Here is a 47,402-nt window from a genome sequence, read left to right as displayed (position 1 = left end):
GCTGGAATCGGAATACATATCATATTTGCGGACGTGGCTCAGCGGTAGAGCATCGCCTTGCCAAGGCGAGGGTCGCGGGTTCGATTCCCGTCGTCCGCTCCATTTTGCGCCCTTAGCTCAGCTGGATAGAGCGTTTGACTACGAATCAAAAGGTCGGGAGTTCGAATCTCTCAGGGCGTGCCATTTTTACAATCAGATGCTTAACTTATGAAATTTCTTTGTGCCGGTGTGGCGGAATTGGCAGACGCGCGCGACTCAAAATCGTGAGGGAAACCGTGGGGGTTCGAGTCCCTTCACCGGCATTAATTAACGGGATGTAGCTCAGCTTGGTAGAGCACCTGGTTTGGGACCAGGGGGTCGCATGTTTAAATCGTGTCATCCCGATTCAAACCGAAAGATCGCTTTCAGTATATCTGAAGGCGATCTTTCTTTGTTATGGATAGAAAATGATGCCAACGGCAAGAGCGGAACTGAATATTTTGACAGCATCCCGGTCACAATATGAAAAACATTGAATAGAAGGGGATAACCTTGAGTGTTTTTCATTTCTTCAAGAAACTGTTCAGAAAACGGTGGAGACGTTGGAGACGCGCGATCTGGTCTTGTTCGATCGTAGTGCTCGTAGGTGTCATGGTATGGTCCGGCCAGAATATAACCGATCAGATGAAGAGGCTGCTCACCGCTACTTTCGATGAAACGCCGCTGGCTGTGGAAACGATGCAATACCTGCAAATCGAGGATGATAAGCAGGAGGAACGCAGGCAGGATCAGAGGGAATTCATGCAGAAGCTGAATACCTCGAAGGGAAAGAAGCATGTTCATGTCCGCATCACGTATGTCTGCGGCATTGAAGAGCAGGATATTGGAAAGCTTACGGCGGACGGCATTTATGAACTGATGAATAAAAATCCTTTATGGCAGGGACGGTTGGATAATAAAGGAAATGTCTGGCTCGAACAAACCGTATCCGACCTCTCACCCGCCTGCAAGCGGCAAGCCTATATGAGCATCGATGCCAACGGGAACTTAACGTTGTTTGACGGCCCGCCGGAAGAAGAGAAGGTCATGCGCACCTTCTTCCAACTGGATGTCGGCTCGATGGAATCCTCTTTGCCTAAAGACGTGATTCAGCAGCTTGAAGAAGGTATTCGAATTCAAGATATGGAAGAGTACAACAGTGTACTGTCAACCTTTAGCGACTATGCACGGGATATGGCCGAAAATGTCATGAGTCCTAGCCCTTGAAACGTCTATGCTTGTCGCTTCATCACCAAAGCCGCAGCTGCCCGGAATTTTTCCGGGCGGTTTTTTGGTGTTTAGCCGTTCCATCGGCGGTGCCGTCAGGGAAGATATAGAACTCTGGCTTACGGGATCAAAGTTTTTCCTCAATTGAGGCCGAACTTTTGTTATAATGGGAGAACGATACATATGTTCGCTTCATCAGAGGAGAGATTGGTTTGCGCATTTTAGGAATCGACCCGGGGATTGCGATTGTGGGCTTCGGGTTTGTCGATAAGGTTGGAAGCAAAGTCACGCCGGTCCAGTATGGCTGCATCCAGACGGAAGCCCATACACCGGATGAAGAGAGGCTGCATCACGTGTATGAAGGCATGCTGCAGCTTATCGATAAATATGAGCCGGAGGCCGTTGCGTTCGAGAAATTGTTTTTTAACCGCAACGTGACCACCGCGATGTCCGTATCCCAGGCGAGAGGAGTTCTCATACTGGCGGCGGTCCAGCGCGGACTCCCGATTGCAGAATATACGCCTATGCAGGTTAAGCAGGCCATCGTCGGCTATGGCAAGGCCGAGAAGAAGCAGGTACAGGAAATGGTCAGGATGTTCCTGAAGCTTCAGAGCATCCCAAAGCCCGACGATGTGGCGGATGCTCTGGCCGTGGCAATCTGCCACGCCCATTCCTACACACTTAATTCCAAATTAAATGAGGTATTGCGAAAATGATCGATTTTTTACGGGGACAGGTTGTCCACTTAGAGAGTGAATATATTGTGCTGGATGTTCAAGGCGTAGGATACCGGGTGTTTTGTCCGAATCCGTATGCTTTTGCCAAAACGGAAGGAACCGTGACGGTCTTCACCCATCATCACGTTCGTGAGGATGCCATTCTGTTGTTTGGGTTTCCGACGCGGGAAGAGCAGAAGCTGTTCCGTAAGCTGATCGAGGTCTCGGGAATCGGCCCGCGCGTGGCGCTCGGCATACTCGGCGGAGGATCTCCGGATCATGTGGTTTCCGCGATCTATCAAGAGAATATATCCTTCTTGATCAAACTTCCGGGAATCGGCAAGAAAACAGCGCAGCGCATGATTTTGGATCTTAAGGATAAGCTTGAGGGCTTCGGGAATGCGAGCATGATGACCGGTCTTTTTGCCATCCAGGAGCCGGAATCGGATGATGGCGGCTCGGCATGGTCCGAGGCTCGCGAGGGCCTGAAGGCGCTTGGTTATACGGATAGCGAGCTGGATAAAGTCTGGCTGAAGATCAAGGATTCCGGCGCAAGCGGCGAATCCGTCGATGTGCTCATGAAACGGGCACTGCAGCAGCTATTCGCTGGATAGATAGAGAATCGCTGCAAGAGAGGAGTTATATAGATGGATGATCGAATTATTTCCGCCAATCTGATGATGGACGAACAGGCTGTCGAACTTAGTCTGCGTCCGCGTTATTTGGCTGAATATATAGGACAGAATCAAGTAAAGGAAAATTTGAAGGTATATATCGAGGCTGCAAAAATGCGCAACGAGGCGCTTGACCACGTGCTGCTGTACGGTCCTCCGGGACTTGGCAAAACGACGCTGGCCAATATTATCGCCAATGAGCTTGGCGTTAATCTGCGGACGACGTCCGGCCCGGCCATCGAACGGCCTGGCGATCTGGCGGCGCTTTTGACCAATCTGCAGGAAGGAGACGTCCTGTTTATTGACGAGATCCACCGGCTGCACCGGACGGTGGAGGAAGTGATGTATCCGGCCATGGAGGATTTTGCGCTGGATATTATGATCGGGAAAGGGCCAAGCGCACGCTCCGTTCGCCTGGATCTTCCGCCGTTCACCCTAATTGGCGCCACAACCCGGGCTGGCCTGCTCTCAGCGCCGCTGAGGGACCGTTTTGGTGTAGTAAGCCGTTTGGAATTCTATACGGTAGATGAGCTGAGCTACATTGTGTCACGCAATGCTGATCTTTTGGGGATCGAGATATTGGGAGAGGCTGCAGAAGAGATTGCCCTAAGATCTCGGGGGACACCGCGCATTGCGAACCGCCTCTTGAAGCGGGTACGCGATTATGCGCAGGTTCGGGGCGACGGCATGATCACGCCAAGCATCGCGCAGGAAGCGCTGAAGATGCTCCAAATCGATCCGATGGGCCTGGATTTTATCGATCACAAAATGCTGAACGCCATGATCAAGAGCTTCCGCGGGGGACCTGTGGGACTGGATACCATTGCCGCAACCATCGGGGAAGAAAGCCAAACCATAGAGGATGTTTATGAACCGTATCTTCTACAGATCGGTTATTTGCAGCGTACGCCTCGGGGACGCGTCGTAACGCCTACAGCTTATCAGCATTTAGGCATTCCCTTTCCGGAGGATCGCCGCTAACTGAAGGAATCATGACATTTATGCATATACCATATCCAATTAGTTACAGGAGGAAAGACATACATGGATAGGAACTGGACGAAATCATTATTCGGTTGGACCACCAAAGGACTCTTGTCGCTGGCTGTTGCCGGAAGCTTATGGAGCGCGCCCGCCGTGCAAGCAGCCGCCCCTTCGTTAGATACGATTCGGGTTGCGATGTTCCTGGATCTGGGAAGCCAGTATAAATCGACAACCAATGCCGTGACGCTGAAATCCGCCGAGGCTCTGACCGCATCGCTGCTTGCCTCCGGTATTCATCAGACCCTGATGAGCATCCCTGCGAACCAGCAGGTCCGGATGAGCGTGGATACATACCGCGTTAAGGTGCTTGAGACAACGGATTGGAAAGCCGCTTCGGAAGCAGCGAAAAAGCTGCAGGCGACAAGTGACAAACCGATGCTGTTTGCGGATGGCAAGGTGTACAAGCTGTACGCCGGCATGTACGGGACAGAAAAAGCGGCCGCGGATGCGGCTGCTCGGACAGCGAAGACAGCGGCGGCATATCTGAATGGGCAAACGCCAGCCGTTAAAGGCGCGCTGCATCTGTCTGCCGGATCGTACGGATCGGAGACTGAGGCGGAGACCGTGCGCAAAGCGTATGCCGATGCCGGTCTGGATGCATTCAATGTCATGGTGCCGTCGGGGGAAACTTCGGCTTATGAGGTGTGGGTAGGCGAAGCGGCAAACACGGCCGATCTCGCTGCCGTCAAGAAAGAAGCTGCCAAGGTATCCGGCAGCCTGGTTGAACAGAACGCCAATACGCCGGGTCTTATCATAAGAAGTGACGTAAGCCTGAATCTGGCGGCTCCCCAAGAGGTGACACATTACATGCTGTCAGGTAATCAATCCGTTCTGCGGGTTGATGGGAAGTCAGGAGCGGGAACGAATGTGAAGGAGCGATCCGATCGCTCATATCGGGGCGCTTTGGAGATCGGGCAAAAGAACGGTCAATTATACCTCGTCAACGAATTGCCGTTCCAGCAGTACCTATATTCCGTCGTGGGGGCGGAGGTGCCTTCTTCTTGGGGAACCGAGGCTCTGAAGGCACAGGCCGTGGCAGCGCGCAGCTATGCACTCTTCCAAGGTAATAAATTCGAAGTAGCGCATGTCGTGGACACCACGCTGAGCCAGGCCTATTATGGGACGGCTTATGAGTATCCAAGCATTATTCAGGCAGTGGATGCAACCGATGGCGAAGTCGTCATGAAAGACGGCAAAATCGTGGAAACCGTGTTTTCTTCCAACAGCGGCGGGATGACGGCGGACTCCACCGAGGTCTGGGGCAATCGTAACGATCTGTTTGCCGCGGTGGAAAGCCCTGGCGACTCCTCATCCCAGGCCGCGCTTAAAGCTTGGTATCATGTGCTTCTTCCGAGTGGCGTTACGGGTTACGTGCGTGAGGACAATGTAAAGGAAACCGGCAATGCAACATCGGCAGGTCTTCCTTATATGACTGTTACCGCGAAGGATACCAACGTGCGCCCGCTGCCGCTGATCCAATCGAACGTTGAGCCCGTAAGCAAGATGAATCCGGGAGAAACGGCCGTCGTCCTGGACAAAGTCGCGGAATCCAACAGCTTCGAATGGGTTCGAGGCCCTTATACTTCGGATCAATTGCTGGCCACTTTAAAAGGAAAAACCGCCAATAGCCTGCCGGCCTCCATTACTACGCTGGATGTAACGGAGCGAGGCCCGTCCGGACGGGCCCTCACGGTGAAAGCCAACGGTCAAGTGCTGGACGTAAAATATCCGGATATGTTCCGCTCGGCTTTTAACGGTCTGCCAAGCACATTGTTTGATATTGAATCGACCGGAAGTTATACTGTATTGAGCGCGAATGGTGCGGTATCAACGGTTTCGAGCGGTCAAACGGTATCCGTCATTTCCGGAAGCGGAAACGGAAACGTCAAAGGCTCCGGCACCGTCGTGATGAATGGAACGGGGACAGCACGCGTAATCGAAAGCTCTCCGGGCTTTAAATTTACCGGTAAAGGCTTCGGCCACGGACTGGGCATGTCGCAATGGGGTGCCAAAGGAATGGCTGACGAAGGGTATGATTATAAGCAGATACTCCAACACTATTACCGCAACACGACTATAACGAAGGACTGACCGACATGAATGTGGATTTGTATGATTTTGAATTACCCGAACACTTAATTGCGCAGACGCCGCTGCTGGATCGAAGTTCTTCCAGGCTTCTCACGCTGAACAAAGAGAGCGGACAGATAAGCCACCAGACGTTTGCGGATATCATAGACAGCCTGAATCCGGGCGATACGCTCGTATTAAACGATACGAAGGTAATCCCGGCCCGATTGTTCGGCGAAAAGGAGGATACCGGCGCGAAAGCCGAGGTCCTTCTGCTGAAGAATATGGGAGAAGACCGTTGGGAAGCACTCGTAAAACCCGGCAAGAAGCTGAAAAAGGGAAACGTGATTTCCTTTGGCGAGGGGAAACTAAAGGCGGTCATCGAGGAGGAAGGAGAAATGGGTGCTCGCACCTTGTCCTTCTCGTATAAGGGGATTTTCCAAGAAATCCTGGATGAACTGGGCCAAATGCCGCTCCCGCCTTATATTAAGGAAAAGCTGGATGATCGCGATCGTTATCAGACCGTATACGCGAAGCATGAAGGATCCGCAGCCGCGCCGACGGCAGGCCTTCATTTCACGGAGGCTCTCCTGGAACAAATCCGGGCCAAGGGAGTGGACATCGCCTTCATCACTTTACATGTGGGACTGGGAACATTCCGCCCGATGTCCGTGGATCAGGTCGAGGACCATGTCATGCATGAAGAGTACTATTCCCTATCCCAGGAAACGGCAGATCTGCTGAATGAAACGAAACGGCGCGGCGGCCGGGTTATCGCCGTAGGAACGACCTCCTGCAGAACGCTGGAGACGGTAGGCTCACAGTTAAAGGGCGAGCCTCTGCGCGAGAGCAGCGGCTGGACAAGCATTTTTATTTATCCGGGATACTCTTTTACCGTGGTGGATGCGCTGATTACGAATTTTCATCTGCCGAAATCCACGCTGGTCATGCTGGTCAGCGCGCTGGCCGGACGCGAACACATCATGCATGCGTACAAGGAAGCCGTTGACAAAGAATACCGTTTCTTCAGCTTTGGCGACGCGATGTTTATCTATTAATTTCGGAGGTTGGTTATTACAATGGCAGCAGCTGTTACTTATGAACATATTAAAACGTGCAAACAATCGGGCGCCAGGCTCGGCAGAGTGCACACCCCCCACGGCGTAATCGATACGCCGACATTCATGCCTGTCGGAACGTTGGCAACCGTAAAAACGATGAGCCCGGAAGAGCTTAAAGCGATGGATGCCCACATTATTTTGAGCAACACCTATCACCTCTTCCTGAGACCGGGACATGATATTGTGAAGGAAGCAGGCGGATTGCACAAATTCATGAACTGGGACCGGCCGATATTGACCGATAGCGGCGGTTTCCAGGTATTCAGCCTGGCGGAAATGAGAAAAATATCGGAAGAGGGTGTACATTTCCGTTCGCATTTGAACGGAGATAAACTGTTCATCTCTCCAGAGGTCGCAATGGAGATCCAAAACGCGCTGGGATCTGATATTATGATGGCCTTTGATGAATGCCCGCCTTTTCCTGCGGAGTATGAGTACGTCAAGCAATCCACCGAGCGGACTTCCCGCTGGGCTGAACGCTGCCTGAAGAGTCATGCCAGACCGGAGGACCAAGCCCTGTTCGGCATCGTGCAGGGAGGCATGCATGAGGATCTTCGCCGTCAGAGCGCCCGTGATTTGACTTCCATGGATTTCCCGGGTTATGCTATTGGTGGACTTAGTGTGGGAGAATCGAAGCAGCTTATGTATGAAGTGCTGGATTACACGGTGCCCCTGTTGCCGAACAATAAGCCTCGCTATTTGATGGGAGTCGGATCACCGGATGCGTTGATTGAGGGCTCGATTCGTGGTGTGGATATGTTCGATTGCGTGCTTCCGACGCGGATCGCCCGCAACGGGACAACGATGACAAGTCAAGGCCGTCTTGTCGTTCGAAATGCTCAATATGCCAGGGATTACGGACCGCTGGATCCGGAATGCGACTGCTATACCTGCCGTAACTACTCGCGTGCTTATCTGCGCCATCTGATCAAGAGCGACGAAACGTTCGGACTGCGATTGACGACGTATCATAATCTGCATTTCCTGATCAATTTGATGCGGAGCGTGCGTCAGAGTATTATGGAAGACCGTCTGCTTGATTTCCGCGATGAGTTTTTTGATAAGTACGGCCTACACGATAATGAAAAAGGGTTCTAAAGCAAGATCATGGCCATCATGATAAGTTTGTGAAAGGGGGGAAAGAAATGTTTGGTTCAGTTGAACTCGCAGCAGCGCAAGGTCAGGGTGGAGGCATTTTGGGGTTGATTTTGCCTTTCGTTCTGATGTTCGTCATCTTTTATTTTCTGCTTATCCGTCCACAGCAGAAGAAACAGAAAACAAGAAACGCAATGCTTAGCGCCTTGTCCAAAGGAGATAAAGTGGTAACGATCGGAGGCCTTCACGGGACGATCGTGGAGATTACCGACGACATCGTGGTTTTGAAAGTGAACGACGTAACGAAGTTGACGTTCGACCGCAACTCGGTAAGCCATAGCGTGAATACGGATGCATAATCTCGTTTCACCTACATATGGAAAGTCATCGCTATAAACAAAGGCCGACTCCTTTTAGGAATCGGCCTTTGTTTTTTTATCACTGGGCGTGAAGTGCACCGAAGTCGTTGCAAGGTTTTATTTTTTTAAGTTAACCCCGAACATTCCCCCGATGGCCCCGGCAGCAAAAACCGTGGCAATCAGCGTCAAATCTCCGAGTGACAAGGAACTATCCAAGGCTAGAAAGCCGATGACGAGCAGCGTAATCCCATATACCAGCCCGGTCAGGCAGCCATAATACCAGCCTTTGTTACCTGCGCGTTTGCCGCTCACACAGCCCCCAATAAAGGCCGCGACGGCATGTACCAGAAACGTGTAGAACGATAAATCATCCTCGGCCAGTCCGCTGCCCCACAGCAGCAGGGATAGCGCCAATGCGCCAAGAAACATCCAGAAATAAGAATACAAGAGTCCTGAAAGAATCGGATTGGTGATCCTGAAAGTGAATACTCGCCGGATCGGTTCCATGAATCATCCCCCTTAACAAATCTTGATAATTCCATTGTATGGCCAAGCCTGTACATATAGTACAAACTGAACATTTTGCATCGGGTTTTGCAGGATTACCATTAATTAATCAATTGTAATCGAATGGGAAGAGCTGCGGCAGGCCAGAATAGCTGTACATGAGAATGTTCGACAAGCTAGGGAGGGATTGTTTATGTCTCATATGACTATTCTGATTCTGCGGACCGTTCTGATGTATGTGGTTATCTTTGTTACCATGAGAATCATGGGCAAACGGGAAATCGGAAAGCTGTCTATCTTCGATTTGGTCATATCCGTCATGATCGCAGAGATCGCCGTTTTTGTCCTCGAAGATGTCCATAAACCGATTTGGGACGGACTAGCTCCTATCGCCGTGTTGGTTGCCATTCAGGTAGGACTTGCCTACATCGGCCTGAAAAATCGAAGCATACGGCTGTTTGCGGACGGAAAACCCAGCATACTGGTATCCCGAGGCAAGCTTCACCGCAAAGAGATGTCAAAGCTTCGCTACAATCTGGATGATCTGATGCAGCAATTAAGGGGAAAGGACATCGACAGTTTGGCAGACGTGGAATTTGCGATTCTCGAAACTTCCGGCCAGCTCACTGTTATTCCAAAAGATGCGGACAACGGTTCGAACCGCTCGAATAGTTCATCAAGTTCTTCCAACGCCTCAAGCTCCACTCATTCTTCAGGTGCTTTATCCAAGGCCAAATCCGAAACAGGAAACCCTACCGTTGTTGATATTCCATACGATAAAATTACGTACGAAGGACTGCCCATTCCGCTTATATTGGATGGAAAGGTGCAGGACGAAAACCTTGAACTGATTGAAAAAACAAGGTTCTGGCTGAAAAACGAGATTCAAAACCACGGAGCCAAGGATTTTAAGGATATCTTCCTATGCTCCATCGACCATAAAGGACGTATTTACATCGACCGCAAAGACAGGGACTAGCGGCGGCTAAACTTGTTGAACCAGGTACCGACGACAGGGACGCGTTCCAGATCCCGGGGCGTTACCAGCTTGGTCATGAAAATCATGATGAAATAGACCAGGATGCCAACCACGATCGAGGTCCAAAACTGCAGCCAGGGGGTCGTTGAGAACGGAAGATGTCTATACCCGTAAAGAACGCAGGCACCCATAATGATCATGACGGCAGCGATTTTGACATAGTCGAGCAGGCGGAAGCGAAAGCCGATCAGCCTGGAGAGACTAAAACCGTGAAGCAATGTAACCGCGATGCTGTTAACGATGATGGCAATGACGGCCCCTATGATGCCGAAGGCGGGGTTGGATGCCAAATATACGATAAGGCTCATCTTGATGATCGCACCGAATAAGGTATTCAACAATGCCCGTCCCGGGCGGTCCAATGCTTGCAAGGCAGCTTGAAGCGGGGACTGCACATACAGAAACAAGGCAAAGGGCGCCATGATTTTGAGCATATCGCTAATCTCGGCGTTGTCGTAGAGCAGCAGGCACAGCGGCTCAGCCAGGACAAACATAATGATGGCAAACGGAGCTCCCGAGACAAGAGCCAGCCGAAGGGATTGATTCATTCGCTTATGGATGGTAGGCCGGTCGTTGCGGGCCGCTGCCTCCGATAGGGAAGGCACCAGGGAGATGGCCAGGGAAACGGTCAACGCACCGGGCAATAGCAGGAGCGGGATGATCATGCCTTGCAGAGCGCCGTATTGGGCGGTGGCCACGGATGTCGCGATACCTGCCATGGCGAGGCTGCGATTGGTCAGTATCGTTTCCAGCAGGTAGGAGAAGGACCCTACCATCTTTCCGCCCGTTACAGGCAATGCAATGCCGAATAACCGCTTCAGGATGCCTTTATTCGAAGAAGAGTCTTCCGGCGCTTTTTTTTCAGATACGGCTTCTTGTGGCTTAGGTAAAAGTTTGTTCGTTCTTCGGCCCTCGCCGGAATATTGTAGCAGCAGCGCAATCATGCCAATCAGCTCGCCCACGGCTGTTCCAAGCATGGCCCCGGCTGCCCCGTAAGCGATGCCTTTGGGCATCAGGAGATGCGCAAACCACAACATGCAAATAATTCGGACTATCGTCTCGATAACGGAGGAACTTGCAGAGGGGATCATATTTTGTTTGCCCTGGAAATATCCCCGGTAGACCGACGAAACGGCAATGATGATCATCATGGGCGTCATGCTGATGAAGGTTTGATATACACGCTCGTCCGGCAAAAGCACGCCGGTTACCCAAGGAGCAAGCAGCAGGCTTAGTCCCGTGAAGAGGGCACCTGCCGTAATCGTCAGCATCAGGCTGACATGCAGAATTTGCTTGGAAGCATCAGGCTTCCCGGCACCTTCCGCTTCGGCGACCATTTTGGCAATAGCTAGCGGAATACCGCCCGTGATGATGGTCACGAGCACGATAAAGAAGGGGTACCCCAATTGGTAAATTCCGACACCCTCAGGTCCGATGATCCGGGGAAGGGCGATCCGGGGGATAAAACCGAGTAGGCGGTTTAATATGCCGGCTGCAAGTAAAATCAGCGTTCCTTTAATAAACGATTGCTTGTTCACTGTCCATCCCACTCCCTGGTTAAGGCTGAATACGTTGACACGACATGGCTATTCTTATGGATATGCCCTACCTGTCCCATCTGATGACTTTACTTTTTTTTCTGGACATGGTAGGAATAGAAGGAAAGCCATATGTCATGTCGAATGTAACTTAGGGACAACAGGGAGTCAGTGAGGAGGCCATATGCATGGAACTCGAGCAAATGAGCGAGGAAGAATTGATGAGCACCATTGAGATGGTATGCTTGAGCAAGGTTGAGGAAATGCATTTGATTGGGTACGAGTATGTGACGAGCGACGATATTTGGAACTGTGTCAGCAGCAAGTACGAAAAGGAAGGCGTTCCGTCCCTCCACCAATTGGTCAACGACATTCTGTCCTTGAAAGCAACAGCCTTGATGAACTATATGACAATATCAGCATATAAGGGATCTTCTTTCGATTAATCGAAGAGGTCCCTTTTGCCTTGCGGATATAAGGGTTCATCCATAAGCCCGACAAATTTTGATAAATTGACTGGGTTTTATGACATCGCTATAATAGGAATATTGAGTAAAAAGGGGGAACAAGGGACGGCATGAAGAGAATTATCAGTTTCGTCGGAACCGTGCTCGTGATCACTATTTTAATGGCCGTTACAACTCCAGGCTTGCTGAAAGACGTCCGTCTAGGTTTGGATCTAAAGGGTGGATTCGAAATCCTTTATGAAGCAGAACCGTTGATGGAAGGGCAGCAGGTTACCAAAGAAGCGCTGCAGGAAACCGCAAAGAGCTTGCAAAAGCGTGCGGATGCGATGGGAACATCGGAGCCTGAGGTTACGCCGGAAGGGGCGAACCGGATTCGCTTGAAGGTGGCGGGCGTAACGGATGAGGCCGAAGTTCGAAAAACAATGAAAGAACCTGCGAACCTCACATTCCGAAGCAATGACGGCTGTAAAGAAGGCGAGGAGTTCTGTAAAATAGAGCTCCGCGGCGACGATTTCGTCGAGAACGGCGCATCGGTAGCCTATGACCAGCTTAATCAGCCTATGATAGATATTAAAGTGAAGGACAAAGGGAAGTTTGCTGAAATTACAGAACGCCTTCTCGGTCAAGAGCTGGCTATCTTCATGGACGACCAATTGCTGTCAGCTCCAACGGTACGAGCCGTATTAACGGACGGTACCGCGCAAATTACAGGGAACTACTCGCTGGATGAAGCGAAGCAGATCCGGGATACGATCAATCTCGGCGCCCTGCCGCTGAAGCTGGTCGAGAAATATTCGCAGAGCGTAGGGGCTACGCTTGGCATGCAATCTCTTACAAAAACTTTAGAAGCCGGTCTGATCGCTTCCGTCGCGATTTTGCTGTTCATGATTATCCGATATCGCGTACCGGGCTTGCTGGCAAGTTTCGCACTTATTTTGCACACATGGCTGCTGATCCTTATTTTCGTATGGGCTGACTTTACGTTGACGCTTCCAGGCATTGCGGCATTTATATTAGGTATTGGTATGGCGGTGGATGCCAACATTATCACCTATGAACGCATTCGGGAAGAGATCAAGACAGGCAAAAGCGTGCCATCTGCAGTGAAATCAGGCGGTAAATCCTCCCTGCGCGCCATTATGGACTCCAACTTGACGACGATTCTCGTTGCCGCTGTCATGTTCGGATTCGGTACCGGTGCGGTAAAAGGTTTTGCCCTTGTATTGATTTTGGAGATCATCGTTAGTATTGCCACGAACGTTTATTTCTCCCGTTTCCTGCTCAATCTGCTTGTGAATATCGGTTGGGCCCGCAAACCGAGCCATTATGGCGTAAAGGAGCGTGACATTCGTGAGCTTTAAGAACTTCGATTTCGTAGGCAAAAGCAGAATTTTCTACGTACTATCCATTGTAATTACGATTTTGGGCTTAGTTTTTCTCCTGACTCGCGGTCTTAACTACGGAGTTGATTTCCAATCCGGCTCGAACGTGGACATTTCACTCTCCAAACCGTTGACTACGGAGCAAATCAATACCGTATTAGAGGATGCCGGAATCGGGGAGGATGCGAGCGTTACTCCGGGTAATGACCGCGTCAACATCCGATTCAGCGAGGTGCTGACCGAGGATCAGGATCAGAAGCTTCGTTCCGGCATCGAGAAGCTGGACGAGAAGGCAACCTTCGAAATTAATACGGTTGATCCCGAGATGGCCAAAGAGCTGGGACGAAACGCAATTTATGCCGTATTGATTTCCTGTATCGGGATTATCATTTATGTCAGCATCCGCTTTGAATGGCGATTTGCGATTGCAGCGATCGTAGCGCTCCTGCATGATGCCTTCGTTGTCATCAGTATCTTCTCCATCCTTGGATTAGAGGTGGACCTGACATTCATCATCGCCGTCCTGACCATCATTGGTTATTCGATCAACGATACCATCGTTATCTTTGACCGGATCCGGGAAAACCTGCGGTTTGCGAAGATTAAGAGGGTCTCGGATCTCAAGGATCTGGTTAACAAAAGTTTGTCGCAGACGATCGGGCGCTCGATCTATACGGCCTTGTCCGTATTCATCGCTGCATTCTTCATGCTCCTCTTGGGCGGCGAATCGATCCAGATGTTCTCGCTGGCCATTTGTATCGGTTTGGCATTCGGCGCGTACTCTTCGATCTTTATCGCAAGTCCGTTGTGGCTCCTTCTTAAAGGCCGCAACGTGAGCAATAAGCCGAATTCGCCGAAGCCAAGCAAAGATAAAATCGAAATTTAATTAAACCGCTGAAGGGCGTTTGCAGTCCAGATATCAGAAGATCCTATACAAGTGAAAGCCGCGTCGCAGGCGACGCGGCTTTCTAAAGTTAGCAGCAGGCAGCATGACGAGTACAGGATCGACAGTGACATTGAGGGGGGCCTCAAGTGAGCAATGAACGCTTGAATCATACGGAGACTGTCCTATGGACAGGCATTGTAACGGATTTGGCATTAGCCTTGTGCAAAGGGATAGCCGGTTACTTATCCGGCAGCAAGGCTCTCATCGGAGATGCCCTGCATTCTGCGGCGAATGCCGTAACTTTATTGGTGGACCGGTTGCCAAGCCTTGGCATATTCGGCACGAAAAGTCCGATGCGGGACAAACGGAACGTTTCGAGTACGACGGAGCCCGTCATATCGATCTTATTTGCCGTGTTATTGATCATGGGCGGCATTCAAATTGCGGTATCCGCGATCCAGACCATGGCATCGGATAACCTCGAGCCGCCGGCCACATCGGCGCTCCTTGCAATTTTCATATCGATGGCGGTGAACGAAGCGGTATTCCAATATCAAAGCTGGCAGATGAAAAGACTGCATGATCCCCGGTACGAAATGCTGTCGGCTGATCATCGGTTTGCCTTATATTCATCGCTAACGGTATTGATCGGCGTGTCGCTATCCATGGCAGGCTCCTATTTTGAATGGTCGCCTCTATTCTACATGGATTCCATAGCGGCTCTTATCGTGGCTTGTCTCGTGGTCCGGAAAGGATATATACTCATCGTTCATTCCGTTTACGGCACGCTTGCGGAGGAGAAACGCCATGAACACGAAGCCGAGTTCATGGATACGATTCAGCGGGTTCACGGCGTGATCACGATCGAGGAGCTGAAGGTTCAAGAATACGGACAGATTCGCCACGTGAACATCGAAGTGAAAATCACCGTGAATCCGAGAACGTCCGTATTGGAAGCTCAGGAAATTGCCGAGCGAATCCGGAAGCTGTTGACCCATCGATTTATTCAGGTTACGGATGCCAAGGTTCACGTTGTGCCTTATGAACCCGGGTACCCGTATAAATCGAACTATGACTTGATGGACAACGATATGCCGACACTGCCGCAATAAGGGCGGAGCTTTTAAGACAGCAGGAAATAGGCAGGAAAAGGAAGGTGAATCCCTGTGCTGTATTCCAAATATGAATGGAGAATACGAGAGGCAGCGTCAACGATCACCGAACGGCTGGCCCATGATTTGTCGCTGCCACCCATCGTGGCTTCACTCATGGCGTCCCGGGGGATACAATCAGCCGAGGATGGCCGGGAATTTTTATATGGAACGTTTGAGCTGACGCACGACCCTTATCTCATGCAGGGAATGCGGGAGGCCGTGCCGCGCATCCGCAAAGCGCTGGAGGATCGGGAGCATATTCTGATCTACGGCGATTATGACGCGGACGGGGTTTCCAGCACGTCATTGATGATTCATCTGATGCGTTATTTGGGAGCATCTTATGATATTTATATCCCTCACCGATCCAATGAAGGTTATGGCTTACATAATCATGCGCTGGATTGGGCCCATCAGCAAGGGGTCAGTCTGGTGATTACCGTAGATACCGGGATTAGTGCGGTCGAGCAAATCGCGTATGCCAACAGCCTTGGCATCGACGTCATCGTCACCGACCATCATGAACCGCCTGAGGTGCTGCCTGAGGCATATGCATTGATCAATCCGAAGATCCCGACATGCCCGTATCCCTTTAAGGGGCTGGCCGGCGTAGGCGTGGCTTACAAATTGGCACAGGCTCTCGTGGGTGACCCGCCGGAGGAATGGCTCCAGATCGTTTCGATCGGAACGATCGCTGACTTGATGCCGCTCACGGGGGAGAATCGGGTGCTTGTGAAGCACGGCATCGAATCGATGCGAAAAACGCGGTATGAAGGCATCCGCAGCTTGCTTGAGGTATCGGGAATTCATGTAGAGCAGGTGACGGCCGTTAACGTGGCCTTCTCCATGGCACCACGGATTAACGCCAGCGGCCGCTTGGACCATGCAGGCCGTGCCGTTACGCTGCTTACAACGGAGCACAGGGAAGAGGCAGAGCGCCTTGCTTGGGAGCTGGACGGACTGAACAAGGATCGGCAGCAAGTGGTCGAAAACATCGTCCAGGAAGCGCTGGGGATGGTTCAAGACCGCTGGAGAGGGCAGGAGATCCCGCCTGTAATCGTACTGGCGGGCGAGGGCTGGAATGTCGGCGTGGTCGGCATCGTGGCTTCCAAAATCCTGGAGCGCTTTTACCGCCCCGTTGTAATTCTCGGGATTGATCCCGAAACGGGAAACTGTAAAGGCTCTGCCCGTTCGATTCCGGGATTCGATATCTATGCGGCTTTGCTTTCTTGCAAAGACGTCATGGACCACTTTGGCGGCCATCCTTCCGCAGCCGGCATGAGCCTCCATCGAGACCGTTTGGCGGCATTCGAACAGGGACTTCATCGATATGCGGAGGATGCGCTCGAAGCAGAGCATCTGATTGCCGTTTGCGAAGCGGACCTGGAAGCCAGTTTGTCGGAGGTATCCGTACCCATTCTGGAACAGATGGAACAGTTAGGCCCGTTCGGCATGGCGAATGCCGTACCGAAGATCGTTTTTCGGGACGTTGTCATCAAGGACGTCCGCAAGATCGGCAAAGAAGGGAAACATCTGAAGCTTCGTTTGCAGCAAAAGCGGGAGGTTATCGATGCGATCTCATTCGGCTGGGGCCATCTTGCCGATATTCTGCCGGTGGGTTCGGTTGTGGATGTGCTTGGCGAGCTTTCCGTCAATGAATGGAACGGGAGCCGTAAAGTGCAGCTCATGATTCAGGATATCTGCGCCCCTTATCAGCAGGTGTTTGATTACCGCGGGATCAAAGAACCGATCCGGGAGATCCAGAGGTGGAGAGCTGAACTGGAGCCGCATCTGCGGTGCCCGGCTGTCCGTTCCGCGGTGGTGTACGCAAAAGATTCACATCCGGAAATAAAAAGTCAATTGTATGATATGTGCCTTTGGGTATATGATAGGAATGCTGGCATCGTGCCGGATAATGAAATCGCCGCGAGCGGCAGTCAAGAAGACATTTCCGTTTTGTTCGTACTGGATGTACCGGAGACGGCTGAGCAGCTCGCTGCATTCATGTCAGCCTTCCATTCCGTTCCCAATATATTTATGTTACATCCGACCCGGAACCTGCGCGAACGGCTGCAAATTCCGGACCGGGAACAGTTTAAGAAGCTGTACGTATCAATCGCTGGACTGACGTCCGCTCCCATGCCGGAAAAAGAGGTCGTAGCACGTCTACAGAAGCAGACTTCGTTGTCATCGCGCATGCTGGTCAAAGTACTGGATGTCTTTGAAGAATTGGCATTCATTCAGCGTGACCAGGGACAAATTACCTTTGTACCGAAGCCGGAGAAAAAACCGCTCGACGCATCCCGTCACTTCCGGGAATTAAGCGACTTGGCGGATATGGAGCAGCATCTGCTGCATGCCGGCACCGAACAGTTAACCCAGTGGATGACGTCCCGTACAAAAGGCGTATCTTAACCGCAACTATACAGGAGGAGATTATTTTGGATTTTAAAGATTATATTCGTGTCATTCCCGATTTTCCGCAAGCGGGGATCAGCTTCAAGGATATTACCACACTGCTGAAGAATGGTGAGGTATATCGCAAAGCCATCGAGGAACTGAAGGTCTTGGTTTCCGATCTCAAAATTGATGTGATAGCTGGTCCCGAAGCCCGTGGATTTGTCGTGGGTGCTCCGCTGGCTTACGCGCTTGGCGTGGGATTCGCGCCCATTCGCAAAAGCGGCAAGCTGCCTTACGAAACGATTGAAGTGGGATATGACCTCGAATACGGTAAAGATCGCTTGGCGATGCATACCGATGCAATCGAGAAAGGGCAAAATGTATTGATTGCGGATGATCTTCTTGCAACAGGCGGTACGATTGCGACTTCGGTTAACCTCATCCGTCAATTGGGCGGGAACGTTGTTGGCGCTGCTTTCATGATCGAGCTGACGGATTTGAACGGCCGCTCGAAGCTGGATGACATCGATGTATTTACGTTGATGCAGTACGAGTAAACGACACTATTCTTCCTGATTTTCCCGGGAAATAATAAAATGCCCTGAGCAATCAGCTCAGGGCATTTTTCTGTTTTGCAATAAAGTTGTCGGTTCAATCCGGCGTTTTTTCCACGAGCGGCTCATCATTCTTTTCATTGGAAAGCCCGGTAATTTCGAAGAATTTGAAGAGGAGAGCCATTAGGACACCTACGATGGTGGCCAATGCCATACCCTTCAGTTCGACCGTGCCAATCTTCAAGGTTACGCCGCTGATTCCTGTTACCAGTACGATTGTAGCCAAGATCATGTTGCTTGCTTTGGAGAAATCCACCTTCTGCTCCACGAAGATCCGAAGGCCGGAAGCTGCGATAACCCCGAACAGCAAGAGAGACACGCCGCCCATAACCGGTGTTGGAATGTTCGCTACAACGGCGGAAAATGTTCCTGAGAAGGAAAGAATAATGGCAATAATGGCGGCGCCTCCGATGACAAACACGGAATACACCTTCGTCAAAGCCATGACCCCGATATTTTCACCGTACGTTGTATTCGGCGTGGAACCAACGAATCCGGACAAGATGGTGGAAATACCGTTGCCGAGCAGGGAGCGGTGAAGGCCAGGATCCTTGGAAAGGTCTTTGCCCACGATATTGCTGGTGACCAGCAGGTGGCCGATGTGCTCTACGATAACTACGATCGCAACCGGTATGATGCTCCAGATCGCCCCGCTATCAAAAACCGGGGTTGTCAACTCCGGACCCGACAGGAACTTCGCGTTTGCGATTTTCTCCGTGTCCACGACCCCAAGCGCGAAGGAAAGCGCATAACCGACAACGATTCCGATCAGGATGTGAATGATTTTGGCGAAGCCTCGGAACAGGACGGACCCGAACACCGTAACTCCGAGGGTAACGAGCGAGATGGTAATGATTTTAGGATCGATGGATTGCCCTTCTTCCGGCAAAAATCCAGCCATGCCTGCGGCAACCGGAACAAGCTCAAGCCCGATCATCGCAATGATGGCACCCATAACCGCAGGCGGGAAGACGAAGTCGATCCATTTGGTTCCCGCATATTTAACGATGAGCGCCACAAGACAGAAAATGATCCCCGTCACGATAAAGGCTCCCAAGGCTTTGCCGTAGTTGGCTTCCGGGTCGCCTTCCAGTACGATCAGCACCGGGGCGATAAAGGCGAAGCTGGAGCCGAGGTACGCCGGAATCTTTCCTTTACATAAAAAAATGTAGAGCAGCGTGCCGATACCGTTCATCAGCAGGATCATGCCGGGATCCACGCCGAACATGTTCGGTACAAGCACCGTGCTTCCGAACATGGCGAACAAATGCTGCAGGCTCAGAAGGAACCCGGGACCAAACGGAAGCTTCTCATCTACTTGAATTTCACGTTGCAAACCATTTCACTCCTCTATAGGACTTTAAATATAGGACCGTTCGCGTACGATCTTTAATAGATTAAATACAATCGTTCGTTTTTTCAACAATAATTTTTACAGTTCGTCAAAATATTCAATTCATGTCATGTTTTGATGTCCCCGTGCAGGAAAAGGGCATACTATAAGTGACCGAACGCTCCACATGTTGACGTATAACGCCGCAAGCGTCATAATGATAGGAAAACAATCACGAGGGAACCTGCACGTTTTGACAAGGGCGGGTTCCATTTTATATAGAAAGGGAAGAGAAGGACTCCAAAATGGGCATAGAGCGATTACTCGAAAAGGCCAGCGCCTATATAAAAGAACCCGATCTTCTCCGCATCCAGGAAGCTTATGAATTTGCGGAGCAAGCCCACCACGGACAAGTGCGGAAATCGGGAGAACCTTATATTCTTCATCCGCTTGCGGTTGCAGACATCGTGGTGAACATGCAGATGGACACATTGTCCATTATTGCTGCATTGCTTCACGATGTCGTTGAGGATACAACCGTATCGCTCGAGCAGATCCGCGAGCGTTTCGGGGATACCTGCGCAATGCTGGTGGATGGTTTAACGAAGTTGGAACGCATCCAATTCCGATCCAAAGAAGAGCAGCAAAACGAAAATTATCGCAAGATGTTTATCGCCATGGCACGGGATATCCGCGTAATCGTCATCAAGCTGGCGGACCGGCTTCATAATATGCGTACTCTTAAGTACCAGTCCGAGGAGAGCCAGCGCCGCATTTCCTATGAAACCTTGGAAATCTTTTGTCCGATAGCCCATCGTCTCGGTATTTCCGCGATCAAGTGGGAGATGGAGGACATTGCGCTTCGTTACTTGAATCCGCAGCAGTATTACCGCATTGCGAATTTGATGCACAAGAAGCGTGCGGAGCGGGAGCAGTACATCGACAACGTCATCGTCTGCATCCGCGAGAAGCTTGACGAGATGGGCATTCAAGCCGATTTGTCGGGCAGACCCAAGCATATCTACAGCGTGTTCAAGAAAATGACGGTGAAGAACAAGCAGTTCAACGAAATTTACGATCTCCTTGCAATCCGCATTATTGTGGACAATATCAAGGATTGTTATGCCACGCTCGGCATCATCCACACCCTGTGGAAGCCGATGCCTGGCCGCTTCAAAGATTATATCGCCATGCCAAAAACGAATATGTACCAGTCCCTCCACACGACGGTGGTAGGGCCTAACGGGGAGCCGACGGAGGTTCAGATCCGCACCTGGGAGATGCATCGAACGGCGGAGTTCGGTATCGCGGCACACTGGGCGTATAAAGAAGGCTCAGCAGGCAACGGGGGCAGCTTCGACAACAAGATGACGTTTTTCCGCGAGATATTGGAGCTGCAGCATGAAACGAAGGATGCGTCGGAATTTGTAGAATCTTTGAAAATGGACTTTTTCTCGGATTTGGTGTTTGTGTTTACGCCAAAAGGCGAGGTGATCGAGCTGCCTTCCGGCTCCGTTCCCCTCGATTTTGCCTACCGAATTCATACCGAAGTAGGAAACCGCACCATTGGTGCCAAGGTCAACGGAAGAATCGTTCCGCTGGATCATCAGCTCAAAACCGGCGATATCGTGGAAATTTTGACGTCGAAGCATTCCTACGGTCCAAGCCAGGACTGGCTGAAGATTGCCCAATCCTCGCATGCCCGAAGTAAAATCAAGCAGTGGTTCAAGAAAGAGAAGCGCGAAGAGAACGTCGAGAAGGGCCGCGAGATGCTGGAGCGCGAAATCAAGCGCCTCGGTCTTGACGTGTCCGAGTGGACGACGGACGATAAATTAATGGAAGCGGCCAAGAAATTCGCTTTTAATGATATCGAGGATATGCTATCGGCGGTCGGCTTCGGCGGTATCACTGCCGCGCAGATCTGTACGAAGGTGACCGAGAAGCTGCGCAAGGAGCAGGAGGAAGCCAACCAGCTTGAATTAACCTCCGAGATGAAGGAAATCAAGCCGGCCGAGAAGCGCAGCCGCCCGACCAACGGCGTCCGCGTCAAAGGGATTGATAACCTGCTCGTGCGTTTCGCAAGATGCTGCAACCCCGTACCCGGCGACGATATTGTAGGCTATGTAACCCGCGGCCGCGGCGTATCGGTCCATCGTTCGGATTGCGCGAATCTGCCGACAACGGATGAGGGCGAGGATGCGGCACGCGTGATTGAGGTGGAATGGGAAACGGCCGTCGAAGCGAATTACAGCGTCGATATTGAAGTGACGGGACACGATCGCAACGGATTGCTGAACGAAGTCCTTCAGGCCGTCTCCGAGAGCAAGACGAACATTTCCGCCGTCACGGGGCGATCCGACAAGAACAAAATGGCCATGATCCACATGACCATCCTGATTCGCAATACGGATCATCTCCAATCCGTAGTGGAACGAATCAAGCGGGTGAAGGATGTGTATACCGTTCATCGGATCATGCAGTGACGGCACGATGCGCTAAGGGAATGGTCCCGGGGTTCATGACGATCCCGGAGGATAATACGAATGCGGTCTGTTATCCTGAGGGAGACAGGCCGTTTTATTTTTTGAAGATGAAGGAGCTGAACCGATGAGAGTGGTCATTCAACGATGCAAGAATGCGCAAGTCGCAGTGGATAATGAAATCGTCGGCAAGATTGAAGCGGGATTGATGGTGCTGGTCGGCGTGACGCATGAGGATGAAGAGAAGGATGCCAAATACCTTGCGGAAAAGGTAGCGGGGCTGCGGATTTTTGAGGATGAGGACGGAAAAATGAATTTCAGCGTCCAGGACGTGGGCGGAGCGATTCTGTCGGTGTCCCAATTTACCCTCTATGGAGACATCCGCAAAGGAAAGCGGCCGAACTTTATGGCTGCCGCAAAACCGGATGAAGCGAATGCATTGTACGAGTCGTTTAACCGCGAGCTTTCGGCGAAGGGATTGCAGGTGGAGACCGGGGTGTTCGGAGCGATGATGGACGTGTCGTTGACCAACTGGGGACCGGTGACGCTAATTATCGACAGCCGATCCTAACCTGCGTGGAAAGGATAGCAGCATGCATCATATCGGAGAGATGGGGCATCCTGAGTGAATAATCGAAGGTTGTTATTCGCAAATAAAGGAGCCGTACGATATGCGTCAATCCCCCAAATTTTCGATATGGAGCAGTTTGCCTGCGACGGTCGGGACCGGAGGCGTCAGGGAAGCAGCCAGCACGGAACGGATGGTTTCGGCGCCGGAAGAATCTGCACAGCTCATCAGCATCAAGGGAAATATGCGGAAGCAGCTGCCCCGATCGTAGATTCAGCACAGCGTCGCGTGTCATAAATGCGGATTTATATAAGCGGAGCCTGAGATGATCTCAGGCTCTTTTTGGCGTTCGCCGATCATCGCCATACTCAAAGCCTCCTTCAGACAATGTCTGTTGCAGCCAAGCTCCGTTCATGGGCCTTTTTCGTGAATTCCGCTGTTATAAAAAAGAGATTCCAGGGTAATAACAAATCGAGGACATTTCAGGAAGGAGACATGCCAGATGAGTAAAGTAGCATTTCTACTAGCCGACCAATTCGAAGATTCCGAGATGAAAACTCCTTACGATGCCGTGAAGGAAGCGGGGCATCAGGCTGATATCATTGGATTGAAACAAGGACAAGAGGTAAAGGGCAAACAGGGCAAGGCTTCCTACACAACCGATAAAGCCATTGCGGACGTCAACATAAACGATTATGATGCGGTGGTTATTCCAGGCGGTTCTTCTCCGGAAAACTTGCGTCTGGATTCCCATATATTGCAGTTTGTTGCAGCGGCGGACAAGGCAGGCAAACCGATTGCCTCGATATGCCACGGGCCGCAAATTTTGGCAAGCGCCGACCTGCTGAAGGGACGCACGATCACTTCCTATCCTCCGCTTCAGGATGATATGGTAAACGCCGGCGCCAACTTTAAGGATGAGGAAGTCGTCGTGGATCGGAATTTCATTACGTCCCGGACTCCGAAAGACGAGCCGGCCTTCGTGCGCGAGCTGTTAAAAGCGCTGTAGGCGCTAAATTAGCTTTATGGTTGTCCATGTAATACCGATCTTTCAAACACGCGGGTTGAAAAAAAGGAGGAATGGACATGTCTAGACAAATTCAAGCTTATTTCAGGACGGAAGACGACGCTGAAGGCGCAAGGACGAGGCTGCTGACGTACAACACGGAACAGCTGGAAGTAGGACAGCTTCAGGATTCGGTCCGAAGCGGAGGGAATATCCTCGTGCCGCTGGTGCCATGGGGCAATGCCGGCACGGGCGGAGCTACCGCAGGGGCTACAACGATGGGGGCTCCCGGCGGCGTAGTCGGGGCTCCCGGGGTGATTGTGGGCGCAAGGGATACCAGCCGCGACATCGCCCAGGATCGGCCGGACAGCGATGATCTGCCCGGCGACGGATGGCGGGAAGCGGACGTGACCGACGGGGATTATGACGATCTCAGATATACCCTGTCCGTTAAGGTAAGGGACGAGGACTATGATCAGATCGTGCATGATTTGCGGGCGAATAACGCTTATGTGGAGCGATTTGATTAATGTCTGATTAGCAAATAGACGCGGAAGGCGATGAGTTACTAAGAAGGGCTTATCCGCCCGAAACGCAAAAAAGGGCTGTTCCTTTGGTGGAGCGGCCCTTTTCAACTCTATGACATAAAAGCGCTTTCTCGCTTGTAATATAACTGTAATGTTTGTTCAATCTTTCTTTAATATTCCCTGTTTATAATAACAGCATGACCCCCTTTTTTATATAATATATGTTTTGGACCTACAACAGTGGTTTGTAGGTCTTTTTCTTTTTTCGGGAAATTTCTACAAAGTTTCTTGACTTTAGTGCGGCGGTTCATTAGAATCTAAAAATATAATGTTTTGGGTATACTATATTTATGAATAACGGATTTCATGACGGGAACAAGTACTCCATCCCCACAAGACCAGAGAAGAATCCCTTGGCTGTAAGGATTCGCTTGATGAGTGGACGAATGACCTCCCCGAGAACAGACGGCGAAGCAAGCACCGGTTAACCGGTGGGATAGACAGTAGCCGAACTGCGCGGCCGGGCGTTATACGGATGAAGCGGATGGTTGAACACATGTTAGGATGTGTCGCCGCCGGAATGTGGGTGGTACCACGGGTGATAAATTAAACATCTCTCGTCCCTGTTGTCTTAGGACAGCGGGACGGGAGATTTTTTGGTTTCACGGCTTGTTGAGAAATGACTCCCTAGGAGTTTTTCCATAGTTAAACAGATCTAGCAAGGGACATGTTCAAAAGGTGAGTATGTCATAGGACGCGGAGGGATGAAGATGGCAAACGAGAAATTCGAGAAGCCGACAGGCACGCAGGACATCCTGCCAGGAGCCGTCGAGAAATGGCAGTTTATCGAGGAAAAGGCACGGGATCTATGCCGGAGGTACAACTACCGCGAAATTCGCACACCGATCTTCGAACAGACCGAATTGTTCGAACGCGGGGTCGGCGAAACGACGGATATCGTAGAGAAGGAAATGTACACGTTCAAGGACAAAGGGGATCGCAGCATGACTCTTCGTCCGGAAGGGACGGCAGGCGTCGTTCGGGCTTACGTGCAAAACAAGCTGTATGGAGAGCCCGATGTCACGAAGCTGTACTATATGGGGCCCATGTTCCGCTATGAGCGGCCGCAGGCGGGGCGATACCGCCAGTTCCACCAGTTCGGCGTTGAGGTGTTCGGCACCGCGGATCCGGCTATCGATGCCGAGGTCATTGCGCTGGGGTACAGCTTCTACAAGGAACTTGGACTGAACGGGGTAAAAGCAGAGATTAACTCCGTGGGAACGCCCGAGGTAAGGGCAGCTTACCGCAGCGCGCTGCTTGCTTTCCTGGAACCGATGAAAGACAGCCTTTGCTCGGACTGCCAGTCGCGCATGGAACGCAACCCGCTTCGCGTGCTGGATTGCAAGAAGGACCAAGGAAAGTTCGGTGATGCGCCTTCGATCCTGGACAGCCTGGACGAGGAGTGCAGCACGCATTTCGAGAAAGTCAAAGGGTACCTGGACGCCATGGGCATCGAGTATGAGATCAATCCAAGACTGGTTCGGGGATTGGACTATTACACGCATACCGCCTTCGAATTCAAGGCCCAGGGCATCGGCGCGATTGATACGGTAGGCGGGGGCGGACGCTTCAACGGTCTCGTCGGCCAGATCGGCGGACCGGATCAGCCGGGCATCGGGTTCGGCATCGGCCTTGAGCGTATCCAATTGATTCTGGAGCATCAAGGCGTCAATCTCTCGGCCTCGAAGCCTTTGGATGTCTATCTGGTGGCGCTGGGTGAAGCCGCCGAGCGGGAATTGGCGAAATTGATCTACGAACTCCGCAGCAATGGCGTGTCCGCGGAACGCGATTATCTCGGCCGGAAAATGAAAGCCCAGATGAAATCGGCCGATCGTCTGCAAGCCCGTTATACCGCCATTCTGGGCGACGACGAGCTGGTGCGGGGCGAAATCGCATTGAAGTCGATGGAGACCGGCGAGCAGCGAACCGTGAGGCTGGATAGCCTGGTACAGGAATTTGTTTAATCGCCGCAAAGCGGCTTAATTATACTAAAGGGGAATGATAACCGATGAAAAGGACGCATCATTGCGGTCACCTGACAACCGCGAACATTGGAGAAACTGTAACACTGAACGGATGGGTACAAACCCGCCGCGACTTGGGCGGCGTGCTGTTCATCGATCTTCGCGATCGCAGCGGCATCATGCAAATCGTATTTAACCCGGATTTCTCCGGCGAGGCTTTGGCCGTTGCCGATAAAGTCCGCAGCGAATTCGTGGTGGCCGTATCCGGGAAAGTCGTAAAGCGCGATCCGGAAACGTTCAACCCGAACCTGCCGACAGGCGAAATCGAAGTACAAGTAACCAGCATCGAAGTGCTGAACGCAGCCAAAACGCCTCCGTTCTTTATCGAAGACGGCGTGGAAGTGGATGAGCAGCTCCGCCTGAAGTATCGTTATCTGGACCTTCGCCGTCCGGAGATGCAAAAAACGCTGATGCTGCGCTCCAAAGCATCGAAAGTATTCCGCGACTTCCTCGATGATGAGGGCTTCGTGGATGTGGAGACGCCAATTCTGACCAAGAGCTCGCCGGAAGGCGCGCGCGACTATCTCGTGCCGAGCCGCGTACACGCAGGCGAATTCTTTGCGCTTCCGCAATCCCCGCAAATCTACAAGCAGCTCCTTATGGTGAGCGGGCTTGAGCGTTACTACCAAATTGCGCGCTGCTTCCGTGACGAAGACTTGCGGGCCGACCGTCAGCCGGAGTTTACCCAGGTCGACATCGAGACATCCTTCATGGATCGGGAAGACCTGATGAACATGATGGAGCAGCTGATGGTGAAGCTGTTCAAGGAAACCATCGGCGTTGAGCTGGCGACGCCGTTCCAGCGTATCAGTTATGCCGACGCCATGGGCAAATACGGCTCCGATAAGCCGGATCTCCGCTTCGGCATGGAACTGATCGAAATGAACGACATCGTTGCAAGCAGCGGCGTCAAAGTATTCTCTTCCGTCATTGAAAAAGGCGGCGAAGTGAAGTGTTTGAACGCTAAAGGCTGCGGCACCTGGACCCGTAAGGAAATTGACGATCTGGGACCGTATGCAGCCCGTTACGGAGCGAAGGGGCTTGCCTGGATTCAAGTGAAAGAGGGCGAATTCAAAGGGCCAATCGTGAAATTCTTCAGCGAGCAGGAGATTGAAGCGGTAAGAGAACGCACGGGAGCCGAAGACGGAGACTTGCTGCTGTTCTCCGCCGACAACAAAAAAGTGGTTGCCGACGTGCTTGGCGCGCTCCGTTTGAAAATCGGACGCCAGCTTGGCCTGATCAACGACAACGAATACAAGTTTGCTTGGGTGCTGGACTTCCCGTTGTTCAGCTATGACGAAGAGGCGAAGCGCTATGTGGCCGAGCATCATCCGTTCACCCGTCCAAAAGACGAGGATCTGGAATTGATGGATACGGATCCGCTTGCCGTACGCGCCGAGGCTTACGACATCGTTCTGAACGGATACGAAGTAGGCGGCGGTTCCATGCGGATTTACAAACGCGAGATCCAAGAGAAAATGTTTGCGGCTCTTGGCATGTCGCCGGAAGTGGCGCACGACAAATTCGGCTATCTTATGGACGCCTTTGAGTACGGCACGCCTCCGCACGGCGGAATCGCCTTCGGGTTGGACCGTTTGGTCATGCTGCTTGCCGGACGCACCAATCTGCGTGAAACGATTGCGTTCCCGAAAACGGCAAGCGCAACGGATCTGTTGATGGACGCTCCTTCCCAGGTGGACGGAGGACAGCTGGAGCAGCTGCATATCAAACTCGCCAAGAAGCCGGGCGACGAGAAAAAATAAGCCTGTTGTTCTTGATAAAGGAGGTTGCTTGAATTATGCTGCACCAATTTTCCCGAACGGAATTAGCCATCGGTCCCGAAGGCCTTGAAGTGATGAAGAACAGCACCGTGGCGGTGCTCGGTATCGGCGGCGTGGGTTCCATTGCGGTGGAGGCCCTCGCCCGAACCGGAGTCGGCCGCATCATTCTCATCGACAAAGACGTGGTGGACATCACGAACATCAATCGGCAGATCCACGCGTTAACGACGACGGTGGGTCAGAAGAAAGCGGATTTGATGGTCGATCGGGTCAAACTGATCAATCCGGAATGTGAAGCGATCGCCCTGAACATGTTCTACACCGAAGAAACGTATGAAGAGCTGTTTAAGTACGAGCTGGATTATGTGATCGATGCCTCGGATACGATTATTTATAAAGTGCATTTAATCAAGGAGTGCCTGCGTCGCGGCATTCCGATCATCTCCAGCATGGGCGCGGCCAACAAAATGGACCCGACGAAGTTCCAGGTGGCCGACATCTCCAAAACCTCCATGGACCCGATTGCCCGAATCGTGCGCACCAAGCTGCGCAAGGACGGCATTAAGAAAGGGGTCAAGGTCGTGTTCTCTCTGGAAGAGCCGATGAAACCCCGCCAGGACGTGACGGAGAAAATCGTGCCCGAGAATGCTCCGGAAATCCGGAAGGCGAAGCAGCCGCCGGCAAGCAATGCATTCGTGCCGCCTGTAGCGGGACTGATCATGGTCAGCGTGACGGTGAAAGAGCTGCTCGAAAAAGGCGGCGTCTCGTTGTAACGGGGTGTCCGGCCACATTTAAACTCGGATCAAGAAAACGATAGACAAAAGGAAGGCAGAAAGGAAGAACAGCCTTTCGGCAAAATTGAGCGTGGTTAATCAAACGCAGTGTCCAGCAATGGACGCTGCGTTTTTTGCTGCCGTGGACAAGCGAATAGGACAGCAAACCCAAACAATACAATTCCTGTGACAGCGCTTTGCTAGTATATCCCGTTGAGTTGTGCTACAATGGAACTCCTTTTTGTGTCACGGCCCTAAAGCCAGACTTCGATACGAAAAAATATGTTCTTAGGAGGTAACTGAAAGTGTCAGAATCTTTTCAAAGTGCCTATCAAGAAGAAGAGTCAAGGCTAAACGAGGTTATCGTTGAAATTGACCGTCAGCTTGAACGGCTGCGCGGCATTCCGGTATACACGGGCCATGATTTTACGGAGCAGGTGCTCGAGGCAGGCCGGGAAGAGAAACGGCAGGCCCTCGCCAAAAGCTTGCCGGAGCCTTATTTCGGAAGGCTGGATTTTCAAGAGAACGGAACGGGGGCGAAGAAACCGCTCTACATCGGGAAGATAGGCTTTGACAAGGCGGACGCTGGTGATCACCCGATGGTGATTGATTGGCGGGCTCCGGTCGCGAGTCTATTCTACTCCTTTACGGGCGGTACCGATCCGGCTTCGTTCGAAGCGCCCGAAGGAATCATCGAGGGGCTTGTGTATTTAAAACGAAACGTCGTGATCCGCAAGCAAATTTTGGAGCGGGTATCGGACACGTACAATCGGGAAAGCGGCGGACCTGCCGTATCCGATGAGTTTTTGGTCTACCGTCTCGGTGAGAACAAGGATAACCGGCTGCGGGATATCGTGTCCACGATCCAAGCGGAGCAGGATAAAATCATCCGGGCGGCCAAGAACACCGCCCTCATCATCCAAGGGGTGGCGGGAAGCGGAAAAACGACGGTGGCGCTGCATCGGCTGGCTTATTTGCTCTACCAGTACAAGGAGCAGGTAACGGCCGAGAAAATGATCATATTCGCGCCAAACCTCATGTTCCTGGATTACATATCCGATGTGCTGCCCGAGCTCGGAGTTGGCGATATTCAGCAGCGGACCTTTGGCGATTGGGCGGCGAAGCTGCTTGATATTCAGCTGTCCTCGGAGGATCATGCGCAGACGCTTCATCAGTGGTTCGAGACGGAACCGGGCCAAGGGACGCCGGATATCGACGATAATGTGAGCGGGCGCTATAAAGGTTCCTTAAGGCTGATGGATATCGTGCGGCGGTGCGTGGAGTCCATCGAAGCCGCAGCCCTACCGGACGGGGATTTCTCTCCATGGGATGGAGCCATCCTGAAGCAGGAGACGATTGCGGAATGGTTCTACCAGGAATATAAGCCCTATCCGCTGGCGAAACGAAAGGAACGGCTGCTCGCCAGATTGCATCGCTGGGTCGAGATGGAGCTGAAGAAATCGCCATCGGCGGCCGTGATGAAAGAACGGAAGAAAAAAGCGGCACAACGCGAAAAAGCTTATGCCAATCGCTGGCCGAAATTTGAGCCGATTTCCCTATATAAGCAATTGTTTGGAGCGGTCAAGGCGGCCGGCTCCTGGGTCGAAGAGCTCTCCGCTCTTATTCCGCCGGAGGTACTGGCCGCAACGCGCAAAGATCTGAAGAAGAATGTGGTCCGGGAAGAGGATTTGCCTGCCCTGCTGTATTTCCACTGCTTGCTGAACGATATTTCCTCAGAGCAGCGGTTTGACCACATCGTCATCGATGAAGCCCAGGATTTCTCTCCGTTTCAGGTGGCTGTGCTGGATCTGTTCGTAAGAGGACATTCCTTCACCATACTAGGCGATCTGTCGCAGGGCATTCATGCGTATCGCGGCGTGCATGCATGGGAAGAAATGAGCTCCCTGTTCAAGGAAGAGGAAACGGCTTATTTTGCGCTGACGCGCAGTTACCGTTCCACGATGGAGATCATTGAATTTGCCAATGGGATACTGGAGAAGGGGGTCGCAAGAGACCTGCTCGCCGTGCCCGTATTCCGTAGCGGCGATGCCGTCCGCCTCATTCCTTATGATGCCGCGAACGCCAGAAGGAAGGATTTGGAGCGGGCCATGGGGGCGCTCATTGCCAAGGAATACCGGACGGTAGCCATTCTCACCCGAACCTTGCGGGAAGCGAAAGAGCTGCATGAGGAGTTAAGCCCGTCCTGGCCGATGTTGAATCTGATCGATGGCAGCAAAGGAACGTATCAGGGCGGATATTCCGTGCTCCCCGTGTACTTGTCCAAAGGGCTTGAGTTCGATGCCGTTGTGGTGGCGGATGCGGACCGGGCGCATTACGCGGAGAAAGCTTGGGATGCCAAGCTAATGTATGTAGGCTGTACGCGTGCACTGCATGAGCTGTGGCTGCTGCACGGGGAGCCGCTGCCTTCGTATATCATGGCAGAGAACTCAGAGATCATGGCGAGCGGTTGGCCGGCGGAGTAATCGTGCGATTGCGCAGCGGCTGTCGGCTCCCGGAGTGTCAATAGAGAGAGTCGGAAGTCCCGCAGGGATTCACATGGCAGCATGTGTTAGCCTCTGCGGGACTTTTTTTGTTGTGCAGGGGCTTGCTAGGGGTTTAACCAAGCATTTGGTAGGAGGAGCCCAGATTTTCGATAAACCGGATCAAAGTCCAGACAGCAAGGATGGAACAGGCAGCGGCCAGAAGGATGAAGAGGGTCATTTTTCGCATAGTCTTTCGTTTCAATTCCATAGTCTCCCTTCGTGGATAGTGGTTAAGCGACACGCTTCATAACAAGACCTCGTCGTCATCCTCACTCCGGATTCCCTGCCTGTACTCATAAAGCATGATGGCTGAACGTATGAAGACGTACAAGCCGAGCAGGAACTGCAGGATAAGAACGGCATACAGCAGGTTCATCGCCAGTCTCTCATCGTCGAGGTAACCGGGGCCGAATGTTTCTTGCAAAAGATGATAGGTGCTGGCATGAAGGTAGAGCCCCAGTATACTGAACGTCATATGGATCACCGCGTTATACAATTTGCGTACGGATTTTTTGCGAGTCGTCATCACATTCTCCCCAGATCAGGCTTTTCAAACGCTTCCCTATTATATGAAACGCTTCCGGTTCGATAAAAGTTGGATATGATCAAAATAAAATGCAATATCCGAGCCATGGGACGAATGAAGCGTAGGACAGGAAGTTGCCGCAGCGCAGGCACGGCGAATTCGAATATGATATGATAGAGCGTGATGGATTGAATGGAAACGACTTATTTTTGCATCGATATCAGACAAGGAAGTGTAGCCATGGATTTATTCAGTATCGGGCGTGAAGGGGACCGGGACTCCCGGCTGCTGGCCGATCGGATGCGCCCTTCGTCGCTGGATGAATATATAGGACAAGAGCATATTATCGGACCGGGCAAACTGCTCCGGCGGGCCATAGAGGCAGACCAGGTCTCGTCGATTTTATTGTACGGCCCGCCGGGATGCGGCAAAACAACGCTTGCGCATATCATATCCCAGCAAACGAAGGGGCATTTCGTTCGGCTGAACGCGGTGGAAGCCACGGTCAAGGACGTTAGGGAAGTCATTGAACAAGCCCAGAGCAACCGCAGCCTGTACGGCACCAAAACGATCCTGTTTTTGGATGAGGTGCACCGCTTCAACAGCTCCAGACAGGATGCCCTGCTGCCTGCCGTGGAGAACGGCACCATCATATTTATCGGCGCGACGACCGAGAACCCCTTTCATTATGTCAACGGGGCTTTAATGAGCCGGTCCACTTTGTTTCAGCTTCAGCCGCTGACCAAGGACCATTCCATGATCGCGATGCAGCGCGCGCTGATCGATCAGGAAAAGGGTCTTGGGTTCATGGATCTCAAGGCCGATGAGGAAGCGCTGGAGCACATTGCAGCCATGGCGAACGGGGATATCCGGCGTGCACTCAATGCGCTGGAGCTGGCCGCGATGACGACGCCGCCGGACGCAAGCGGTACGGTCCATATTACGCTGGAGGTGGCGGAGGAATCGATTCGCCGGCCTACCGTGCGTGCGGACGAGTCCACGCAGTATGATGTGCTGTCCGCCTTTCACAAGAGCATTCGGGGCTCCAGCGATGCGGCGCTGTTCTGGTTTTTGTATGCAGTCGAAAAGCTCGGCATGGACCCGATGGTGTTCATCCGCCGCCTGATTGCTGCCAGCAGCGAGGATATCGGGCTGGCCAATCCCCAAGCCATGGTGCAGGCGGTAAGCGCATTGGATGCCTACCGGAACAACGGCTGGCCGGAAGCCAAGCTGAATATCGCCCAGGCGATCCTGTTCGCCGTGGAGAGCCCGAAATCCGATGGCGTTGTATCCGCCATATCCCGCGCGATGTCCGCCATGGATGAAGTGAAATCGGCGGAGGTTCCGCTGCATCTGCGCGATGCGCATTACTCGGGGGCGGTTAAGCTGGGACATGTGGGCTACAAGTACCCGCACGATTATCCGGGCCATTACGTGAAGCAGGAGTATTTGCCGAAGGAACTCTCCCGCCGGGTGTTCTATCAGGCCACGGAGCAGGGGAACGAAGCCAAGATCGCCCACAACCAGCGATTACGACGCGAAGAATAGGGTCGTAAGGCGATAACGGGATTTACGGCCGCTAGCTTAATTAAATGGAGGAAATGAATGATGAAAACAGGGAAACAACGGTTTGTCATCCTGCTGCTGTCCGCCGGCCTTATGCTGAGCGGCTGTTCGGGAAAAAGCGCCCAGGAGCAGGTCGTTGGTGGACAGGCAGCCGAGGCGGCGCAAGAGCACGGACATCAGACGCAGCTGTCCAACGGGGATATCCAGGAGGCGACGTCTTCGATCGATGAGCTGCCGACCTTTTTGAAGAGCCAGACCAGCGAGCTCCAAACGATTTATGCTTTGTCCGCGCAGGTGAGTGATGTCCTGAAATACATTCCTTGTTACTGCGGCTGCGGGGAAAGTGCCGGTCATGAGAGCAACCTGAACTGTTTTATCGATGAGATTCAGGAGGACGGCACGGTGGTGTGGGACGATCACGGCACCCGCTGCGGGGTGTGTTTGGACATTGCCGTGGAATCTGCCAAAATGAGCAGCGAGGGTATGAGCTTAACGGATATCCGGACCGCGATCGACGAGAAATACAGCACCGGCTATGCCAAGCCGACGCCAACCCCGATGCCGCCTGTGGAAAGTTAAATTGTTATCGGTCAAACAAGAAGGTACCCGATGGTGATCCAAGGATCGCCCGAGGTGCCTTTTTTTGTAGGGCACTATCCCCTTCGGGGTTATAGCGTAAGTGCAGCCCTATTCGATTTTAAAGTCCGACCATCATGACCTATATCACAGCACGAAACTATATATGGATGTAAATTGATAAAACAAAACTATATATAGTGCATTAACGATATGAAGAAGAGGAGTTGTTCCTATTCATGAAGGTCATGAAGAGAGACGGATGCCTGGTAAAATTTGAGACGATCCGAATCGTGGAGGCGGTGGATAAAGCTTTTATGGCGGTAGAGGGTGTTTCCCGCAAGGATGCTTCCTTGCGGATTGGAGATGAGGTTGCCCATGCCACTGCAGGGATGGAACAGGTTAGCGTGGAGGAGATTCAAGATATCGTTGTGGAGCATTTGCAAAGCACGGGTTATCCCGAAGTAGCAGCTGCCTATCAACATTACAGGGAGGCCCGCGATCTGGAACGGATGCGGCGGGGAGAGCTTTATAAGATCAGCAGGGATGTGATCGGGGTAACCGATTTGGACCTGCTGCGGGAGAACGCGAATCTGAACGGAGAATCCTTCAGCGGAAAAATGAGCCGGATCGGCTCCGAATACGCCAAATGGATGGCAAGCAAATTCATCCTGCCGACAGAGCTCACGAGAGCGGTGAGGGATGGGTATGTATACGTTCATGACCTGGACCAGTATGCGCTGGGAACGACGAACTGCATCTTCATCCCGTTCGGCCGGTTGCTGGCCAAGGGCTTCAATACCGGTAACGGATCGGTCAGGCCGCCGCAGAGCATCATGACCGCCATGGCGCTGGTAGCCATCATCTTTCAATCCCAGCAGAACAGCCAATTCGGCGGCGTGTCCGGCAGCAAAATCGATTGGGATCTCGCGCCGTATGTCGGCAAATCGTTTCGTCGGCATTTTCGCAAAGGGCTGGCCTACTTCGGAGAAGCGGGGCTGGGAGCGGATCGGCCTTATGAACGAGCTCTTGAGGATCACGAAATATACATAGACAATGAGCAGCTGAAGGACACATATCCGCGAATATACCATTATGCCTATCATGAAACGGTGAATGAAACAAAGCAGGCCGCGGAATCCTTGATCCATAATTTGAATACGATGAGCAGCCGGGCCGGCGGACAAATTCCTTTCACTTCGTTGAATTACGGCATGTGCACGTCAACCGAAGGAAGGCTGGTGTCCCACGCCCTGCTGGATGCCACGATGAAGGGGCTCGGCGGGGGAGAGACGCCGATATTTCCGCAGCATATTTTCCAGTGCAAGCAGGGGGTCAACCAGGCGGAAGGCGAGCCGAATTACGACCTGTTCCTGAAAGCCGTCGAGTGCTCCAGCCGCAGGCTCTATCCGAATTTCGTCAACGTGGACGCGTCGTTTAATCTCGTCTATTATAACCCGGGCGACCCGGACACGATTATTGCCACCATGGGCTGCAGGACCCGCACGATTTCGGATCGCTTTGGGCGAAACCGCCTAAGCGGCAAGGGCAACCTGTCCTTTAATACGATCAATTTGGTCCGGCTCGGGATTGAACATGGCATCGTTCAAGGAAAGCGGGAAGTGCCGGACCTGAACCGTTTCTATCAACAGCTGGATCATTATATGAGAATTGCGGTGGAGGGCTTGATTCACCGTTACGAGCTGCAGGCCGACCAACCGGCCAAAGCGTCCGATTTCATGATGCGGGAGGGCGTGTGGGAAGGCGGCGAGGCGCTGGCGCCGGAGGATAAGGTGCGCGAGCTGATCAAGCACGGCACCCTGGCGCTTGGATTTATCGGGCTGGCCGAATGCCTGAAGGCGTTGACCGGACGGCATCACGGCGAGGATGAGGACAGCCGAGGGCTGGGGATCGAGATCATCCGGCATATGCGCCGGTTTTGCGATGCAGCCGGAGAAAGGTATAACCTGAACATCACGCTGTTTGCCACGCCTGCAGAAGGGTTATCCGGGAAATTCACGAAGCTCGACCGGCAGACCTTCGGGGTGATCGAGGGTGTGACTGACCGCGAATATTACACGAACTCTTTTCATATACCCGTGTACTATCCGATGGCCGCCTACCGCAAAATCCGTTCCGAAGCTCCTTTCCATGAGCTGTGCAACGCCGGAGCGATTTCGTATGTGGAGCTGGACGGCAACGCAAGGCTGAATACGGCTGCTTTCCGGGACATCGTGCAGTTTGCCCTGCAGCAGAACATCGGATATTTCTCCGTTAACCATCCCGTCGACCGGTGCCCGGCATGCAACTACGAAGGCATTATCGGAAGTGCGTGCCCTGGATGCGGCGCTTTGGAGACGGATGGAAACTTCCAGCGGCTGCGGAGGGTAACGGGATATTTAACGGGCAATTATACGGAGCGCTTCAATTCGGCCAAGCAGGCCGAGGTTCGGGATCGGGTGAAGCATTTGTGAATGTATGCGGATACATCCCCGAGAGCATCAATGAAGGCCCCGGACTTCGTGCGGTTCTATTCGTGAGCGGCTGCCGCCATGCCTGCGCCGGATGTTTTAATACGGATTCCTGGGACTTTGAAGCGGGGGAGCCCTTTACCGAAGAAATGTCAGCGGCGATACTGCAGGATATCCTGGATAATCCTTTGCTGGATGGCGTGACCTTATGCGGTGGAGACCCCTTCTTCTCCCCGGAAGAATGTGCGGCATTCGTACGCAGGCTCAGGACTCTCTGTCCCGCAAAAAACGTATGGGCCTACACGGGGTTCACCTTCGAAGCGCTGCTGAGGCAGCCGAAGCTGCGCGAATTGGCCCTGCTGTGCGACGTCATCGTTGACGGCAAATTCGAGTTGGAGCGCAGGGATGTCTCGCTTCCTTTCCGGGGCAGCTCGAATCAGCGTTTCATCGATGTAGCCGCCAGCATGGAGCAGGGAATTGCCGTGGAGTATATTCTTCGCTAGCACGCAAAAAAAGAGCACACGCTTTACGGAATATTCCGTATCAAGCGTGTGCTCTTCGCGTATCATTCAGCGGATTAATAAGGAACTTTATCCGCCGTTTCGATCGTTCCCCCGCCAAGGCATTCGTCCCCTTGATAGAAGACGACGGCTTGTCCCGGCGTGATCGCTTTTTGCGGCTTCGCAAACGCGACATGAACGGTTCCGTCTTCGCGCGGGGTTATGGTTACTTCCTGGTCCGGCTGACGGTAGCGGAATTTGGCGGTGCAGGTGTAGGCGTCTTTGGGCATAGCGTCTTGTCCTGCAATCCAATTTATTCCGGAGGCAACTAGTCCGGTCGAATACAAGCTCGGATGATCGCCTTGAACTACGTACAAAATATTGTTGGTCAAATCTTTGTCGGCTACGAACCAAGGCTCCCCGGAGCCGGATCCGCCGATCCCGAGGCCTTGGCGTTGCCCCAGCGTGTAGTACATCAAGCCGTCATGGCGGCCCTTTACTTCACCGGTGACAATGTCCACCATATCGCCGGATTGGGCGGGAAGGTATTGTCCAAGGAACTCCTTGAAATTCCGCTCGCCGATGAAGCAAACGCCGGTGCTGTCTTTTTTCTTGGCAGTATACAGCCCGGCCTCCTCAGCTAGTCGGCGGACTTCCGGTTTCGGCAGATGCCCGATCGGGAACATCGCCTTGGCAAGCTGCTCTTGGCTCAGCGCATTGAGGAAGTAGGTTTGGTCTTTGTTGCTGTCCACACCCCGCAGCAGCCGGTACTGTCCGTCCTCCTCGATGACGCGGGCGTAATGGCCGGTAGCGACGTAGTCGGCTCCCAAGTCCATGGCCTTGTTCAGAAATTCGCCGAATTTGATCTCGCGGTTGCACATGACATCGGGGTTCGGCGTTCTCCCGGCTTTATATTCATCGAGGAAATAGGAAAATACTTTATCGAAGTATTCCTTCTCGAAATTGACGGTATAGTAGGGAATGTCGAGCTGCTCGCACACGCGGCGCACGTCTTCAGCGTCCGCTTCGGCTGTGCAGTAGCCAAGCTCATCGGTATCATCCCAGTTTTTCATAAAGATGCCGATCACTTCATAGCCCTGCTGTTTGAGCAGGAGCGCTGTTACGGAGGAGTCGACTCCTCCCGACATGCCGACAACGATACGAGTGTTATGTTTTTCTTTTGACATCGTTATCACCATTTTCATATTGAATTGTGCCCATGGAGGTATTTTAACATATTGGAACAAGGTTCACACGCTTCATTTTGTCCACTCAGGGTGAACATTTTTCGAGTTTCCAGCTGGAATATTACCCATTGGGGTCCAGGATATGTTACGATAAGCTGAGGGTAATGATCGGAATACGGAGAAAAATACAGGATAAGCTGCTTTACTCATGGATTACGACGTATTTATCGCTCGCCCGCCACCTACAACTCATGTACAGGATGGACATAATATACAAATTACCGAAAGAGGTGTCACCTTTGAAGATATCAACAAAAGGAAGATACGGATTAACGATTATGATGGAGCTGGCCGCCAAGTTCGGCGAAGGGCCGACTTCGCTGAAGAGCATAGCCGAGAAGAACCAGCTGTCGGAACATTATCTTGAGCAGCTGATCGCGCCGCTGCGGAATGCGGGCTTGGTTAAGAGCATCCGCGGTGCATACGGCGGATATATCCTTTCCCGGGACCCGGCATCCATCACGGCAGGGGACGTCATCCGCGTTCTGGAAGGGCCGATATCCCCCGTCGATTTTACGGAAGAGGACGATCCGGCGAAGCGTGACCTCTGGCTCCGGATCCGCGACAGCATCGCTGAAGTGCTGGATTCCACGACGCTGGACTATCTGATCAATTACCATGAACAGTCTGCTGCAGACAACTATATGTTTTACATTTAAGGGTGACGACGGAGATGAAATCAGTATACTTGGATCATGCCGCATCAACCCCGGTTCATCCGGAGGTTGCGGAGCGGATGATGAATGTCATGACGAGCCAATACGGCAATGCTTCGAGCGTCCATGCTTTTGGACGGGAAGCGAAGAAGATCGTGAACGGGGCGCGTGATCGAATAGCGTCTTTGTTGGGATGCCATTCGGACGAGCTGGTGTTTACCGCAGGCGGGACCGAGAGCGATAACCTGGCTGTTCTGGGACTGCTGGAGTCCTTGGGCGTGGAAGGCAGACATGTGATTACGTCAGCGGTGGAGCACCATGCGGTGCTCCACACTTGCCATGAGCTGGAACGGCGGGGCTGCCAGGTTACCTATGTCCCGGTGGACCCTACAGGGCGTGTTTCTGTAGAGGACATTGCGGGCGCGATTCAGGACAACACGGCGCTGGTGACCATCATGTACGGCAACAATGAAGTAGGCACCGTTCAGCCGATCGCCGAAATCGGCGAGTTATGCCGGAGCCGCGGAATCGTATTCCATACCGATGCCGTTCAGGCATTGGGCTCGGAGGCGATCAACTGCCGCGAGCTGCCGGTGGATATGTGGAGCTTCTCCGCCCACAAAATCAACGGGCCGCAGGGCGTAGGCGCTTTGGTCGTCCGCAGGGGACTCAGCGTATCTCCCCGTCTGTTCGGAGGGCTGCAGGAGAAGAAGCGCCGGGCCGGAACAGAGAATATGGCCGGAATCGCCGGTTTTGCGGCGGCAGTGGAATGGACCGTGCAGAATATGGAGACGCGAATCCAGCATTATCGCGAACTGAGATCGACCCTCCTTGACGGGCTTCGTCAGGAGATTGGCGAGAATTCTTTTGTGATCAATGGAAACCCGGAACATCACCTACCTCACATCCTGAATATCAGCTTTCCCGGTGCCAATACGGAGACGATGCTGATGAACCTCGATATGGAAGGAATTGCGGCGGCAAGCGGCTCGGCTTGTACGTCGGGATCCCTGGAAATATCCCATGTACTCCGAGCAATGAAACTTTCTGACCCTGTTTTGCGCTCCGCGATTCGTTTTAGTTTCGGTTTGGGTAATACTACTCAAGAAATGGAGTACACTGCCCAAAAAATTGGAACCATCCTTAATCGGTTACGTAAATAGATGTTAAGGGATTTCTCCTTCTACGGAATAGGGGGTATGCGTTCGTCCATTTCATCCTTGGAAATTGCCCGTCGGTCAGCGTTTTTTGGGAACCGCGGTTGATTTCAAACCATGAAGGATGAGGAGGTGTCCACGGTTATGAAACTTCAAGAAATGATCGGACTGGCTGTATTCGACGTGGAGAACGGTAAGGAAATCGGCAAAATCCACGATTTTATACTAGATGAGAACTGGTTGATTACCGGATTGGAGCTTGAAGGCAAGGCTTTGTTTTCCTCTCATGTGAAAAGCGTCTCATGGGAAGATATCGTAGCCTACGGGGAAGATGCCGTCATGATCCGGAGCCAAGAGGCTGTCCGCAAATTGGGCGCCAACGATATACCGCTTACGTACCTTTTGGGCAAGCGCAAATTGAAAGAGATGCAGGTCCTGACAGAGGATGGTGTCCTGCTCGGTCGTATATCGGATGTTTATTTTGAGCAGGAACAGGGCAATACAATACTAGGGTTGGAAATATCCGATGGATTTGTCTCGGATTTGATCGAAGGTCGCAAATGGCTGCCTTGCACAGCGGAAATGGCTATCGGCGAGAGTGCCGTCATGGTACCCCCGATGAGCGAACAGCGTCTGGAAAAAGCCATTAATTCTGTGAACGGATAGGGTGAGGTAGGATGAAATGTCCAAACTGTAGTTCCAAAGATATCGGAAAAATCGGCTCCCACCAGTTTTATTGCTGGGGTTGCTTTATCGAATTGACGGTTAACGGAGAGAAAATGTCCGTATACCAGGTAGAAGAGGACGGCACGCTCAGCTCGCTGGATGATTTGTTCTTCGGCGATGACATGCAGCCGGATTTTCCTCAGATGCACGCGTCTTCCTGAAGAACGCGTACATAGCGTAAGATCAACGACTCCTTGCTTAAGGCCCGTGCGGCTGAATAGCAGGAGTCTTTTTCATTTTGGCCGGCGGAAATGTTAGTTTATTTCTGGAAGCTTGTACATATACTACAGGGTAGCTTTCGAAAAAAGGAGGGTGCCTGTGTGGAACAGCTGACCGAGAACAAATGGTTTCGGTTGTTGGTTTGGTTGATGCTTGGACTCATCTCCCTTTATTTTGTCTGGCTGCTGCGCCCGCTGTTTCTGGATGTCTATCGCTTTCTTAAGGCCGTCCTGGCGCCATTTTTGGTTGCCATGATCATATCGTATGTGTTGAATCCGATTGTATGCACGCTCTCTGACCGCAAAGTTCCGCGGAGCATTGCGGTGCTGCTCATTTATGCCGTCTTCCTGACTTCGCTGGCCGTCATTCTGATCAATATGATTCCGATGCTGATCCGGCAGCTGGAGGAGCTCAACGAGCACTTGCCTGAATTATCGATGAACGCCCAAAGCCTGATGACCAATCTGGACAGCAGGCTGCTGCCCCCGGGAGTAAGGACAGGCGTCAACAGCTGGTTCCTGCAGATGGAGTCGAGGCTGGCCGGTGGAATTTCGGATTTCATGGACAATATCGGCAACACCATCAACATCCTGTTTAATGTGTTAATTGTTCCGTTCCTGATCTTCTACATATTAAAAGATTTTGAGGTGTTCCAGCGAACCGCCGTATCCTATCTGCCGCGGAGCCGCCGGAAGTCGATCGTCACGCTGCTGAAAGAGATCGACACGGCCCTCGGGAATTATGTCCGCGGACAATTTCTGGTATGCTTGATCATCGGCGTTCTCGCTTACGTGGGGTACATGATCGTGGGCATGCCGTACGCGCTGCTGCTGGCCAGCATCGTGGCGGTGTTTAACATCATCCCGTATCTAGGCCCCTTTCTCGGGGCGGCTCCTGCGCTTGTGATGGCATCCACGATTTCCTGGAGGATGGTGCTGCTGGTGGCGGTGGTCAATATGGTCTGCCAGACGCTGGAGAGCAATGTCATCTCGCCGCAAGTGGTCGGCAAGAAGCTGCATATGCATCCGCTTCTGATCATATTTGCGCTCCTTGTCGGCGGACAGGTGGCAGGAACCGTGGGTCTGATTCTGGCCGTACCGGTCTTTGCCGTCATCAAAGTGCTGCTGCAGCATGTTTTCGCTTATTATGTCAGGAAGAAATCCGGTTGACCCCTTCGGCCGATAACCAGGCATGTTCATGCATTGACAGATGGATTCCCCCTATATATACTTGAAATGATAAACCTATAACCGTTAAAATCGATGACAAAATCGAGTAGGCTTTGTGCACCTTGCCCAGAGAACAGGTTCCTACCCGGAGAATTTCCGGCTGGCTGCGAGAACCTGGAAGCGTCCCTAGCCGAATGCTAATTTTCGAGTGTGATTCAAATTCACCGGGCGGCTCCCGTTATCAAGCTGTTACGAGGCGATCGTCGTATTCGTTATCCAAGGAAGACATGCTGGAGGATGAATGGACGATAACCAGGGTGGTACCGCGAGAACATTCGTCCCTGAATTATATTCAGGGGCGTTTTTTGTGTTCGGATACAGATGATTGTGTCCCTATATTATGACTGAAGGAAGTGTAGAGATGAAAGCTAGTGAGATCCGTTCCAAATGGCTAGAGTTTTTTGCAGAGAAAGGCCACAATGTTGAACCGAGTGCATCGCTTGTACCGCATAATGACCCGTCCCTGCTCTGGATTAATGCAGGCATGGCTCCGCTCAAGCCTTACTTCGACGGGCGCGTGAAGCCGGAAAATCCGAGAATTGCCAACTCGCAGAAATGCATTCGTACCAACGATATCGAGAATGTCGGCAAGACCCGCCGGCACCATACATTCTTCGAAATGCTGGGCAACTTCTCCATCGGCGACTATTTTAAAGAAGAAGTGATCACCTGGGCCTGGGAATTCCTGACGGACAAAAAGTGGATCGGCTTCGATCCGGAGAAGCTGTCCGTAACCGTGTATCCGGAGGACGAGGAGGCCTATAAACTGTGGAACGAGAAAATCGGTCTCCCGAAGGAGCGCATCATCAAGCTGCAGGATAACTTCTGGGATATCGGCGAAGGACCATGCGGACCTTGCACCGAGATTTTCTATGACCGCGGCGAAGGATACGACACGGAGGCACCCGAATCCGAAATGTTCCCCGGCGGCGAGAACGAACGCTGGCTTGAAGTATGGAACCTCGTGTTCTCCCAGTTCAACCACAACAAGGACGGCAGCTATACACCGCTTCCGAACAAGAACATCGATACGGGCGCAGGTCTGGAGCGCTTTGCTTCCATTCTGCAAAACGTGGCTTCCAATTTCGATACCGACCTGTTCCAGCCGATCATTCAGAAGACGGCAGAACTTGCCGGCGTAAAATACAACGAGAAGACGGAATACGATATCGCTTTGAAAGTCATTGCAGACCACATCCGTACGGTTGCATTCGCGGTAGGCGATGGCGTGCTGCCTTCCAACGAAGGCCGCGGCTATGTCATCCGTCGTTTGCTCCGCCGCGCGGTTCGTTACGGAAAGGTGCTCGGACTGGACAAACCGTTCATGTATACTTTGACCGGAACCGTAGGCGATATTATGGGAGTATACTACCCAGAGGTCGTTGAGAAGCGCGCCTTTATCGAGAAGGTCATTGCGACGGAAGAAGAACAGTTCCATAAAACGCTCTCGGACGGCTTGAACATCCTGGCTGACGTCAGCGCCGAAGCGAAGAAGCAGGGCAAATCCGTCATCAGCGGCAGCGACGCGTTCAAATTGTACGATACGTACGGCTTCCCGTTTGATTTAACGGAGGATTATGCGTCCGAACACGGATTGACCGTGGACCGCGAGGGCTTTGATGCCGCGATGAAGGAACAGCGTGACCGTGCGCGCGCAGCCCGTCATGAAACGGAAAGCATGAAGGTCCAAGGCGGCGTTCTTTCCGATTATACGGTTAAAAGTGAATTTGTTGGATATAATGACACCGTCAGCGAGGCGAAAGTGCTCGCCATTGTGTCCGGTGACAGCTTTGCGGACAGCGTCAGCGAAGGCGAGACCTGTCAGGTCATTTTGGACGTTACCCCGTTCTATGCGGAAAGCGGCGGCCAGGTCAGCGATCAGGGGATGTTGGAAGGCGGATCCGTGCGTGCCCGAGTGGAAGGCCTCTTCAAGGCTCCGCATGGACAGCATGTGCATTTCGTAACCGTCGAGCTCGGCGAGCTCAAAGTGGGCGATACGGTCAAGGCGCAGGTCGACTCGGCTATGCGCAATGACATCGTCAAGAACCATACAGCGACTCACCTTTTGCATAAAGCGTTGAAGGAAGTGCTTGGCGATCATGTCAATCAGGCAGGTTCCCTTGTCGAACCGCAGCGTCTGCGCTTCGACTTCTCCCACTTCGGCAGCATTACGCAGGAGGAACTGGCCGATATTGAGCGCCGCGTGAATGAACAGGTATGGAAGAGCGTTCCGGTCGTTATCGAGCGCAAGGCCATTGATGAAGCGAAGGCGATGGGCGCCATGGCCTTGTTCGGCGAGAAATACGGCGATATCGTCCGTGTCGTTCAGGTCGGGGATTACAGCATCGAGCTGTGCGGCGGATGCCATGTGGACAACACGTCCCAGATCGGAATCTTCAAGCTGCTTGGCGAGAGCGGCATCGGCTCCGGCGTTCGCCGCATTGAAGCCGTAACAGGACGTTACGCTTATGAGCACCTGGAGGGCCAAATGGACCTGCTCAAGCAGGCTGCCGGCTTGCTGAAGAGCAATCTTGCGGACGTGCCGAAGCGGATCGAAGGCCTGAACCAACAGGTGAAGGATCTTGCCCGGGAGAACGAGTCCCTGCAAGGGAAGCTGGGAGCCATTGAAGCCAGCCAGCTGACCGACAAAGTGAAGCAGGTCGGCAACACGTCGCTGCTGGCAGCCGAAGTACAGGCCGGCAGCATGGACGGACTCCGCGGCATCGCTGACGAATTGAAGGGCAAGCTGCCCGAGACCATTCTTGTGCTCGGCTCCAAAGCAGGCGACAAGGTGAATTTCGTCGTAGCGGTTCCGCAGGAGCTGGTGAAGCAGGGCTATCATGCCGGCAAGCTGGTTAAGGAAGTCGCATCGGTATGCGGCGGGGGCGGCGGAGGCCGTCCGGATATGGCCCAAGCCGGGGGCAAGGATGCTTCCAAGCTTGCCCAGGCGCTGCAGCATGCGGAGGACCTCGTAGCCCGGGGCGTGTAAACATGATTTGTCCAGATTGTGTACGGCAGGCGACCGTAAGCGGGAAGCGGCATTTGCTGTACACAATCCCGAATTTTTTGGAACACTCTCTAAATATTTCGCTTTGGATTTCCGTAGAGACTTAGGATTATGTTATGATATAACTAGATCAAGCTGGTAAATATTTATTCGACGAAGCATGGTAAACATGTTCTTTGAAGAAGCGAGGTGTGTCACACATGGACTCCATGGATAAGACAGTCAAGTTCAATGTAAAAGGTGATGAAAAGGAGGCTTCCGCCCAGGACATTCTACTTTCGGTATACGATTCGCTGGTAGAGAAGGAGTACAATCCGATTAACCAAATCGTAGGGTATCTTTTGTCCGGGGATCCCGCTTATATACCTCGGCACAATAATGCCAGAAGTTTGATCCGGAAAAAAGAGCGAGATGAATTGATTGAAGAACTGGTCCGGTTCTACTTAGCCAGTCACCGTTAGGAGCACACAGGGATGAAGAAGATCATGGGATTAGATTACGGGGACCGCAGAATCGGTGTTGCCATCAGCGACGCGTTCGGATGGACGGCCCAAGGGGTTGAAGTTATCGAACGCCGCCGCGACGAAGGCGAGCTGGACAGAATTGCCGCACTCGTCAAAGACAACGAGGTCGGCGAGATTGTGGTCGGCCTGCCTAAGAATATGAACGGCACGATTGGTCCGCGGGGCGAAATCTGCATGGAATTCGCAAACACGTTGCGAGAGTCCCTATCCTTACCCGTTCACCTTTGGGATGAACGGCTATCAACAGTATCCGCTGAAAGGACATTGCTTGAAGCCGATGTCAGCCGAAAGAAGCGAAAACAGGTTGTAGATAAAATGGCGGCAAGCTTGATTTTGCAAAACTACTTGGATTCTAAAAGGTAAAGGTGAGGGTGATTACAATGGCTAATGAGCATATTGGTATGGAAGAAGAACCGGAAATTATTTATATTCCCGACGATGAAGGCAACGAGGAAGAGTTCGAAGTCATCATGAAATTCGAAGTGGATGGCTCGGATGCCAAATATATGATGGTCGTACCAAGGGAGTCTGCAGAAGAAGAGACCGACGAGGTTTACGCCTTCCGTTATGAGGAAGACGGAGAAGACCTGAAACTGTTTATGATCGAAGACGATGAAGAATGGGCCATTGTTGAAGAAACCTTCAATACGCTCGTGGAAGAGCTGGACGGGAGAGACGAATGATGTCTGATTTTTCGGTTGAGAATATCGTATGGACCCAAGCCCTTAAGGAAGCATTCGGTGAGAGTGTTGAGCTTGAGGACGATAAAGGCCATCTCGAGGTTTATGATATTGCCGCCGAATTTGAAGTGGATGGTCAAGGATATGCCATTCTGGTTCAGCCGGACCGCACCGATGAGGAGTACGAGGTTCTCCGGATCGTGAAGAATGCGGATGGCGGATTGGAGCTGGCCACCATTGATGACGACGAGGAATGGGAGAATGTGTCCGAGCTCTACGATGAGCTGACGTTTCCCGAGGGAGACGAGGACTAAGTTCCCTCCTGCAGGGCACATGCTTAATTTTCAAATGAAAGTTCAGGAAGGGGCGGAGCTGTCCGCCCCTTTTGGTGTGAAGGGATGAGTAGATTGAAGAAACTGGCAATAGCAGCATTGGTTCTGATCCTCATTGCAGGCGGGGCCGTATTCTACGTATGGAATGGTTTGCAACCCGTTCAGAGCTCGGAAACTCCCGTCGAATTCACCGTGGAGTCCGGCATGAGCACATCCTCTATCGCCGATCTGCTTGAGGAAAAGGGACTGATCAAAAATGCTCTCATACTTAAAGGTTATCTGAAGCTTAGCGGCGAAGGCAGCCGTCTCATGGCGGGCACCTATGAAGCAACGCCGGGCACTCCCTTCCAGGAGCTGTTATCCAAGATGAACAACGGCGAAGTGAAGCCTGAGGAAATGGTCCGTTTCACGATCCCCGAAGGATATACGATCCTTCAGATGGCGGAAACCATCGCTCGCGAGAGCGGCATCGACGAGAAGGAGTTCCTGGAGGTTGTGGATCAGCCATCCGGCTGGAATGTGCCCATAGCGGAAGAGATTCCCGCAGAAGCAAATCTGAGGCATCATCTGGAGGGCTACT

The 47,402-nt window shown here is 52.4% G+C and carries 45 protein-coding genes and 4 tRNA genes (1 of these 49 only partly in view); 43 read left to right on the top strand and 6 right to left on the bottom strand.

Annotated elements, in window-relative coordinates:
* The first annotated feature begins 27 nt into the window (after window positions 1-27).
* From RB298_RS30975 to yajC, 12 genes are all read left to right on the top strand, one after another.
* Window positions 28-102: transfer RNA gene (locus RB298_RS30975), tRNA-Gly, on the top strand.
* Window positions 103-106: 4 nt separating this feature from the next.
* Window positions 107-183, top strand: a tRNA-Arg gene (locus RB298_RS30970).
* A 39-nt stretch (window positions 184-222) separates the two neighbouring features.
* A tRNA-Leu gene (locus tag RB298_RS30965) sits at window positions 223-302 on the top strand.
* 8 nt (window positions 303-310) lie between these two features.
* Window positions 311-384: transfer RNA gene (locus RB298_RS30960), tRNA-Pro, on the top strand.
* Between the two features lie 147 nt (window positions 385-531).
* Window positions 532-1,245 carry a BofC C-terminal domain-containing protein gene (locus RB298_RS30955; RefSeq protein ID WP_486050146.1) on the top strand — a complete coding sequence of 238 codons (714 nt, stop codon included), beginning with the start codon at window positions 532-534 and terminating at the stop codon, window positions 1,243-1,245.
* Window positions 1,246-1,457: 212 nt separating this feature from the next.
* Window positions 1,458-1,961, top strand: a complete 504-nt coding sequence (gene ruvC, locus RB298_RS30950; protein ID WP_009592782.1) for a crossover junction endodeoxyribonuclease RuvC — start codon at window positions 1,458-1,460, stop codon at window positions 1,959-1,961.
* The gene (gene ruvA, locus RB298_RS30945; RefSeq protein ID WP_009592777.1) at window positions 1,958-2,575 is read left to right on the top strand and encodes a Holliday junction branch migration protein RuvA; all 618 of its coding nucleotides are present in this window, start codon (window positions 1,958-1,960) and stop codon (window positions 2,573-2,575) included. The genes ruvC and ruvA overlap by 4 nt, the downstream gene beginning before the upstream one ends.
* A 33-nt stretch (window positions 2,576-2,608) precedes the next feature.
* Window positions 2,609-3,616, top strand: coding sequence for a Holliday junction branch migration DNA helicase RuvB (gene ruvB, locus RB298_RS30940; RefSeq protein ID WP_009592741.1), 1,008 nt, complete (start codon window positions 2,609-2,611; stop codon window positions 3,614-3,616).
* 63 nt (window positions 3,617-3,679) lie between these two features.
* The gene (locus RB298_RS30935) at window positions 3,680-5,770 is read left to right on the top strand and encodes a SpoIID/LytB domain-containing protein (protein ID WP_375121110.1); all 2,091 of its coding nucleotides are present in this window, start codon (window positions 3,680-3,682) and stop codon (window positions 5,768-5,770) included.
* Window positions 5,771-5,775: 5 nt separating this feature from the next.
* A complete protein-coding gene (gene queA, locus RB298_RS30930; protein WP_096772924.1) occupies window positions 5,776-6,807 on the top strand; it encodes a tRNA preQ1(34) S-adenosylmethionine ribosyltransferase-isomerase QueA in 1,032 nt (343 codons plus the stop codon).
* 21 nt (window positions 6,808-6,828) lie between these two features.
* Window positions 6,829-7,968, top strand: coding sequence for a tRNA guanosine(34) transglycosylase Tgt (tgt, locus tag RB298_RS30925; protein ID WP_096772925.1), 1,140 nt, complete (start codon window positions 6,829-6,831; stop codon window positions 7,966-7,968).
* Between the two features lie 47 nt (window positions 7,969-8,015).
* Complete coding sequence (gene yajC / locus RB298_RS30920; protein ID WP_096772926.1) at window positions 8,016-8,324, top strand: preprotein translocase subunit YajC; 309 nt, start codon at window positions 8,016-8,018, stop codon at window positions 8,322-8,324.
* A 117-nt stretch (window positions 8,325-8,441) separates the two neighbouring features.
* Here the strand turns inward: yajC and RB298_RS30915 are convergent, their stop codons facing one another.
* Window positions 8,442-8,831: a TIGR04086 family membrane protein gene (locus RB298_RS30915; protein ID WP_015734038.1), complete on the bottom strand. Its 390-nt coding sequence runs from the start codon at window positions 8,829-8,831 to the stop codon at window positions 8,442-8,444.
* 193 nt (window positions 8,832-9,024) lie between these two features.
* Here RB298_RS30915 and RB298_RS30910 point away from each other — a divergent pair, with 193 nt between their 5' ends.
* Window positions 9,025-9,810, top strand: a complete 786-nt coding sequence (locus RB298_RS30910) for a YetF domain-containing protein (RefSeq protein ID WP_015734039.1) — start codon at window positions 9,025-9,027, stop codon at window positions 9,808-9,810.
* Here the strand turns inward: RB298_RS30910 and spoVB are convergent.
* Complete coding sequence (gene spoVB / locus RB298_RS30905; protein ID WP_096772929.1) at window positions 9,807-11,408, bottom strand: stage V sporulation protein B; 1,602 nt, start codon at window positions 11,406-11,408, stop codon at window positions 9,807-9,809. The genes RB298_RS30910 and spoVB overlap by 4 nt on opposite strands.
* 188 nt (window positions 11,409-11,596) lie before the next feature.
* Between spoVB and RB298_RS30900 the strand changes: the two genes are divergently transcribed.
* From RB298_RS30900 to RB298_RS30875, 6 genes are all read left to right on the top strand, one after another.
* Entirely contained in the window at window positions 11,597-11,854 is a 258-nt protein-coding gene (locus tag RB298_RS30900; protein ID WP_096772930.1) for a post-transcriptional regulator, read from the top strand.
* 131 nt (window positions 11,855-11,985) lie between these two features.
* Window positions 11,986-13,236 carry a protein translocase subunit SecD gene (gene secD, locus RB298_RS30895; protein ID WP_009592810.1) on the top strand — a complete coding sequence of 417 codons (1,251 nt, stop codon included), beginning with the start codon at window positions 11,986-11,988 and terminating at the stop codon, window positions 13,234-13,236.
* The gene (gene secF / locus RB298_RS30890) at window positions 13,226-14,143 is read left to right on the top strand and encodes a protein translocase subunit SecF (protein WP_049788676.1); all 918 of its coding nucleotides are present in this window, start codon (window positions 13,226-13,228) and stop codon (window positions 14,141-14,143) included. Before secD ends, secF begins: the two co-directional genes overlap by 11 nt.
* Window positions 14,144-14,289: 146 nt before the next feature.
* Entirely contained in the window at window positions 14,290-15,255 is a 966-nt protein-coding gene (locus tag RB298_RS30885) for a cation diffusion facilitator family transporter (protein ID WP_015734042.1), read from the top strand.
* Window positions 15,256-15,309: 54 nt separating this feature from the next.
* Window positions 15,310-17,712: a single-stranded-DNA-specific exonuclease RecJ gene (gene recJ / locus RB298_RS30880; RefSeq protein ID WP_375121107.1), complete on the top strand. Its 2,403-nt coding sequence runs from the start codon at window positions 15,310-15,312 to the stop codon at window positions 17,710-17,712.
* 26 nt (window positions 17,713-17,738) lie between these two features.
* Window positions 17,739-18,254 carry an adenine phosphoribosyltransferase gene (locus RB298_RS30875; protein WP_009592753.1) on the top strand — a complete coding sequence of 172 codons (516 nt, stop codon included), beginning with the start codon at window positions 17,739-17,741 and terminating at the stop codon, window positions 18,252-18,254.
* 94 nt (window positions 18,255-18,348) lie between these two features.
* On the opposite strand, the gene uraA is transcribed toward RB298_RS30875, so the two are convergent.
* Entirely contained in the window at window positions 18,349-19,647 is a 1,299-nt protein-coding gene (gene uraA, locus RB298_RS30870) for a uracil permease (RefSeq protein ID WP_486050141.1), read from the bottom strand.
* 302 nt (window positions 19,648-19,949) lie between these two features.
* Between uraA and RB298_RS30865 the strand changes: the two genes are divergently transcribed.
* The 9 genes from RB298_RS30865 (at window position 19,950) to RB298_RS30825 (ending at window position 31,346) form a co-directional block, all read left to right on the top strand.
* Window positions 19,950-22,127 carry a RelA/SpoT family protein gene (locus tag RB298_RS30865; protein WP_009592739.1) on the top strand — a complete coding sequence of 726 codons (2,178 nt, stop codon included), beginning with the start codon at window positions 19,950-19,952 and terminating at the stop codon, window positions 22,125-22,127.
* Between the two features lie 124 nt (window positions 22,128-22,251).
* A complete protein-coding gene (dtd, locus tag RB298_RS30860) occupies window positions 22,252-22,695 on the top strand; it encodes a D-aminoacyl-tRNA deacylase (RefSeq protein ID WP_486050139.1) in 444 nt (147 codons plus the stop codon).
* A 100-nt stretch (window positions 22,696-22,795) separates the two neighbouring features.
* The gene (locus RB298_RS30855) at window positions 22,796-22,963 is read left to right on the top strand and encodes a hypothetical protein (protein WP_009592793.1); all 168 of its coding nucleotides are present in this window, start codon (window positions 22,796-22,798) and stop codon (window positions 22,961-22,963) included.
* A 231-nt stretch (window positions 22,964-23,194) separates the two neighbouring features.
* Window positions 23,195-23,701, top strand: coding sequence for a type 1 glutamine amidotransferase domain-containing protein (locus tag RB298_RS30850; RefSeq protein WP_009592768.1), 507 nt, complete (start codon window positions 23,195-23,197; stop codon window positions 23,699-23,701).
* A 77-nt stretch (window positions 23,702-23,778) separates the two neighbouring features.
* Window positions 23,779-24,228 carry a hypothetical protein gene (locus RB298_RS30845; RefSeq protein ID WP_009592790.1) on the top strand — a complete coding sequence of 150 codons (450 nt, stop codon included), beginning with the start codon at window positions 23,779-23,781 and terminating at the stop codon, window positions 24,226-24,228.
* A gap of 767 nt (window positions 24,229-24,995) precedes the next feature.
* Window positions 24,996-26,249, top strand: a complete 1,254-nt coding sequence (gene hisS, locus RB298_RS30840; RefSeq protein ID WP_192569309.1) for a histidine--tRNA ligase — start codon at window positions 24,996-24,998, stop codon at window positions 26,247-26,249.
* 44 nt (window positions 26,250-26,293) lie between these two features.
* Window positions 26,294-28,072: an aspartate--tRNA ligase gene (gene aspS / locus RB298_RS30835; RefSeq protein WP_486050136.1), complete on the top strand. Its 1,779-nt coding sequence runs from the start codon at window positions 26,294-26,296 to the stop codon at window positions 28,070-28,072.
* 35 nt (window positions 28,073-28,107) lie between these two features.
* Entirely contained in the window at window positions 28,108-28,863 is a 756-nt protein-coding gene (locus RB298_RS30830; RefSeq protein ID WP_009592791.1) for a tRNA threonylcarbamoyladenosine dehydratase, read from the top strand.
* A 305-nt stretch (window positions 28,864-29,168) separates the two neighbouring features.
* Entirely contained in the window at window positions 29,169-31,346 is a 2,178-nt protein-coding gene (locus RB298_RS30825) for a HelD family protein (RefSeq protein WP_486050134.1), read from the top strand.
* 133 nt (window positions 31,347-31,479) lie between these two features.
* On the opposite strand, the gene RB298_RS30820 is transcribed toward RB298_RS30825, so the two are convergent.
* Together RB298_RS30820 and RB298_RS30815 are read right to left on the bottom strand one after the other, a co-directional pair.
* Window positions 31,480-31,608, bottom strand: coding sequence for a hypothetical protein (locus RB298_RS30820; protein WP_486050132.1), 129 nt, complete (start codon window positions 31,606-31,608; stop codon window positions 31,480-31,482).
* Between the two features lie 42 nt (window positions 31,609-31,650).
* Window positions 31,651-31,932 (bottom strand): hypothetical protein, encoded by a 282-nt coding sequence (locus tag RB298_RS30815; RefSeq protein ID WP_096772940.1) that lies wholly within the window; start codon window positions 31,930-31,932, stop codon window positions 31,651-31,653.
* Between the two features lie 240 nt (window positions 31,933-32,172).
* Here RB298_RS30815 and RB298_RS30810 point away from each other — a divergent pair, with 240 nt between their 5' ends.
* The 4 genes from RB298_RS30810 (at window position 32,173) to nrdG (ending at window position 37,048) form a co-directional block, all read left to right on the top strand.
* Window positions 32,173-33,480, top strand: a complete 1,308-nt coding sequence (locus RB298_RS30810) for a replication-associated recombination protein A (protein WP_486050130.1) — start codon at window positions 32,173-32,175, stop codon at window positions 33,478-33,480.
* A 57-nt stretch (window positions 33,481-33,537) separates the two neighbouring features.
* Window positions 33,538-34,077 carry a PCYCGC domain-containing protein gene (locus RB298_RS30805; protein WP_486050128.1) on the top strand — a complete coding sequence of 180 codons (540 nt, stop codon included), beginning with the start codon at window positions 33,538-33,540 and terminating at the stop codon, window positions 34,075-34,077.
* Between the two features lie 236 nt (window positions 34,078-34,313).
* Window positions 34,314-36,548, top strand: a complete 2,235-nt coding sequence (locus RB298_RS30800; RefSeq protein WP_486050126.1) for an anaerobic ribonucleoside triphosphate reductase — start codon at window positions 34,314-34,316, stop codon at window positions 36,546-36,548.
* Window positions 36,545-37,048, top strand: a complete 504-nt coding sequence (gene nrdG, locus RB298_RS30795) for an anaerobic ribonucleoside-triphosphate reductase activating protein (protein ID WP_096772944.1) — start codon at window positions 36,545-36,547, stop codon at window positions 37,046-37,048. Before RB298_RS30800 ends, nrdG begins: the two co-directional genes overlap by 4 nt.
* A 74-nt stretch (window positions 37,049-37,122) precedes the next feature.
* Here the strand turns inward: nrdG and mnmA are convergent, their stop codons facing one another.
* The gene (gene mnmA, locus RB298_RS30790; protein WP_186326400.1) at window positions 37,123-38,232 is read right to left on the bottom strand and encodes a tRNA 2-thiouridine(34) synthase MnmA; all 1,110 of its coding nucleotides are present in this window, start codon (window positions 38,230-38,232) and stop codon (window positions 37,123-37,125) included.
* Window positions 38,233-38,531: 299 nt separating this feature from the next.
* On the opposite strand from mnmA, the gene cymR reads away from it, so the two are divergent.
* The 11 genes from cymR to mltG all read left to right on the top strand — a co-directional run.
* Window positions 38,532-38,951 carry a cysteine metabolism transcriptional regulator CymR gene (gene cymR, locus RB298_RS30785; protein ID WP_015734056.1) on the top strand — a complete coding sequence of 140 codons (420 nt, stop codon included), beginning with the start codon at window positions 38,532-38,534 and terminating at the stop codon, window positions 38,949-38,951.
* A 14-nt stretch (window positions 38,952-38,965) separates the two neighbouring features.
* Window positions 38,966-40,111, top strand: coding sequence for a cysteine desulfurase family protein (locus RB298_RS30780; protein WP_096772945.1), 1,146 nt, complete (start codon window positions 38,966-38,968; stop codon window positions 40,109-40,111).
* 138 nt (window positions 40,112-40,249) lie between these two features.
* The gene (locus RB298_RS30775) at window positions 40,250-40,771 is read left to right on the top strand and encodes a PRC-barrel domain-containing protein (RefSeq protein WP_009592754.1); all 522 of its coding nucleotides are present in this window, start codon (window positions 40,250-40,252) and stop codon (window positions 40,769-40,771) included.
* 11 nt (window positions 40,772-40,782) lie between these two features.
* On the top strand, window positions 40,783-40,992 hold the full coding sequence (locus tag RB298_RS30770; protein ID WP_015734058.1) for a hypothetical protein: 210 nt from the start codon (window positions 40,783-40,785) through the stop codon (window positions 40,990-40,992).
* Between the two features lie 159 nt (window positions 40,993-41,151).
* Window positions 41,152-42,219, top strand: coding sequence for an AI-2E family transporter (locus RB298_RS30765; RefSeq protein ID WP_009592785.1), 1,068 nt, complete (start codon window positions 41,152-41,154; stop codon window positions 42,217-42,219).
* Window positions 42,220-42,640: 421 nt separating this feature from the next.
* The gene (gene alaS, locus RB298_RS30760; protein ID WP_486050123.1) at window positions 42,641-45,268 is read left to right on the top strand and encodes an alanine--tRNA ligase; all 2,628 of its coding nucleotides are present in this window, start codon (window positions 42,641-42,643) and stop codon (window positions 45,266-45,268) included.
* 218 nt (window positions 45,269-45,486) lie between these two features.
* Window positions 45,487-45,747, top strand: coding sequence for an IreB family regulatory phosphoprotein (locus RB298_RS30755; protein WP_006208869.1), 261 nt, complete (start codon window positions 45,487-45,489; stop codon window positions 45,745-45,747).
* A 12-nt stretch (window positions 45,748-45,759) separates the two neighbouring features.
* A complete protein-coding gene (gene ruvX, locus RB298_RS30750; RefSeq protein WP_015734060.1) occupies window positions 45,760-46,173 on the top strand; it encodes a Holliday junction resolvase RuvX in 414 nt (137 codons plus the stop codon).
* Window positions 46,174-46,190: 17 nt separating this feature from the next.
* Window positions 46,191-46,493 carry a DUF1292 domain-containing protein gene (locus RB298_RS30745; protein ID WP_015734061.1) on the top strand — a complete coding sequence of 101 codons (303 nt, stop codon included), beginning with the start codon at window positions 46,191-46,193 and terminating at the stop codon, window positions 46,491-46,493.
* Window positions 46,493-46,804 (top strand): DUF1292 domain-containing protein, encoded by a 312-nt coding sequence (locus RB298_RS30740; RefSeq protein ID WP_175320776.1) that lies wholly within the window; start codon window positions 46,493-46,495, stop codon window positions 46,802-46,804. The genes RB298_RS30745 and RB298_RS30740 overlap by 1 nt, the downstream gene beginning before the upstream one ends.
* A 93-nt stretch (window positions 46,805-46,897) precedes the next feature.
* On the top strand, window positions 46,898-47,402 hold the 5' end (the start) of the coding sequence (gene mltG / locus RB298_RS30735) for an endolytic transglycosylase MltG (protein ID WP_486050162.1). The gene runs 539 nt beyond the window's last position; the window shows 505 of its 1,044 coding nt (coding positions 1-505); its start codon is at window positions 46,898-46,900; its stop codon lies beyond the right edge, outside the window.

The organism is Priestia sp. BR_2 (genome assembly GCF_041954005.1).
Lineage (GTDB): Bacteria > Bacillota > Bacilli > Paenibacillales > Paenibacillaceae > Paenibacillus_AQ > Paenibacillus_AQ lautus_A.
The sequence above is the reverse complement of the archived record's forward strand: the minus strand, read 5'-3'. Positions and strand labels throughout refer to the sequence as shown.

What these genes read in the sequence shown, in the direction of transcription:
- RB298_RS30865 (WP_009592739.1), top strand. Translation starts at nt 19,950, where the DNA reads ATGGGCATAGAGCGATTACTCGAAAAGGCCAGCGCCTATATAAAAGAA.
- RB298_RS30810 (WP_486050130.1), top strand. Translation starts at nt 32,173, where the DNA reads ATGGATTTATTCAGTATCGGGCGTGAAGGGGACCGGGACTCCCGGCTG.
- RB298_RS30910 (WP_015734039.1), top strand. Translation starts at nt 9,025, where the DNA reads ATGTCTCATATGACTATTCTGATTCTGCGGACCGTTCTGATGTATGTG.
- RB298_RS30775 (WP_009592754.1), top strand. Translation starts at nt 40,250, where the DNA reads ATGAAACTTCAAGAAATGATCGGACTGGCTGTATTCGACGTGGAGAAC.
- mnmA (WP_186326400.1), bottom strand. Translation starts at nt 38,232, where the DNA reads ATGTCAAAAGAAAAACATAACACTCGTATCGTTGTCGGCATGTCGGGA.
- tgt (WP_096772925.1), top strand. Translation starts at nt 6,829, where the DNA reads ATGGCAGCAGCTGTTACTTATGAACATATTAAAACGTGCAAACAATCG.
- yajC (WP_096772926.1), top strand. Translation starts at nt 8,016, where the DNA reads ATGTTTGGTTCAGTTGAACTCGCAGCAGCGCAAGGTCAGGGTGGAGGC.
- RB298_RS30850 (WP_009592768.1), top strand. Translation starts at nt 23,195, where the DNA reads ATGAGTAAAGTAGCATTTCTACTAGCCGACCAATTCGAAGATTCCGAG.
- queA (WP_096772924.1), top strand. Translation starts at nt 5,776, where the DNA reads ATGAATGTGGATTTGTATGATTTTGAATTACCCGAACACTTAATTGCG.
- ruvB (WP_009592741.1), top strand. Translation starts at nt 2,609, where the DNA reads ATGGATGATCGAATTATTTCCGCCAATCTGATGATGGACGAACAGGCT.
- ruvX (WP_015734060.1), top strand. Translation starts at nt 45,760, where the DNA reads ATGAAGAAGATCATGGGATTAGATTACGGGGACCGCAGAATCGGTGTT.
- secD (WP_009592810.1), top strand. Translation starts at nt 11,986, where the DNA reads ATGAAGAGAATTATCAGTTTCGTCGGAACCGTGCTCGTGATCACTATT.
- RB298_RS30900 (WP_096772930.1), top strand. Translation starts at nt 11,597, where the DNA reads ATGGAACTCGAGCAAATGAGCGAGGAAGAATTGATGAGCACCATTGAG.
- RB298_RS30935 (WP_375121110.1), top strand. Translation starts at nt 3,680, where the DNA reads ATGGATAGGAACTGGACGAAATCATTATTCGGTTGGACCACCAAAGGA.
- RB298_RS30770 (WP_015734058.1), top strand. Translation starts at nt 40,783, where the DNA reads ATGAAATGTCCAAACTGTAGTTCCAAAGATATCGGAAAAATCGGCTCC.
- RB298_RS30855 (WP_009592793.1), top strand. Translation starts at nt 22,796, where the DNA reads ATGCGTCAATCCCCCAAATTTTCGATATGGAGCAGTTTGCCTGCGACG.
- alaS (WP_486050123.1), top strand. Translation starts at nt 42,641, where the DNA reads ATGAAAGCTAGTGAGATCCGTTCCAAATGGCTAGAGTTTTTTGCAGAG.
- RB298_RS30740 (WP_175320776.1), top strand. Translation starts at nt 46,493, where the DNA reads ATGTCTGATTTTTCGGTTGAGAATATCGTATGGACCCAAGCCCTTAAG.
- aspS (WP_486050136.1), top strand. Translation starts at nt 26,294, where the DNA reads ATGAAAAGGACGCATCATTGCGGTCACCTGACAACCGCGAACATTGGA.
- ruvA (WP_009592777.1), top strand. Translation starts at nt 1,958, where the DNA reads ATGATCGATTTTTTACGGGGACAGGTTGTCCACTTAGAGAGTGAATAT.
- RB298_RS30800 (WP_486050126.1), top strand. Translation starts at nt 34,314, where the DNA reads ATGAAGGTCATGAAGAGAGACGGATGCCTGGTAAAATTTGAGACGATC.
- RB298_RS30830 (WP_009592791.1), top strand. Translation starts at nt 28,108, where the DNA reads ATGCTGCACCAATTTTCCCGAACGGAATTAGCCATCGGTCCCGAAGGC.
- RB298_RS30805 (WP_486050128.1), top strand. Translation starts at nt 33,538, where the DNA reads ATGATGAAAACAGGGAAACAACGGTTTGTCATCCTGCTGCTGTCCGCC.
- RB298_RS30845 (WP_009592790.1), top strand. Translation starts at nt 23,779, where the DNA reads ATGTCTAGACAAATTCAAGCTTATTTCAGGACGGAAGACGACGCTGAA.
- RB298_RS30915 (WP_015734038.1), bottom strand. Translation starts at nt 8,831, where the DNA reads ATGGAACCGATCCGGCGAGTATTCACTTTCAGGATCACCAATCCGATT.
- dtd (WP_486050139.1), top strand. Translation starts at nt 22,252, where the DNA reads ATGAGAGTGGTCATTCAACGATGCAAGAATGCGCAAGTCGCAGTGGAT.
- RB298_RS30815 (WP_096772940.1), bottom strand. Translation starts at nt 31,932, where the DNA reads ATGACGACTCGCAAAAAATCCGTACGCAAATTGTATAACGCGGTGATC.
- RB298_RS30780 (WP_096772945.1), top strand. Translation starts at nt 38,966, where the DNA reads ATGAAATCAGTATACTTGGATCATGCCGCATCAACCCCGGTTCATCCG.
- hisS (WP_192569309.1), top strand. Translation starts at nt 24,996, where the DNA reads ATGGCAAACGAGAAATTCGAGAAGCCGACAGGCACGCAGGACATCCTG.
- RB298_RS30755 (WP_006208869.1), top strand. Translation starts at nt 45,487, where the DNA reads ATGGACTCCATGGATAAGACAGTCAAGTTCAATGTAAAAGGTGATGAA.
- RB298_RS30745 (WP_015734061.1), top strand. Translation starts at nt 46,191, where the DNA reads ATGGCTAATGAGCATATTGGTATGGAAGAAGAACCGGAAATTATTTAT.